The sequence below is a fragment of the Streptomyces sp. NPDC086554 genome (assembly GCF_040686095.1).
Classification (GTDB): Bacteria; Actinomycetota; Actinomycetes; order Streptomycetales; family Streptomycetaceae; genus Streptomyces.
In genome coordinates, this window is sequence record NZ_JBFBJK010000002.1 from 229,407 (window position 1) to 286,497 (window position 57,091).

The 57,091-nt window shown below is 71.5% G+C and carries 47 protein-coding genes, 3 tRNA genes and 2 pseudogenes (1 of these 52 running past the window's edge); 25 read left to right on the forward strand and 27 right to left on the reverse strand.

The genetic code is table 11. From position 1 onward, the window contains the following. Window positions 1–110: 110 nt before the first annotated feature. From AB0O76_RS03690 to AB0O76_RS03700, 3 genes are all read right to left on the reverse strand, one after another. Complete coding sequence (locus tag AB0O76_RS03690; protein WP_365485550.1) at window positions 111–974, reverse strand: hypothetical protein; 864 nt, start codon at window positions 972–974, stop codon at window positions 111–113. Between the two features lie 99 nt (window positions 975–1,073). Next, complete coding sequence (locus AB0O76_RS03695; RefSeq protein ID WP_365484958.1) at window positions 1,074–1,760, reverse strand: response regulator transcription factor; 687 nt, start codon at window positions 1,758–1,760, stop codon at window positions 1,074–1,076. 14 nt (window positions 1,761–1,774) lie between these two features. Continuing rightward, window positions 1,775–2,983: a sensor histidine kinase gene (locus AB0O76_RS03700; RefSeq protein WP_365484961.1), complete on the reverse strand. Its 1,209-nt coding sequence runs from the start codon at window positions 2,981–2,983 to the stop codon at window positions 1,775–1,777. A gap of 133 nt (window positions 2,984–3,116) precedes the next feature. On the opposite strand from AB0O76_RS03700, the gene AB0O76_RS03705 reads away from it, so the two are divergent. Together AB0O76_RS03705 and AB0O76_RS03710 are read left to right on the forward strand one after the other, a co-directional pair. Continuing rightward, window positions 3,117–4,025 carry an ATP-binding cassette domain-containing protein gene (locus AB0O76_RS03705; RefSeq protein WP_365484964.1) on the forward strand — a complete coding sequence of 303 codons (909 nt, stop codon included), beginning with the start codon at window positions 3,117–3,119 and terminating at the stop codon, window positions 4,023–4,025. Then, on the forward strand, window positions 4,022–4,831 hold the full coding sequence (locus AB0O76_RS03710) for an ABC transporter permease (protein WP_365484967.1): 810 nt from the start codon (window positions 4,022–4,024) through the stop codon (window positions 4,829–4,831). Before AB0O76_RS03705 ends, AB0O76_RS03710 begins: the two co-directional genes overlap by 4 nt. Here the strand turns inward: AB0O76_RS03710 and AB0O76_RS03715 are convergent. Together AB0O76_RS03715 and AB0O76_RS03720 are read right to left on the reverse strand one after the other, a co-directional pair. Then, window positions 4,825–5,559 (reverse strand): HAD-IA family hydrolase, encoded by a 735-nt coding sequence (locus AB0O76_RS03715; RefSeq protein WP_365484970.1) that lies wholly within the window; start codon window positions 5,557–5,559, stop codon window positions 4,825–4,827. The genes AB0O76_RS03710 and AB0O76_RS03715 overlap by 7 nt on opposite strands. A 115-nt stretch (window positions 5,560–5,674) precedes the next feature. After that, a complete protein-coding gene (locus AB0O76_RS03720; RefSeq protein WP_365484973.1) occupies window positions 5,675–5,974 on the reverse strand; it encodes a hypothetical protein in 300 nt (99 codons plus the stop codon). Between the two features lie 221 nt (window positions 5,975–6,195). Here AB0O76_RS03720 and AB0O76_RS03725 point away from each other — a divergent pair, with 221 nt between their 5' ends. Next, window positions 6,196–7,890 (forward strand): protein kinase, encoded by a 1,695-nt coding sequence (locus AB0O76_RS03725; protein WP_365484976.1) that lies wholly within the window; start codon window positions 6,196–6,198, stop codon window positions 7,888–7,890. Window positions 7,891–7,901: 11 nt separating this feature from the next. Here AB0O76_RS03725 and AB0O76_RS03730 read toward each other — a convergent pair whose 3' ends face one another. The 5 genes and pseudogenes from AB0O76_RS03730 to AB0O76_RS03750 form a co-directional block, all read right to left on the reverse strand. Then, the gene (locus AB0O76_RS03730; protein ID WP_365484979.1) at window positions 7,902–8,270 is read right to left on the reverse strand and encodes a DUF488 family protein; all 369 of its coding nucleotides are present in this window, start codon (window positions 8,268–8,270) and stop codon (window positions 7,902–7,904) included. A 32-nt stretch (window positions 8,271–8,302) separates the two neighbouring features. Then, window positions 8,303–8,449, reverse strand: coding sequence for a hypothetical protein (locus tag AB0O76_RS03735; RefSeq protein ID WP_365484982.1), 147 nt, complete (start codon window positions 8,447–8,449; stop codon window positions 8,303–8,305). Window positions 8,450–8,605: 156 nt separating this feature from the next. Next, window positions 8,606–9,078, reverse strand: a pseudogene (locus AB0O76_RS03740) (WbqC family protein); the annotation flags it as partial. After that, window positions 9,020–9,688 (reverse strand): YdcF family protein, encoded by a 669-nt coding sequence (locus AB0O76_RS03745; RefSeq protein WP_365484986.1) that lies wholly within the window; start codon window positions 9,686–9,688, stop codon window positions 9,020–9,022. The pseudogene AB0O76_RS03740 and the gene AB0O76_RS03745, both read right to left, overlap by 59 nt. 17 nt (window positions 9,689–9,705) lie before the next feature. Further along, entirely contained in the window at window positions 9,706–10,806 is a 1,101-nt protein-coding gene (locus tag AB0O76_RS03750; protein WP_365484989.1) for a hypothetical protein, read from the reverse strand. A gap of 155 nt (window positions 10,807–10,961) precedes the next feature. Here AB0O76_RS03750 and AB0O76_RS03755 point away from each other — a divergent pair, with 155 nt between their 5' ends. The 5 genes from AB0O76_RS03755 to AB0O76_RS03775 are packed head-to-tail and all read left to right on the forward strand — an operon-like array spanning window position 10,962 to window position 14,043. After that, complete coding sequence (locus AB0O76_RS03755) at window positions 10,962–11,390, forward strand: hypothetical protein (protein WP_365484992.1); 429 nt, start codon at window positions 10,962–10,964, stop codon at window positions 11,388–11,390. Between the two features lie 8 nt (window positions 11,391–11,398). Beyond that, window positions 11,399–11,800, forward strand: coding sequence for an ATP-binding protein (locus tag AB0O76_RS03760; protein ID WP_365484995.1), 402 nt, complete (start codon window positions 11,399–11,401; stop codon window positions 11,798–11,800). Further along, window positions 11,797–12,252 carry a hypothetical protein gene (locus AB0O76_RS03765; protein ID WP_365484998.1) on the forward strand — a complete coding sequence of 152 codons (456 nt, stop codon included), beginning with the start codon at window positions 11,797–11,799 and terminating at the stop codon, window positions 12,250–12,252. The genes AB0O76_RS03760 and AB0O76_RS03765 overlap by 4 nt, the downstream gene beginning before the upstream one ends. A 52-nt stretch (window positions 12,253–12,304) precedes the next feature. After that, the gene (locus AB0O76_RS03770) at window positions 12,305–13,426 is read left to right on the forward strand and encodes an adenosylhomocysteinase (protein ID WP_365485001.1); all 1,122 of its coding nucleotides are present in this window, start codon (window positions 12,305–12,307) and stop codon (window positions 13,424–13,426) included. A gap of 5 nt (window positions 13,427–13,431) precedes the next feature. After that, window positions 13,432–14,043, forward strand: a complete 612-nt coding sequence (locus tag AB0O76_RS03775) for an NUDIX domain-containing protein (RefSeq protein WP_365485004.1) — start codon at window positions 13,432–13,434, stop codon at window positions 14,041–14,043. Window positions 14,044–14,122: 79 nt separating this feature from the next. Here AB0O76_RS03775 and AB0O76_RS03780 read toward each other — a convergent pair whose 3' ends face one another. The 4 genes from AB0O76_RS03780 to AB0O76_RS03795 form a co-directional block, all read right to left on the reverse strand. Next, a complete protein-coding gene (locus AB0O76_RS03780) occupies window positions 14,123–14,350 on the reverse strand; it encodes a hypothetical protein (protein ID WP_365485007.1) in 228 nt (75 codons plus the stop codon). Between the two features lie 352 nt (window positions 14,351–14,702). Then, entirely contained in the window at window positions 14,703–15,926 is a 1,224-nt protein-coding gene (locus AB0O76_RS03785) for an acyltransferase (protein WP_365485010.1), read from the reverse strand. Further along, entirely contained in the window at window positions 15,923–18,310 is a 2,388-nt protein-coding gene (locus AB0O76_RS03790) for a glycosyltransferase (protein ID WP_365485013.1), read from the reverse strand. The genes AB0O76_RS03785 and AB0O76_RS03790 overlap by 4 nt, the downstream gene beginning before the upstream one ends. A 210-nt stretch (window positions 18,311–18,520) precedes the next feature. Further along, window positions 18,521–22,228, reverse strand: a complete 3,708-nt coding sequence (locus AB0O76_RS03795) for a S8 family serine peptidase (RefSeq protein WP_365485016.1) — start codon at window positions 22,226–22,228, stop codon at window positions 18,521–18,523. A 280-nt stretch (window positions 22,229–22,508) separates the two neighbouring features. Between AB0O76_RS03795 and AB0O76_RS03800 the strand changes: the two genes are divergently transcribed. From AB0O76_RS03800 to AB0O76_RS03815, 4 genes are read left to right on the forward strand one after another with little or no spacing between them, the layout of a single operon-like run. After that, on the forward strand, window positions 22,509–22,886 hold the full coding sequence (locus AB0O76_RS03800; protein WP_365485018.1) for a CU044_2847 family protein: 378 nt from the start codon (window positions 22,509–22,511) through the stop codon (window positions 22,884–22,886). Then, entirely contained in the window at window positions 22,883–24,592 is a 1,710-nt protein-coding gene (locus tag AB0O76_RS03805) for a trypsin-like peptidase domain-containing protein (protein ID WP_365485021.1), read from the forward strand. The genes AB0O76_RS03800 and AB0O76_RS03805 overlap by 4 nt, the downstream gene beginning before the upstream one ends. Before the next feature lie 52 nt (window positions 24,593–24,644). Further along, window positions 24,645–25,697, forward strand: a complete 1,053-nt coding sequence (locus tag AB0O76_RS03810; protein ID WP_365485024.1) for a MoxR family ATPase — start codon at window positions 24,645–24,647, stop codon at window positions 25,695–25,697. Then, window positions 25,687–29,844 (forward strand): SAV_2336 N-terminal domain-related protein, encoded by a 4,158-nt coding sequence (locus tag AB0O76_RS03815; protein WP_365485027.1) that lies wholly within the window; start codon window positions 25,687–25,689, stop codon window positions 29,842–29,844. Before AB0O76_RS03810 ends, AB0O76_RS03815 begins: the two co-directional genes overlap by 11 nt. A gap of 30 nt (window positions 29,845–29,874) precedes the next feature. On the opposite strand, the gene AB0O76_RS03820 is transcribed toward AB0O76_RS03815, so the two are convergent. Then, complete coding sequence (locus tag AB0O76_RS03820; protein ID WP_365485030.1) at window positions 29,875–31,131, reverse strand: MFS transporter; 1,257 nt, start codon at window positions 31,129–31,131, stop codon at window positions 29,875–29,877. A 250-nt stretch (window positions 31,132–31,381) separates the two neighbouring features. On the opposite strand from AB0O76_RS03820, the gene AB0O76_RS03825 reads away from it, so the two are divergent. Further along, window positions 31,382–32,419 carry a rod shape-determining protein gene (locus AB0O76_RS03825; RefSeq protein WP_365485033.1) on the forward strand — a complete coding sequence of 346 codons (1,038 nt, stop codon included), beginning with the start codon at window positions 31,382–31,384 and terminating at the stop codon, window positions 32,417–32,419. 133 nt (window positions 32,420–32,552) lie between these two features. Then, window positions 32,553–34,142, forward strand: a complete 1,590-nt coding sequence (locus tag AB0O76_RS03830; protein WP_365485036.1) for a GAF domain-containing protein — start codon at window positions 32,553–32,555, stop codon at window positions 34,140–34,142. Window positions 34,143–34,253: 111 nt separating this feature from the next. Here AB0O76_RS03830 and AB0O76_RS03835 read toward each other — a convergent pair. From AB0O76_RS03835 to AB0O76_RS03845, 3 genes are all read right to left on the reverse strand, one after another. Continuing rightward, a tRNA-Ile gene (locus tag AB0O76_RS03835) sits at window positions 34,254–34,330 on the reverse strand. A 175-nt stretch (window positions 34,331–34,505) separates the two neighbouring features. After that, window positions 34,506–34,578, reverse strand: a tRNA-Asn gene (locus tag AB0O76_RS03840). Between the two features lie 5 nt (window positions 34,579–34,583). Continuing rightward, a tRNA-Asn gene (locus AB0O76_RS03845) sits at window positions 34,584–34,656 on the reverse strand. Window positions 34,657–34,792: 136 nt separating this feature from the next. Between AB0O76_RS03845 and AB0O76_RS03850 the strand changes: the two genes are divergently transcribed. The 4 genes from AB0O76_RS03850 (at window position 34,793) to AB0O76_RS03865 (ending at window position 40,468) form a co-directional block, all read left to right on the forward strand. Further along, window positions 34,793–35,098, forward strand: a complete 306-nt coding sequence (locus tag AB0O76_RS03850; protein WP_365485039.1) for a YtxH domain-containing protein — start codon at window positions 34,793–34,795, stop codon at window positions 35,096–35,098. 61 nt (window positions 35,099–35,159) lie between these two features. Next, window positions 35,160–36,599, forward strand: a complete 1,440-nt coding sequence (locus tag AB0O76_RS03855; RefSeq protein ID WP_365485042.1) for an FGGY family carbohydrate kinase — start codon at window positions 35,160–35,162, stop codon at window positions 36,597–36,599. A gap of 216 nt (window positions 36,600–36,815) precedes the next feature. Then, on the forward strand, window positions 36,816–38,549 hold the full coding sequence (locus tag AB0O76_RS03860) for an ABC transporter ATP-binding protein (protein WP_365485045.1): 1,734 nt from the start codon (window positions 36,816–36,818) through the stop codon (window positions 38,547–38,549). After that, on the forward strand, window positions 38,549–40,468 hold the full coding sequence (locus tag AB0O76_RS03865; RefSeq protein ID WP_365485048.1) for an ABC transporter ATP-binding protein: 1,920 nt from the start codon (window positions 38,549–38,551) through the stop codon (window positions 40,466–40,468). Before AB0O76_RS03860 ends, AB0O76_RS03865 begins: the two co-directional genes overlap by 1 nt. A 5-nt stretch (window positions 40,469–40,473) precedes the next feature. Here AB0O76_RS03865 and AB0O76_RS03870 read toward each other — a convergent pair whose 3' ends face one another. From AB0O76_RS03870 to AB0O76_RS03890, 5 genes are all read right to left on the reverse strand, one after another. Then, window positions 40,474–41,781: a sigma-70 family RNA polymerase sigma factor gene (locus AB0O76_RS03870; RefSeq protein ID WP_365485051.1), complete on the reverse strand. Its 1,308-nt coding sequence runs from the start codon at window positions 41,779–41,781 to the stop codon at window positions 40,474–40,476. 176 nt (window positions 41,782–41,957) lie between these two features. Then, window positions 41,958–43,868, reverse strand: a complete 1,911-nt coding sequence (gene dnaG, locus AB0O76_RS03875) for a DNA primase (protein WP_365485054.1) — start codon at window positions 43,866–43,868, stop codon at window positions 41,958–41,960. 43 nt (window positions 43,869–43,911) lie between these two features. After that, window positions 43,912–45,174: an FAD-dependent oxidoreductase gene (locus AB0O76_RS03880; RefSeq protein WP_365485057.1), complete on the reverse strand. Its 1,263-nt coding sequence runs from the start codon at window positions 45,172–45,174 to the stop codon at window positions 43,912–43,914. Window positions 45,175–45,265: 91 nt separating this feature from the next. Beyond that, complete coding sequence (locus tag AB0O76_RS03885; protein WP_365485060.1) at window positions 45,266–46,651, reverse strand: deoxyguanosinetriphosphate triphosphohydrolase; 1,386 nt, start codon at window positions 46,649–46,651, stop codon at window positions 45,266–45,268. Window positions 46,652–46,732: 81 nt separating this feature from the next. Then, the gene (locus AB0O76_RS03890) at window positions 46,733–47,572 is read right to left on the reverse strand and encodes a sirohydrochlorin chelatase (protein WP_365485552.1); all 840 of its coding nucleotides are present in this window, start codon (window positions 47,570–47,572) and stop codon (window positions 46,733–46,735) included. Window positions 47,573–47,957: 385 nt separating this feature from the next. On the opposite strand from AB0O76_RS03890, the gene AB0O76_RS03895 reads away from it, so the two are divergent. Then, window positions 47,958–48,569, forward strand: coding sequence for an ElyC/SanA/YdcF family protein (locus AB0O76_RS03895; RefSeq protein ID WP_365485554.1), 612 nt, complete (start codon window positions 47,958–47,960; stop codon window positions 48,567–48,569). Between the two features lie 236 nt (window positions 48,570–48,805). After that, a complete protein-coding gene (locus AB0O76_RS03900) occupies window positions 48,806–50,923 on the forward strand; it encodes a molybdopterin oxidoreductase family protein (RefSeq protein ID WP_365485063.1) in 2,118 nt (705 codons plus the stop codon). 39 nt (window positions 50,924–50,962) lie between these two features. On the opposite strand, the pseudogene AB0O76_RS03905 reads toward AB0O76_RS03900, so the two are convergent. The 3 genes and pseudogenes from AB0O76_RS03905 to cutA form a co-directional block, all read right to left on the reverse strand. Next, window positions 50,963–51,082: pseudogene (locus AB0O76_RS03905) on the reverse strand (DUF6355 family natural product biosynthesis protein); the annotation flags it as partial. A gap of 184 nt (window positions 51,083–51,266) precedes the next feature. Further along, entirely contained in the window at window positions 51,267–51,704 is a 438-nt protein-coding gene (locus AB0O76_RS03910; RefSeq protein WP_365485066.1) for a gamma-glutamylcyclotransferase family protein, read from the reverse strand. Next, the gene (gene cutA / locus AB0O76_RS03915) at window positions 51,701–52,045 is read right to left on the reverse strand and encodes a divalent-cation tolerance protein CutA (RefSeq protein ID WP_365485069.1); all 345 of its coding nucleotides are present in this window, start codon (window positions 52,043–52,045) and stop codon (window positions 51,701–51,703) included. Before cutA ends, AB0O76_RS03910 begins: the two co-directional genes overlap by 4 nt. 145 nt (window positions 52,046–52,190) lie before the next feature. Here cutA and AB0O76_RS03920 point away from each other — a divergent pair, with 145 nt between their 5' ends. Both AB0O76_RS03920 and AB0O76_RS03925 read left to right on the forward strand, forming a co-directional pair. Continuing rightward, the gene (locus AB0O76_RS03920) at window positions 52,191–52,925 is read left to right on the forward strand and encodes a hypothetical protein (RefSeq protein ID WP_365485072.1); all 735 of its coding nucleotides are present in this window, start codon (window positions 52,191–52,193) and stop codon (window positions 52,923–52,925) included. Further along, window positions 52,922–54,223, forward strand: a complete 1,302-nt coding sequence (locus tag AB0O76_RS03925; protein WP_365485075.1) for a HAMP domain-containing sensor histidine kinase — start codon at window positions 52,922–52,924, stop codon at window positions 54,221–54,223. Before AB0O76_RS03920 ends, AB0O76_RS03925 begins: the two co-directional genes overlap by 4 nt. Window positions 54,224–54,255: 32 nt before the next feature. Here the strand turns inward: AB0O76_RS03925 and AB0O76_RS03930 are convergent, their stop codons facing one another. Next, window positions 54,256–54,873 (reverse strand): NAD(P)H-dependent oxidoreductase, encoded by a 618-nt coding sequence (locus AB0O76_RS03930; protein ID WP_365485078.1) that lies wholly within the window; start codon window positions 54,871–54,873, stop codon window positions 54,256–54,258. Between the two features lie 116 nt (window positions 54,874–54,989). On the opposite strand from AB0O76_RS03930, the gene AB0O76_RS03935 reads away from it, so the two are divergent. From AB0O76_RS03935 to AB0O76_RS03945, 3 genes are all read left to right on the forward strand, one after another. Continuing rightward, on the forward strand, window positions 54,990–55,778 hold the full coding sequence (locus tag AB0O76_RS03935; RefSeq protein WP_365485081.1) for an aminotransferase class IV family protein: 789 nt from the start codon (window positions 54,990–54,992) through the stop codon (window positions 55,776–55,778). A 274-nt stretch (window positions 55,779–56,052) separates the two neighbouring features. Next, window positions 56,053–56,601, forward strand: coding sequence for a hypothetical protein (locus tag AB0O76_RS03940; RefSeq protein ID WP_365485083.1), 549 nt, complete (start codon window positions 56,053–56,055; stop codon window positions 56,599–56,601). Window positions 56,602–56,724: 123 nt separating this feature from the next. Beyond that, window positions 56,725–57,091, forward strand: partial view of a class F sortase gene (locus AB0O76_RS03945; RefSeq protein ID WP_365485086.1) — the 5' portion only. Its footprint extends 275 nt past the window's final position; the window shows 367 of its 642 coding nt (coding positions 1–367); it begins with the start codon at window positions 56,725–56,727; the stop codon falls past the right edge of the window.

Consider the following 57,091-nt stretch of genomic DNA (forward strand, 5'->3'; position numbering starts at 1 on the left):
AACAGAACTGCTGGGCCACCGGACATGCCGGGCCGGTGGCTATGGTCTGTCGGACTCAGGGCTGGTCATGGCCGCAGGCTAATCACGCCTCACACGCCACGTCCACCCGATTAACTCGCGGCGGTAAGGATCTCCTCCGTCACCGCTGCCAGCGAGCCAGGGTGAAGGTCGATGAAGAGATTCGGCTCGACGAGTTCAAGCTCCATGACACAGGGGTTCCCGCTCACGTCGTCGACAAGGTCCACGCGGGCGTAGAGCAGCTCCGGCGCACCGGGAATCACTGCCAACGCCCGCTCGGCGACGTCGAGTTCGGCGGGTGTCGGCTGCCAGACCCGCAGGTCAGGGTGCGGCATCTTCTCATCGTCATAGGCCGCCCCCGGCGCAAGCACCGCACCCTTCTGGACGGCGTGCAGAAAGCGTCCGCCGACGTAGACGAGAGCGCGCTCGCCGGTCTCGTCTATGCGGGGCATATAGGGCTGCACGATCGCGGTGAACCCGTCCTCGTGCATCTTCGCGACATGCTTCGACGCGGCCTCGTGCTCGCCCGCCCCGTACCGGGCCGCGAGGCGCGCGCCCGCCCCGGAGGTGGGCTTGACGACGAACTCCCCGCCGCCGTCCGGGAACTCGACCGGGTCACCGGCCGCCAGATACCGGGTGGGCACGACGGGTACCCCCGCGTCCGCAAGCTCCCCCAGGTACCGCTTGTCGGTGTTCCAGCGCACCACGGACGCCGGGTTGGCGAGGACGGTGAGCCGTGCGACGCGTCCCGCCCAGGCCAGGAACTCGGCGCCGCGCCAGCTGTAGTCCCAGGTGGACCGGATGACGACGAGGTCGAACCGCTCCCAGTCGACCCGGGGGTCGTCCCAGGTCACGGTGGCCACGTCAGCCCCCGCCTCTCCGAGCGAGCGCGCGAGCTCGGGGAGATCACGGTCGATGCCGGTCTCCAGCTGGGTGCTGCTGGTGACCAGCGCGATCGTGGGGCGGTCGGGTGACACGGAGGCCTCCTGGGGTCGGTTGTGCGCACCGCAGGCTAGCAATCGCCGGGCGTGCACCCGACAACGCCCATGCGCAGGTCACCGGGGTGTTCCGACCAGGCCCGCCTCGTACGCGATGATCACCAATTGCACCCGGTCGCGAGCGCCGAGCTTGGCGAGCAGCCGGGTCAGATAGGTCTTGGCGGTGGCGATGCTGATGGTGAGTTCGGCGGCGATCTCGGTGTTGGAAAGGCCGCTGCCGACGAGGGTGAGGACCTCGCGTTCGCGGTCGGTGATGCCGGTGATCGAGCCCCGGGGCCTGGCGTCCTTGGTGGGGCGTTCGGCGAACTCCTTGATGAGGCGGCGGGTGACGCCCGGGGCAATCAGGCCGTCTCCGGCGGCGACCACGCGGACCGCGGCGAGGATGTCGTCGAGTGCCATGTCCTTGACGAGGAACCCGGCCGCGCCCGCGCGCAGCGCGCCGTACACGTAATCGTCGTCGTCGAAGGTGGTCAGGACGATGACATGGGTCTCCGCGCTCGGCCCTGTGGTGATCAGCCGGGTGGCCTCGATGCCGTCCATGCCGGGCATGCGGATGTCCATCACCACGACGTCCGGGCGGAGTTCCTCGGTGAGCCGGACGGCCTCCGTGCCGTTGCCCGCCTCGCCGGCGACCTCGATGTCGGGGGCCTCGGTGATGACCATGCGCAGGGCGGCGCGGACGAGGGGCTGGTCGTCGACGAGCAGGACGCGTACGACTCGGGCGGGGGCCGGGCTCTCCGTCACCGGACTCTCCATGCTCATCGGACACCCGCCGGTACCGGAAGCCGGGCCGCGACCCGGAAGCCGCCATCGGGGCGGGGTGCGGCGCTGAACTCGCCGTGCAGCAGGCCGACTCGCTCGCGCATGCCGAGGAGGCCGTAGCCGCCGTCGGGGCCTTCGCCGTGGCCGCGCCCGGCATCGATCACCTCGATGGCGAGCTCGTCATCCCGGCAGTCGACGGAGACTTGGCAGGACGCGGCACCCGCGTGGCGTACGACGTTGGTGACGGCTTCCTGGATGATCCGGTACGCCGATACGTCGATCTCCGGTGGCAGCGGCCGGAGTTCGCCGGTCCACCGCACGTCGACACGGACGCCGGCGGCCGTCGTCGTCTCGGCGAGACGGTCGACGGAGGCGAGGCCGGGCTCCGGACCTAGGGGCGCGTCCGCCCCCGCCGGTTCCGCGTCGCGCAGGGCGCCGAGCATGCGGCGGAGACCGGAGAGGGTCTCGCGGCCGGTGGCCTCGATGGCGTTCAACGCCTCGCGGGCTCCGGCCGGTTGGGTCTCGATGACCCGGCTTGCCGCGCCCGCCTGGAGGGCAATGACGCCGATGCTGTGGGCGACGACGTCGTGCAACTCCCGTGCGATACGCAGCCGTTCCTCGGTGACGGCCTGCGTGGCGGCCTGGGCGCGCAGACCGTCGGCGTACGCGCGGGCCTGATGCACCGAGTTGCCGATGAGCCAGGCGGTGACCGCGGTCAGCGCGATGTACGGTTCCGCCGCGGTCCCGTCGTCCCGCCCGAAGCCGAGCAACTCCCTCGGGGCCCAGAGGGCGAAGAGCGCGCCGGACGCCATGCCACCGGCGATCAGCGAGGTCCTGCGCGCCTGCCCTGCGGCGACGAACCCGAGGGCGACCGTCACCGGCAGAAACGCCGTGGGCACCACCTCGGTCTGCCGCCAGGCGGCCATCGTGCCGCCCGCACCGGCGATCACCAGAGCCATGGCGGTCAGCGGCCGCCGCCGCAGCACGGCACAGCCCGCGAAGACCAGGGCGGTGGCGAACAGCAGGACGAGCCGCGCCCAGAGCGCGTCCATGCCATCCCGCGGATAGGAGTACGAGACCTCGTGCCGGGGCGGCATCATGACGTACTCGACCAACGGATAAGCGGTCACCGCACACCACGTCACGCCCACCCAGACACCCACGGGCATGCGCTTGAAGAGGGGCAGACGCGGCTTGACCGACATGCGCCGATCGTAGCCACGGAGGTCGGCGCGGGGCATCGGACCGTGGCTGTACGACCTCGGTCGACACCGGGACCCGCGATTGTCGGCGTCGGTCCGACGACGGGCGTGGGCGCGTACCGGCACCGTTGGCCGGGTGATCGAAGTCAACGAACTGACGAAGGTGTACGGCGGCAAGACCGCGGTCAGGAACCTGAGTTTCACCGTGCACCCCGGCCGGGTCACCGGATTCCTCGGCCCCAACGGCGCGGGCAAGAGCACCACGCTGCGGCTGCTGCTCGGCCTGAACGCCCCCACGAGCGGCTCGGTCAGCATCGACGGCCGGCCCTTCCGGACCCGCCCGCGCGGCCTGCGCCACGTCGGCGCGCTGCTCGACGCGGGCGACGTCCACGGCGGCCGCACCGCCGCCGCCCACCTGCGCGCCCTGGCCCGCAGCAACCACATCCCCCCGGCCCGCGTCACCGAAGTCCTGCACGAAGTCGGCCTCACCCAGGCAGCCCGCAGGCGCGTCGCCGGCTACTCCCTCGGCATGCGCCAACGCCTCGGCATCGCCACCGCCCTGCTCGGCGACCCGCCGGTGCTGTTGTTCGATGAACCCCTCAACGGCCTTGATCCAGAAGGCGTGTTGTGGGTCCGCGGCCTCTTCCGCCGCCTGGCAGACGAGGGCCGCACGGTCTTCGTCTCCAGCCATCTCATGACCGAGATGGAGAACACCGCCGACCACCTCATCGTCATCGGCCGTGGCGAACTCATCGCCGCCGAGAGTCTCACCGACTTCGCCGCACGCGGCACAGGCCGGAGCGTGACCGTACGCACACCGGACACCACCGCACTGATACGACTCCTGACCGCCGAAGGCGCCTCGGTCCAACCCCGGGGCAATCTGCTCACCGTCACCGGCCTGCCCGCCTCCCGCATCGGCGAACTCGCCCTCCAGCACCGGGTGTTGCTGCACGAGCTAACCACCCGCACCGCATCCCTGGAGGACGCCTTCATGGAGCTCACCGCCGACAGCACCGAATACCTCGCGGGAGAACCCCGATGACCGCAGCCCGCGCCCGCTTCCGCGACCTCATCGCCGCCGAGTGGATCAAACTCTGGTCACTGCGCTCGACCACTTGGGTCTTCGTGCTCAGCGCGCTCTCGGTCCTCGCGTTCAACGTGGGCACCGCGTACGACACATACCGCTACTGGACGGAGCGGAACGCCGACGACAAGGCCGCCTTCGTCCGGGACGGCATCCCGCTCCAGGAGGCGTTCACCTCGAACGGCACGCTGGTCTTCATGCTCACCGTCGGAGCCATCGGCGCCCTGCCGATCGTCGGTGAGTACGGCACCGGGCTGATCCGCACGACGTTCACGGCGGTCCCCGACCGCCGCTCGGTGATGGCCGCCAAGGTGACGGTGATCTCCGCGGTGACGACCGCGTTCGGAGTACTCGTCGCCGGGGCGTCCTTCGCCGCCACCCAGGCGATCCTGTCCGGCCGCGACGCGGGCGTCCCCCTCTCCCACCCCGGCGCGCTCCGCGCGGTCGTGGCATCCGCACTGCTCGCACCGGTCTGCGCCCTGGTGGGCATGGCGCTCGGCGCCGTCGTGCGGCACGGCGCCGCCACCATGGTCACGGTCTTCGCGGTGCTCCTCCTGCTGCCCGGCGTCGTCACGGACCAACGCCGCTGGTCGGCCGTCCTCTCCCACACGCTGCCACTCAAGGCCTGGGACCGCCTGTCCCAGCCGGGCGGCCCTGCGGACCTCTACCCATGGACGACCTCGGGCGCGTGGACGGTCTACGCGGCATGGTCCCTGACGGCGGCCGCCGTCGCGGTGACGGCGGTGCACCGCCGAGATCAGTAGCCCCCCGCCACAAGCTTCAGCACAGCCCCGAGCCCCCGCACGGACCCCGGCGCCGCCCCGCCCGGCAGCACATAGGACCGCAGGCCCGCGCCCGCCGCTCCACCGTCCTTGGCGGGGTGGTCGCCGACCATCAGGGTGTCGGCGGGGGCCACTCCGAGTTCCGCGCAGGCGTGGCCGAAGAGGAGGGGGTCCGGCTTCTCCGTGCCGTGTTCGTAGGAGTGGACCCAGCTCGAGAAGTAGCCGTCGAGGCCGTGCCGGGCGAACGTCGCCCGCAGGTCCCAGCCGACGTCGCTGACGACGCCGAGCGCGATGCCCCGCGAGGCGAGTGCGGCCAGGGTGCGCTCGGCGTCCGCGTACGGCAACCAGTGTTCCGGGGAACGGAGTTGCTCGTAGAGGGTGCCCGCGTGCGGGGCGAGGGCCTGGGCGGAGGCGTACCAAGTGGTGAACGCGTGGCGATGGGCATCGGGCGAGACGTCGCGGGCGTGCTGCGCCGCGATGACCGCTGGGTCGGCGAGGCCCTCCTCCAGGGCGGTGAGGATGGCGTCCATCGTGGGCTCGCCCACCGGCCCCGGCAGTGCGGCGCGGATGCGGTCGGCGTACGGGGCGATCTGGAAGAGCGTCCCGGAGAAGTCGAAGAGCACCGCGCGGGGCACGGTGACGGGCATCGCGGCCGTGGCCCGGATCGGGCCCTCCGGGCCGCATACGGGCGGGAGTTGGGGAGCTGGCATCCGGTCTTCCTATCGCGCGCCGGGTAAGCGCGTGATCAGGGAGCGGAGGCATGGGAGACACGCGGCGCCCCGTGGGGGCGGGGCGCCGGTGCCGTCGGTGGGCCCAGAGGGTGAATCAGAAGATGAAGACGCTCTGAGCGGTTTCCGTGTAGTAGGTCTCGCCCGGGTAGACGAGCCATTCGACCGGGCCCGAGCAGCCGGGGCCGCTGTGGACCTCGGCGATCGCGTCCGTATGGTTGGCCACCGAGGACGGGAACCAGTCGACGGCGTAGCAGCCGATCGGGTCCTCGTAGGCGGCGCCGTTGATGATCAGGACGCCTTCCGCCGCGTACGCCGAGCCCGACATCCCGAGTGCCAGGGTCGCCGCGGCCGCCATCGCCCCCAGGGTCATGGCCATGCGTCGTCGTCGCATCATGAGTTGGATCCCCTCCACCGCACGGGCCGCTCCCGACGCGACCCGCTCAAGTCACCTAAAGTAGGTGATCAGGCACGCCACGTATCCGGCGCGCGGAGGCACATCCCGGCGGCACGTGCGCCGTTCACTTCCCTTCACTGCACGGTCACGCCACAGCCGCACCATCACCATCAGAGCTCCCAACTGAGCCATTTGCAACGGGAGTTCGTATGATGCGGGCCATGGCAAGTCACGGGGATCTCATAGCGGGGCGCTACCGCATCACCACACCGCTCGGGCGCGGCGGCATGGGCACGGTCTGGCGGGCGAAGGACGAACTACTGGGGCGCGCCGTCGCGGTGAAGGAGCTGCACGTCGACGCGGGCCTCTCGCCCGCCGACGCCGAGAGCCGGCGCGAACGCACGCTGCGCGAGGCGCGCTCGGTGGCGCAGGTGAAGCACCCCGGCATCCTGGTCCTTCACGACGTCGTCCAGCACGACGGGCAGCCTTGGATTGTGATGGAGCTGATCGACGGCAGCTCGCTCGCCGACCGGATCGCCGTGGACGGTCCCGTCCCTCCCGCCGAGGCCGCCCGGATCGGCCTCGCGCTGCTCGCCGCGCTGCGTGCCGCCCACGCGGCGGGCGTCCTGCACCGTGACCTGAAGCCCGCGAACGTACTCCTTGAGGCGGGCTCGGAGCGTGTGGTGCTCTCCGACTTCGGGATCGCCCAGGTCGACGGGCAGACGACGCTCACCGAGACGGGTGCGTTCGTCGGCTCGCCCGAATACACCGCCCCGGAGCGGATGTCCGGCAAGCGCACGGGTCCCGAGTCCGATCTGTGGTCGCTCGGGGTGCTGCTCTGCGCCGCTGTGCAGGGCGAGTCTCCGTTCCATCGCGACTCGGTGGCGGGGGTCCTGCACGCCGTCGTGATGGACGAGATCACGGTGCCGGACTCCGCCGGTCCGCTGACTCCCGTCGTACGGGGGCTGCTTGAGCGGGATCCGGCACAGCGGCTCGGCGCCGACGAAGCCGAGCAGGCGTTGCGGGGCTTCCTCGTCGAGGAGCGGATGCCGACCGTGCCCCGCACACCGGTTGCCCGCAGACCCACACCCCCCGCGGACGGCGACCCCATCGTGCTCGGCGCCGCCCCCGCACCCACCGCACGCCCCCGGATCCGTACGGCCCTCATCGCGGGCGCCCTGGTGCTCGCGCTCGCGGCGGGCGGCACGGGCGCGTGGGTCATGACACGGGACGACTCAAGCAACACGGGGACGGAGTCGACGGGGCGCGGCGGCCCGGCCGACGAGGTGAGCGAGAAGCCGGAGACCGCGAAGCCGTCGAAGACGCCGACGAAGAAGCCCTCGAAGAACCCCGACAAGCCGAAGAACCCCGGCAAGAAGCCGACCATCGACCCCAAGCCGTCCGCCGACGGCACCGGCAAGCCCACCCCCGCCGGGACCAGGACGCCCTCCAAACCCGCCGAGGACCCTGCCCCCGCGGGCTACGAGACGGTCAACGACCCGACCGGGTTCACGATGGCGACGCCCACCGGCTTCCTCCGCTCCAACGAACCGCCCCGCGTCTTCTACAACTCGGCGGACAACGCCTTCCGCATCGGCGTCCATCCCCAGCCCCTGGACCCGGACGGCCCCCTCGCGGTAATGCAGCAGGCCCACAAGGACGGTCCTTCGGACTACCCCGGATACCGCGACGGCTCGGTGCGCAAGACCACGCACAACGGTCACCCCGCCGCCGTCTGGGAGTTCACCTGGGACGGCGGCGCCGGTGACGGCGGGCCGCGCCGCACCTACGACCTGAGCTGGGACGAGGGCGGCAAGATGTACGACCTGTGGGTCTCCGCGCCCGCCGGGCGGGCGGCGGCGGGCGAGCGCCACTTCGTCGAGGCGCACCAGTCCTTCACCCTGGGCGGCTCCTGACGCGAGAGGGCTCAGGCCTTCCCCTCCAGCAACACAGCCCGCAGCGTGGGCAGATGGCTGCGGTCCGGGTCCTTCACCGCGGTGATCAGGGTGACCGTCCCGGCGGCCGCGAGCTCCCGCAGGTGCAGGATCGCGTCCTGCTGCTCCGGTCCTTCGAGCTCGGCGCGGTAGCGCCGCGTGAACTCCTCGTACGCGTCCCAGTGTTGATGGAACCACGTACGCAGCCCGTCGGAAGGCGTGACCGCCTTGGGCCATTCATCGACGGCGGCGCGTTCCTTGGAGACGCCTCGCGGCCACAGGCGATCCACCAGGACGCGTACGCCGTCGGCTTCGGTGGGCGGGTCGTACACGCGGCGCACGGGGAACGGCTGGGTCTCCATGCCCCCATCGTCGGCCCCGCCCGGCCGCACCTTCACCGGCGCGGCGGCAGCTTCACCCGAAGGCTGTAGAGGCGGGTGATCTGCTGCGGCAGTTCGTTGTCGTCGCTGACGAGCAGCGGCCGCAGCGCGCCGTGACCGCCGCGGCCGGTCACCGCCATGCCCTCGATGTTGTCGATCAACGGGCTGCACCACGCCGGTCTCCTCGGCGCCGCGCGCGTCGGCGACGTACAGCCGTACGGAGATCACGAAGTCCTGCGTGAAGCCGTGCTCCAGGACGAGGAGACGGCCGTCGCCCGTCGGCGCGAGCTCGACGAGACCCATGCCGGGTCGACGGCAAGGTCCAGCAGGACGCGGGTAGAGATCTCGGCCACGGCCGCGGTCTTGCCTGTGGTGAAGGCGTCCAGCACCGGGTCCAGGGCCTGGGCGAGGACAGGCCAGTGCGGGCTGGCGCCATAGTGCTGCCGCAGCATCCCCGCGGTTCGGCGGCGGGCCGTGTCCGGCTCGGCGATCACCGCGTCCCGGATGAGGGTCGGGCGGCCCTGGGGCAGGTGGGTGGGGAGGGTGAGCCATTGCTGGCGGGCCGGGTCGGCGAGGTCCGCGAGGCGGGCTCGGTGCTGGTGGTCGCGGCGGTGAACTGCACGTCGTCCAGGACGATCCAGTAGTCCGCCGCGAACAGCTTGGCCAGCGTGGTCAGCCGGGGAAAGAGGTTGGACTGATGGATGGCGCACAGCCCGCCCGGTTCGGGCAGGTCAAGAAGCGATGAGGCGGCTGGTGAAGCCGTTGCGGATGAGGGATTCGTACGCGGCATGCACGTCCTCCGGGACCTCCTGCTCGATGGCGAATCCGAGCTTCGGATACTCGATGACCCGCTGGAGGTCGCCGACGAGCATGTCTAGGACGAGTTTCTCGTCGCCGATGGACTTCACGTAGTCGTCGAACTCCAGCGGCTCCGACGCGCAGAGGATCTCGACGTCGGGCCACAGCTTGCGGGCGGTCGCGAACGACCGCCTTTCCATATAGGGCTTGGACACCAGCAGCACCGTGGTCGGGGTGACGCCCGCATCGGCGAGGACCTCGCGGGACAGGGTGATGTTCTGCCCGGTGTTCCCGGCGTTGGGCTCCAGCAGGATCGCGTCGGCGGGGACGCCGAGGTCGATCGCGTGCTCGCGGAAGTGGACGGCCTCGCCACGGGGGAAGACCTTGGCGGTGGTGGGGCTGTTGCCGCCGGTGAACACCAGGGTCGGGAACAGCCCGGCCCGATACAGCTCGGCGGAGCGGGCGGCAACGCCGAGGTCGTGGCTGCCCAGTCCGATCGCCACGTCGACGGGCCGGACCTGGTGCTGCATCTGGTGGTAGTCCCAGATCAGCTTGGCCTGGTGCCGCTGGTCCTCGGTGATGGCCTGCTGGTTGTCGCTCACGCGTGTGTTCTCCCTGGTCACCGTTGCCGGGGGCCGGTCGGCCCCTCGCTCATGGCCTTGATGCCCTCGATACTGCGCAGTTGGTGCACGAGTCCGTACTGCGCGGCTGTCCTGGCGGCCTGGTCGAGGACGAGGTGTCCATCATCGCGGGTCGCCGTGTCGGAGAGCAGGATGTGGCCATGAGCGGTGTCCTGTCGCACGCGTTGCATCGGTGATTCGGTGGTCCCGCTGTTGCGGGCGATGTCGATGAAGTGCAGGGCCTGGGTGAGGTCGCCGGCGCCGCGGGCGGCGAGGGCGAGTTTCTGGTGGGCCACCGACCAGTCGTCGGGTTCCTGGAGGTCTTCGAAGTCGCGGGTCGCGGCCTGCATGACGCGGGTCGCATAGTCGTGGTTGCCGTCTTTGCTCAGCGCGGTCCCCACCCACAGGCGGGCCCTCGCGCGGTCGCGGGGGGAGAGCCGGTCGTCGACGGCGAGGGTTTCGTAGTTGCGGGCGGCGATCTCCAGCTTGCCGGACATCTCGGTGACGACCGCGAGGGACAGGTCGAGCTGGGCGACGCGGCGGGGGATGTCGAGCTGGGTGAAGACGGAGCGGGCGCCGGCATAGGAGTGCTGGGCAGCGAGCGGGCCGAGGACGGTGCCCTGGTCGCGCTTGAGGTCGCCGAGCAGGGCGGTCGAGCGGGCGAACAGATACAGGCCCTTCTCGTCCAGTTCGGGGGCCTCGAACCGGCCGAGCCAGCGCGCCAGGAGGCTGTCGGCGAAGGTGAAGTTCTGCCGGGACAGGGCGACGACGACGCGGTCCAGGTCGTCGGTCCAGGACTCGTATTCCCAGGCCCGGGGCCCGGAGGCGGTGACGCGGCGCCGGGCGGTGGTCACGGGGCTGGTCATCTCGGACAGGAGCGTTTCGAAGCGCAGGCTGACGGCGGCGTCCGCGCGGCCGAGCGCGGTGTCGAGGATGGCCTGGGTGTCGGGTCTCGGCTCGGTGTCAGCGAGCTTGGACTCCCATTTGGAGACGGTCGCAACCGCCAGGCCGAGGTCCTGGGCGAAGGCCCGCACGCTCAGTCGCAGGGCGAGACGCAGGGCCTTGGCCTCCAGGCCGGTCCAGTGGTGCACGGTCGCCACGCGTCACTCCCTTCCGCCAGCCATCGAAGCACGGTCCGTGCAGTCGGCGGGACGGAAGTGGAACGGAAGTAGAACAGGCGGTGATTGGCCAGGAGTTGGTCAGCGTCCACGCTCAAGGGGTCATCAGTTGTCGAGCCTTTTGGACGGTCCCCAGCATGGAACCCCTCACGGAGCATCGCCAGGTCAGCGGCCCGGTCGTTTACGGCTATCTGCGGCTGGTGCGGGTCTCCGCGGCCCGGCATGCGGCGCTGGCCGCGTCGCTCACCGAGTACTGCCGCAGCCACGAGCTGCAGTTGTCCGGCGTCTTCACCGACCGCGACGTGAACTCCGGGCCCGACTCCGCGGCTTTCACCGGGCTGCTGGACGTGCTGGCTCTGCCGGACGTCTATGGCGTGATCGCCCCGGCTATGTCGCACCTGGGGCCGAAGGCCATAGCCGCCGAACGCGGACGCCGGATCGAGGTGGCCGGCTCCCGGCTCCTGCTGGTCCGCCGCCCCCGCACCGCACACCCGCCGGTCGTCCGCAGCGGCCCCGTCCGCCGCCGTAGCCCGGGAGCCACCCGTGTCCTGGACGCCGAGTCATGAGGGCCACGATGACCGAAACGACCCAGCGGTTCTTCAAGGCCCGGCCCGAATCGATCGGCCAGGCACGGAAGTTCGCCACGGACGCCCTGGCCGAATGGGGCCTGCCGGCTCGCGCCGAGAACATCCGGCTCTGCGTCTCCGAGCTCGCCACCAATGCCCTGGTCCACGGCACCGTCGCCGACCACGGTTTCCTGGTCAAGCTGGACGCGGACGAGGAAGTCGTACGGCTGGAAGTCCATGACAGCCGCCGCCAGCACCCCGAGGCTCACCAGGCCGCCGACACGGACGTGTCCGGACGCGGCCTGACGTTGGTGAGCGTGCTTGCCGACGGCTGGGGAGTTCAGGACCGCACCCCGTTCGGGAAGATCGTCTGGTCCTGCTTCAAGGCCGCAGGAGGGACGGCGTCATGACCGTCATCCTCACCCCGCCCGGTCCGGAACTGCGGCTGCTGGTGTCTCTCGCGTCCTGGACCTGGCCGGCCACCGGACCGGACGGCCGCGAGGTCGCGCACATCCTGATCACCCACACCCCGGCCTTCACCGGCCCCGTCGAGGCCCAGATGCGGCGGCTGTCGGACAACCTCGGTGGCCTGACCGGCGCTCGGGAGATCGTCCCCGAGCTCGACCGGTGCCTGCAGATCGTCGGTGGCCGGGTGCTGCTGCACTTCCCCGGCGCTTCCCGCAGGCTGCGGCTGCCGACCCGCCCTGACTGGACCGAGCTGGTCGCCCGCACCGGCGAGGCTTTCCTCCTGCTCGGTCTGGATCCGCTGCCACAGTCCGCGACCGCAGTGCAGGCCGATGCCTACCTGGATGCCGCACTCGCGGCCGACCGGCTTCTGTTCGGACGCACCCGCACCCGCTGAACCCCTGATCTCCCCGCACGGCCCCCGGATGGACGGATGAGAGGGAACTGCCATGGAAACCTTCGAACGCGCCCGGCTGGACGCCTACTTCGCCCGGATCGCCACCCAGTTCACCCCGGATGAGCAGACCACATCGTTCCTGATCACGCACCTGCTGCCGGAGCGACCCGCGTTCGTCCAGGCCGTCGCCGCGATGACCCGGCTCACCGCGGTGCTGCCCAAACCGAAGTCCATCCACCCGGCAGCGAAGCGCGAGGTCGAGCAGACCGTCCCCGTCGACACCCTCACCCGCGACCTGTTCACCGAGGCCGACGACGCCCTGGACTACCTCGAATCCCGGGCCGCAGGCGAGACGATCTGCCTGCTGGACGTCGGCGGCTACTTCGCCCCCACCCTCGCCGAAGTCCACAGCCGCTTCACCGGACGGATCGCCGGGGTGATCGAGGACACCGAGAACGGGCACCGCCGCTACGCGGACCTCGACAAACTGCCCTGCCCCGTCATCTCCGTCGCCCGGTCCCCACTGAAGGACCCCGAGGACTTCCTCGTCGGCCAGTCCGTCGTGTACTCCACCGAGGCCGTCATGCGCGGCCGCGGCGACATCCTCCACGGCCGCCCCGCCCTCGTGATCGGCTTCGGCAAGCTCGGCTCCTCCATCGCCCGCCTCCTGCAGGCCAAGGGAGTACAGGTCACCGTCTTCGACATCGACCCCGTCCGCCGCACCCAGGCCCTGTCCCAGGGCTTCACCGTCGCCCGCGACCGCGAGACCGCCCTGACCGGAGCCGGCCTCGTGCTCTGCGCGACCGGCGCGATGTCCCTGCGCGGCGAGGACTTCTCCCACCTGCGCAACGGCGCCTACGTCGCCACCGTCACCTCCAGCGAAGACGAACTCGACCTCGCCGGACTCCCGGACGTCTACACCCGCACGATCGTCGGCGACCATGTCACCCGCTACCGGACCACCGGCCACTACTTCTATCTGGCGAACGGCGGCAACGCCGTCAACTTCATCCACGGCGCCAGCGTTGGGCCGTTCATCTTCCTGGTCCAGGCCGAGATCCTCGCCGCGATCAGGATGCTCACCCGCGGCGACCTCGCCCCCGGCATCCATGAGGTCCCCGCACCCGACCGCGAAGCCATCGCGGCGACCTGGCTCTCCTACTTCAACAGGTGATCACCATGCCCATCACGGCAGACCACATCCGCGCCACCCTCGCCGCCTACGTCGATCAGCACCCCGAGGACAAACACGAGATCGACGTCGTCCACGGACTGATCGACGACGGCGACGACCTCACCAGCCGCAAGACATCCCCCGGACATGCCACCGCGGGCGCGATCCTCGTCGGCCACGACGGCCGTGTCCTGCACATCCACCACAACGTCACAAACCTGTGGTTGCTGCCCGGAGGCCATCTGGAGCCCTCCGACGAGACGCTTCTGCAGGCCTCCGGCCGCGAACTCACCGAGGAGACCGGCATCCCGCCCCACCTCGTCACCCCGCACAGTGAGGTCCCGCTGCACGTCGATGTCCACCCTATCGACGCCAACCCTGCCAAGGACGAGCCCGCCCACCAGCACTTCGACTTCCGGTTCCTCTTCCGCACTACCGCCGACGTCGGTGACCTGCAGACCGAAGAGGTCTCCGACGCCGCCTGGCGCAACGTCGACGAGATCACCGACCCAAAGCTCCGGGACCGCATCGCCACGGCTCTCCTCGACGCCGACAGCGACGCCGCGATGAACGGCCAGCTCCCCCTTGCAGACCCATGGCCCCTCGCAGGCGAGTGAGGGACAGTCGATCTCCGCTGTTCGGGCACTCCCCATGGGGAGTGGAACGGCTTTGCTGGAGCGGAGCACACCCGAGAGCTCACACGGAAGCGCGCAAACGCTCCAACTTGATGCGGAACTCCTCCACCCCTGGTGGGCGGACCTGCTGATCCTGGCCGGCGCGAGTCATGAGCGCCTTCTTGAGAATCTGATGCTTTCCGAAGACTTTCGTCCTTCCTTGAAGCAAGCTAAGCAGAATCTTCGGGTCAACGAGCTCCAGCCACTCTTCGTCCCAGCGGTCCTGAACCAGGTCTCGTTGCGTGGCCACAACCTCATCCCAGCGCGGAGGCCAACGCCACCACGCGCGCTGCCTGACGAAATCGCATGAGGAACCCCCTAATTGACGGGGCGCCAGTACCAGCTGATCCCGAAAATGCGAACAAGGGAGCAGGTGTTCCCTGGAACAGGTGATCGTCACCTTAGGGATTGCATGTGACGCATGTGATTGACGATGATTACGGAACGCAAGCACCGGGCTGCAGACCGTAGTTTCCGCGTTCCCGGTCCATGTCCCATACGACGGCCGGGAGTTGGAAGATCCAAAGATCCTGAGCAAGTCCCCCAAGGGTTCGCACAGCGACGCCGCCTCCCCCGTCCCACGGGGAGGCGGCGTCGCCGCGTCAGCTGCGGATCCCCGGATAGAAGTCCCGCGCCCCGCCCTTCGCGTCCTTCGCCTTGCCGAGCAGGCTCGCCGGGTACTCCACGAGCCAGTAGCTCGCCGTGCCGACGGCCACCGCGGTCGCGAGCACGATCAGTGCCGCCAGCGGGAACGCCGCCTGGCTCGTGGGCAGCAGGCCGGACTTGATGAGCCACAGCATCACCGGCTCGTGCCAGATGTAGAGGCTGTAGCTGATGAGACCGACGGCCGTCACCCAGCGCGCCCGCAACACGACGTGCCAGCGCACCTGTTCGCGCGGGCGGACGTGCAGCGTGGCGTAGAGCAGGGCGAACCACAGCACGGCCGCGATCGGGTGGTAGTAGGTGTGCGCGAAGTTCTCCGGGTCGGAGAGGTACGACAGGGCGTAGAGCCCTGCCAGCACCGCCACCGACAGCGGCACCGTCGCCCGCGCGCTCAGCCTGCCCCGCTCGCCGAGGGCCACGAGCAGCACCGCGAGCCCCATGCCGGCCGCGAAGCCCCCGAAGCGGGCCTGCGGTCCGAAGTACACCGGCCAGTCGGTGTGCGGCACCCCGACGACGTAGTGCGCCACGGAGATCCACACCACCGGAAGCACGAACAGCGCCGCGCACCCCGATGCGCACACGGCCACCCGCGCCCGCCGTGTCCGCAGCTTCCGGCACACCCGCACCGCGAGCGGGCCGAGCGCGATGAGCGCCAGGTAGAAGGCGACTTCGAGGGACAGGGACCATGTCGGACCCAGCGTGTAGAAGATGCGCTCCCGGTCGAAGATGTGCGTGAACGTGAGGTGTTCGACCAGGTCGCGCCAGTCGCCCGGCAGCGTCGGGTTGCGGCTGGCCCAGACGACGAGCACCGCCAGGAAGTACAGCGGCAGAATGCGGATCGCCCGCCGGAAGAGGAAGCTCCGGCCGGTACGGATCGCGCCGCCGTCGATGGCCGCTCGGGCGTACGACAGCGTGAGCAGATACGCGGACATCACGAAGAAGAGGTCGATCACCTCCAGTGAGATCAGCGCGCCCAGCCAGGGGCTTTCGACGGGAGGGTGCGCGCCCGCCGCGTCGTACGTGTAGTACTCCTGCCACACATGGAAGAGGACCGTGCTCAGGGCGGCGAGGCCGCGGTATCCCTGGAGTTCGAGCGCACGGCCGCGGGACGGGCGGGGAGCGGGAGCCGGTGTTGTGGGCCGGGTGGCCGTCAGGGTGCTCATGACCGCCCCGCGGGCTCGGGCGCGGACGCAGACGCGGACGCAGACGCAGACGCGGACGCGGAAGCCGCCCGCGGTGTGACCCGCCACTGCCGGTCGCCGAGCGCCTCCTTCAGATGCGCCTGGCGCGCCACCATGTTCTTGAAGTGGGAGTAGAAGAACGTCGAGACCAGCAGATAGCGCCAGAACCACCGCTTGCGGCGGCGCAGTTCGGGCACCGCGAGCCGCCAGGCGAAGGCGGCCTGCACCACCCCGGCGGACATCGTGACGGCCGCCGCCATCAGGCAGACAGGCACCGCCCAGTCGAGCCGGTCCACGCCGCCCGCACGCCAGGCGGCGTGCGCCAGGATGGGCAGGATCTGCAGCGTCAGCCACGGCTGCACCTCGCGCCAGCCGAGCAGCACGAAAAGGCCCGTCTTCTGGCGCCGCGAGAACACCGGCGAGCGCAGCGCGCCCCACAGATGCCGCAGCGACACCTGCAGCCAGCCCTGCGCCCAGCGCGAGCGCTGGTTCCACAGCGGCCGCAGCAGGGTCGGCGCGAGCTCACGCGAGATGAGCGTCCGGTCCATGGCTATGCGCGCACCCTCGTTCAGGGCGCGCATCGTCGAGTCGATGTCCTCGGTGAGCATCGAGCCGTGCATCCGGGTCCTGGCGAGGAGGTCCGTGCGCCAGAAGCCGTTCGACCCGCCGAAGACCCCGAAGCCGTACATCCGGGTCCGTCCGGGATGGCTGACGGCGTAGATGGTCTCGAACTCGACGCCGACCGTCTGTGCGACCCACGAGCTGTCCCCGTTGCGTACGACGCAGTGGCCCTGCACGACGTCGTAGCCGTTGGACAGCCAGTCCCAGGCGTGCCGGAAGGCGTTCGGCGCGGGATGGTGGTCGGCGTCGAAGATGCCGACGAACTCGCCGCGCACCCGCGTCACCGCCGCGTTGATGTTCTGCGCCTTGGACGTGCTGCCCACGACCGGCAGGAGCACGAGGCGCGGATCGCGGGCCGCCATGTCCCGCAGGGTGTCCTCGACGGGCAGCGCGTGCGGTGTGTTGTACGCCAGGACGATCTCGAGCTCGCCTGGATAGTCGAGCCGCAGGAACGACTCGACGGTGTCGACGATCGTCGCGGCCTCGTTCGGCAGGTAGGCGGCAATCACGGCGCTGGCGGCCGGATAGGGCGCGCCCGGCCCGTCCGGCCTGGGCGTGGCGTCCAGCGAGAACAGGCACTCCAGCATGATGAGCAGGGCGGAGAGCACGAGCCCGGCCACCACCACCCAGTAGGCGAACCCGGCCGCGTCCCAGCCCAGTTCGTACGCCTGCTGGTAGAGCGCGAACGGCACGCCCACGCCGAGCACCAGCGGAAGCACCGGCGAGATCAGCCGGGTCAGCCAGGTGACAAGGACCCGGAACCCGGCGCGGGCGCGGCGGTGGCCGTGCGGGGCGCTCGCCCGCATCCACGGCTCGTAGCGCACCGGGCGCAGGTCCCGGTGGCGTACGGCTTCGGACACGGCGTCCCGCGCGTGCTCGGCAGCCCGGGTGTGGTCGGCGTATTCGGCGAGCGGTGTCCAGCCGATCGCCGGGGTGAGCCGGACGTTCTCGTCCGCGACGACGAACCGGGTGCCCGCCACGGACGCGGCGAACTCCCGCAGGCTCCGGGTGGCGGTCTCCTCGTCGACACCGGGCATCAGCACGAGCAGCTGCCCGTCCTCGTCCCAGCCGAGCCGGTCGCAGACGCCGCCGAGCCGCTCTGCCACGCCTGCGAGCCGCTCGGCGACCTCGCGCCGCACTCGCGGCCCGAGCCGCGTCTCCAGGGCGGCCATCTCGGCGACGCCGACGACGGCGAGCACACCGCCGCGCCGGGCGGCCGGCGGGCGGCTGAGCTCGCGGTCGAGTTCGTCCATGAAGTGCGGACCCGAGTAGAGGCCGGTGCGCGGATCGCGCAGCAGGTTCTCGACGGGGACCGGGACGCGGTGCAGCTTGGCCGCTATCCGCGCGGACAGTTCACGCGGGTCGGACGCCTCCGGCAGGCAGTCGTCGGCGCCGTGCCGCAGCAGATCGGCGACGGCGCCGGGGGCGTGGGTGCGGGCCCCCGTGACCATGAGCAGCGGTAGCGCCTGCCCCGCGGGGTCGGCGCGCACCTCCCGTATGACGTCGAGGCCCTGCCGGCGCCCGTCCGGGCCGTCGTCGAGGGCCACGATCGCGTCCGGGGGCGTCAGCCTGACCTGGCGGTGTACGTCGCCGGGTACGGCATGGGTGACTTCGTACCCGGTGAGCTTCAGCGTCCGGGTGAGCAGTTCCCGGCTGGGGCCGGGCGAACCGACGGCCAGGACGTGGCCGCCGTGGAGCGGGGCCGACCTGAGTGGATCGGGCCCCATGGGCAGTTGAAGGGTCATCAGTGTGGTCCCATCCTGTTCGGATTGTGGGGGGAGGACCGGATTTCGTTTGTTGAGCCGCCAACTAGCCCCAGAAACCGGGGCAATCGGCGACATCAGCCTCAACGATCACTGTGACACAGCACCTTCACTGGCGTAACGCCTGGATTACGACTCCGTGCAGGGCGAGAGCAGGCCCTGCGGGGAGGGCGTGCCCCGCAGGGCCCGCCCCTACTTCACCCCCACCGCCCGGACGATCTCCTGCGTGACCGAACCGCCCCGGTCATCCTTCGCCGAAGCCCGCAGCGAGATGTACTCAGCAGACCCGGGAACCTTCAACTTCCCTCCCCAGGCGGCCTTCTCGCCGTCCCGGTCGAGGGTGACCTCCGCCCAGCTCGCACCGTCGTCGTACGACACCTCCAGCTTGCCGCCGCCGATGGTCCCGGTATCCACCGCCCCCCTGACGTACTCGGAGAAGATCCCGACATCCACGGTCCGCCCACCCCGCACGTCCCCCGCGAGATCCGTGTCCACGTCGAACCCGAGGTTCAGCAAGGGAAGGAACGTCTGCCGGTCGGCCGGAGTCTCCTCCGACTTGAAGGTCCACTCCGAGTGGCCCTTCGTCGCAAGCCGCCACCGCCCCGCATCCAACGTCGTGTCCGTCACGACCTTGTACGTCCGCTCGGCGGGATCCGCGTCCCACACATGGACCCCCGAACCCTGCCGCCGGTCCACCAGCTCCCCGTCCGCGTACACCGCACTGACCTGCGTCATCGAGTCGTCGTTCCACACGTCGCCGAACCCCGTGTGATCAGGACCGGAGTCGCCCCACCCGGGGACGTTGAACTGCAGCGAGTTCCCGGACCGCTGCTGCCCCCAGCCGAGCCCCGTCCCCAGCCACGGATGCCATGCTGGCTTGAACCAGTTCAGCGTCCCGTGCTTGCCGCCCCGGTAGCTCACCAGGCCGCCGCGCTCCTCCAGCGCGCCGGGGCCGACCGACACGGACTCGTGCCACAGCTGACCCGCCCCCGTCGACGCGTAGTCCGTCCGCTCGACGGGGTAGTCGATCTTCTCCTGGAAGCCGAACCCGATGGCGAAGGTGTCCGTCAGGGAGTAGCGGAACTCCCCGCCCGCCACCGGCTTCACCGCGTGGAACTTCGTGTCCAGGACGGCGAGTTCACGCTTCGACGGTTCGTACGTCAGGTCGCGCGGCACCGCTCCCTTGTGGCCCTCCGACACGTCGTACACATACGGCGTGCGGGACGTCGCCGTGGTCTCCACGGCTCTGCCCGCCTTCGCCGCCGCGATGAGCCGTGCGCCGTCCGCCGCGCCGACCGTGCCGATCTGAAGCGGCCGGTCCGCGTTGTCGTCCGTGCCGAACCAGGCGTTGAGACGCCCGGGCACGTCGTCCGTCACGAACAGCGCCTTCGCGCCCGCGTCCTGTGCGGCCTGCCCAAGGTCGGCGGGTGTCGCGGCCGCCGAGCGGCGCGCGACGACGGCCTTGCCCTTGACGTCCTTGCCCGCGTACTCGGCGGCCGTGCCGCCGCCCACGTCGACGAGCGGCAGCCTGCTGCGGCCGTCGGTGACGGAGCCGCCGGGCTGCGGCACGACCTCGCCGAGGCCCTTCACGTCCAGGGTGGGCTTGCCCAGGCGCCAGACGGTGCGGTACTCGAAGCTGCCCTCCTCGACCTTCTCGGTGGGCGCCGCGAAGACGCTGTCGTACTTGACCGGCACCTGGACCGCGCCCATCAGTTCGGCGCCGTTCGCCTTCCGGTCGTACTCCATGAGGAGCTGGCGGGTCTCCGTGCGGCGACCGACGTCCACGCCGATCTCGCGCAACCTCCGTCCGTCCAGGGTGACTTCGCGGTCCTTGTCGAGGACGATCTCGGGTGCGGCGAGAAAGCCGAGGCCGAGGGAGTCCTTGCCGTTGGAGCCGCGCACGTCGAGGAAGGAGGACAGGGCGTACGTTCCCGGCTTCAGACGCAGCTCCAGCGTGCCGGTGTCCCCGACCTCCGTCTGGATGGGGTCGACCCCCTCGGCGAGGCGCTGGAACACGAGGCCCGCCCCGGTCGCGGCGCCGTCACGGTCCTTGACGCGGACGGTGAGCGTGTACCGCTCCTCCTCCTTGACCAGGCCGAACGCGGTGTGCGCGACCGGCTTCCCGGCGGCGCTCGCGACGATACGGCCGCTGGTGTTGCCGACGGGCGCCTTCGCGCCGTCACCGGTCACCGTGGTCGACGCGGTGCCGTGCGCGGGGACGGCGAGCGTCTTGTCGGCGAGGGTGGCGACGCCTTCCGCCGCACCCTCGGCGGCGAGGCTCAACTCCACGGCAGCGTCCGATGAGTTGGTGTACGTGACAGTCCTCGTGACCGGCTTGTTGTCGCCGTACGGCCAGGAGTAGAAGCCGAGGTCGGCGCTGCCGCTCGCGGTGATCCGGGCGTCGATCGCGCCGGGCACGCTGACGCGGCCCGCACCCAGCTCGTAGGCGGAGGCGTCGAGCCGTGCGGACGTCGACATCAGCACATCCTTGAGCCGCGCGCCGCTCCAGTCCGGGTGCTTCTCGGCGAGCAGGGCGGCGGCGCCCGCGATGTGCGGGGTCGCCATCGACGTACCGCTCATCTCGGTGTAGTAGCCCGCACCGCCGACGAGTTGGGAACGGGCGGCGAGGATGTCGACACCGGGGGCCGACAGGTCGGGCTTGAGGGCGTTGTCGCCGAAGCGGGGGCCCTGGCTGGTGAAGTACGCGGCTTTGTCGGCGGAGTCGACGGCCCCGACCGTCAGCGCGGAGTCGGCGGCGCCGGGCGAGCCGATCGAGGAGGGGGCGCCGGTGTTGCCCGCGGCGATGACGAAGAGGGCACCGGTGTCCTTGGAGAGCGTGTCGACGGCGGCGGCCATCGGGTCGGTGCCGTCGCTGGCCTCCTGCGAACCGAGGCTCATCGACACGACCTTGGCGCCGACGTCCTTGGCCGCCCACTCCATCCCCGCGATGATCTGCGACTCGCTGCCCGACCCCTCGTCGCTCAGCACCTTGCCGACGGAGAGGGCGGCGCCGGGCGCGACGCCCTTCTCCTTGTCGCCGTCGGACCCGGCGCCGCTGCCGCCGACCGTCGAGGTCACATGGGTGCCGTGGCCGTTGCGGTCGGCGACCTCCTCGCCCGGGATGAAGCTCTTGGTGGCGTCGACACGATCCTTGAGACCGGGGTGGGAGGTGTCGACTCCGGTGTCGAGGACGGCGACCTTCACGCCCTTGCCGGTGAGCCCCGCCTCCCAGGCCTTGGGGGTGCCGATCTGCTCGTTGCTCTGCGCCATGTCGGCCTCGACACGACCGTCGAGCCAGATCTTCCCGATGCCGTCGGCAAGAGAGCCGCCCGAACCACCCTTTGCGTGGGCCGACTTGGTGGCATCCGGCGCCACCGCCCGCCAGAAGTCACCGGGCTCGGACGCCTTCACCGCGACGCCGCCGATGCTCGGCAAGGACCGCACCTTGTCGGCACCGCGCGGCACATCCCGGCCCGCCGCACGCGCCTTCTTCTCATACGTCACGATCAGCGGCAGGGCGGCGCCCGCCTTCTTCCCGGCGAACCCCTGCCGGATCAGCTCCGTGACGTCGAAGAGCCGCTCATCGAGGGTCCCCGCGCTCAGATAGGGCCGCGCCTCGTCCGGTACGACGGTGATGCGGCCGCCCGATATCTCACTCCGGACGGCTCCGGCGGCCCCTGCGGGCCGGTCGACGGTGACGGTCTTCCTGCCGCCGCCGAGTTCCGTGACGGTGACCTTGTCGCCGGTCACCAGGGTGACGGTGTGGGCGGCGGGGGTGGCCCGCCCGTGCGGCACGTCGGAAGGAGCCGCGGTAGCGGCCTGCCCTGCCGGGAGCAGGGCGAACGCGAGGCCGACGGCCGGAAGGAGCCTCGCTCTTCGCCACGCGGGTGCTCTGGTCATGGGTGCCCTCTCTTCGTCGGACCCGGGCGGGGGTGGTCCCCGGGTGCTGCGACGAGTGTCAGGGGGCTTGTGTTGCGGGGGTGTTGACCGTTCCTGGCGGGAAGCCGCCAGGGCACCTTCCCGCCAGCCACACCCGTCTCAGGCCGTTGCCCGGAAGATGGCTGACAGAGACAAGCACCTTCCGTGACAATGCAGTTGGCAGACAGTCATGAGCACGTATGAGCAGTCAGCACATAGAGAACGTGGTGCGCGTGGTACGCATGGTTCGACGGGGGCAGTGATGGACGATCTGGTGGAGTTCAGGACCGATGACGGTGCGCGGGTCGTCATGGCCGACGTGGACGACCTGCACGGCTCCCACCTCATCTCGCGCCACGGCGAAGGACCCGCACAGGCCGCCCGCACCTTCGAGGGCTCACTGGCCGGGGCGCGAGCGGCCGCGGAGTCCGCACTGCGGGTGTTCCGGGACGGCAGCCTGCGCCCCGATTCGGTGGAGATCGAGTTCGGGGTCCGGATGACGGCGGAGGCCGGTGCGGTGATCGTGAAGGGCACGGCGGAGGGCCACCTGGTGGTGCGCCTGGCGTGGACGCCGGGCGGGGCCGATCCCGCCGCCCCGCAGCCGGCCCCCCGCTCCCCGGAGGCCACCGCCTCCTCATGAGCAGTGCGACGTGGCATGCCCGGATCGCCTGCGGCGGCGAGGTCGGGGCCGGGTTCCTGGTGTCCGAGCGGCATGTGCTGACCTGTGCGCATGTCGTGCGGGGCAGCGATCGGGCGGCGCTCACCGTCTCCTTTCCGCACCGCGGGGACCTCGGGGATGTGCCCGCGGCCGTCGGTGCGCACGGCGGGTGGGACGGGGCGGGTGTCGATCCGGGTGACCTCGCCGTCCTGGAGCTTGCGCACCCCGTGCCGGTGCGGCCCGCCGAGTTCGCGGCGCCCGACGACGCGTACGCCGAACCCCGGCCCAGGCTCCTCGTGTACGGCTTCCCGAAGGGCTATCCGGAGGGCACCCTCGCCGAATACCGGGCCACCGCCGCCCAGTTGATCGCCGACGAGTGGGTGCAGCTGGAGGCGTGGAGCGCCCACGGGCAGCCCCTCGCCCCGGGGTTCAGCGGCGCGGCGGTGACTCTCGCGGACAGCAACCGTGTGGTGGGCATGGTGTCGGCCGCCGCACGCGCGTCCACCGGCGTACGCAACGGCAGGATGCTGCCCACCTCCGTCATGGCCCGCTACTGGGCCCCGCTCGGCGACCTGATCCCCACCCCCGGCCACCACCGGGCGGCGAAGGAGCGGCTCCGCGAGCTGGTGGATCGGGCGGCGGGCAGCGGTCCCGCGGTCGACCCGGAGCGGCTGTACAACGACGCGGTGGGCCCCTTCGGCCCGCCCGTGCCGCACGGCGGCTTCGGCTCGCTGTGGTCCGCGGCCTGGTACGTACTGTCGGAGGTCGAAGAGCCGGAAGCGCTGAGCCGCCTCGCCGACCGGCTCACCGGGCTGCTCGACGCACCCCGGTCCACGGCACCGTCCGGGGCGCCGCCGGACTGGTCCCCCATCCTCGTCGAGATCGACCACAGCGGCGCGGGCGACGACCAGCTCCTGGTCGAGGTCTCCGCGTACCGCGAGGGCCACCGTCACCCCGTCGGCTCGGACACCGTGGCCACCGGCCGCGTGCGGAGTTACGTCCAGGAGAGCGTCGACGACGCCTTCTCCCATCTCGCCCCCGGTACGGACGAGTTGCTGGCCTTCGTGCTGCCCCGCGCGCTGCTCAACTGGCCGGTGGCCCAGTGGGAGTGCGGCGCCGACGACCCGACGCCGCTCGGCTGCTCCTATCCGCTGGTCGTCACCGAGCGGTCCCGCCGCAAGGGCGGTCTGCGTCACCAACTGGCCCGCAAATGGGAGCACTTGGACGGCCGTACGGCGACATCCCTGCACCGCGTCGAGTGCGGCACCCAGGAGAAGCCGAACAAGCTGCGCTTCCGGCTGCGGCGGGACGGCGCTGACCTCGCGGGGTTCGGGGCACCGCCCCCGACCGACCGCACCGGACCGGGCGCCGACGTGACGCACTTCGACGTCTCGCTGACCGCGCCCGTGCCGGTGCTGCTGTGGCCCCGCACGGGCTGCGAGGGCGCCGACGGGCACGGCCCTGCGGGCGCGGGATGCGCCGGTTCGGAGTTCCTCGACCGCATCTCGGCCCATGTGGACGGAACTCCGCCCGCCGAACTCCCGCGCACCATACTGGCGTTGCGCGAGTCCGCCGGGGCGGCGGACGAGCCGGACAGGCACTGGGCGCGGGACGTGCAGCTCCTCTGGGACGACCCGCGCTGTTTCCCCGACGCACCCGCCGCCCACCGCCACTCCCCCGTCGCCTGAGCCCGACGTACGAAACCGTGAGCCCGACGTACGAAACCGGAGAACCCAGACCATGTCCCTGTGGCCCGTCTACACCGGCACGAACGAGCCCCACGACGGGATCACCGAGCTGCCTCCGCCCCCGCCCTGGCGCGCCTTCGACGGCGGCCCGGTCCTCGAAACCCCCACGGACGACGGCTCGGCGACCTCCCCGGACCGCGTCCACCGGGCGCACACGTACCGCGCCACGGAGACCTGCGTCCAACTCGTCAACGCCGCCCTGTACTTGAGGCGCCCGCTCCTGGTGACGGGCCCGCCCGGCAGCGGCAAGTCGAGCCTCGCGTACGCGGTGGCACGGGAGTTGGGCCTGGGCCCGGTCCTTCGCTGGAACATCACGAGCCGCAGCGCCCTGCACGACGGCCTCTATCAGTACGACCCGCTCTCCCGTCTGTACGCGGCGAAGGACCAGGCCGCGCGGGATATGCGCCACGGCCGCTCCGGGGGTGCGGGCGCCGAGGAGCGCCGCTCCGGCGCGGGCGTCGAGGACCACCTCCGCCTGGGCCCGCTCGGCACCGCCCTCCTCCCCTACGACCGCCCCCGCGCCCTGCTCATCGACGAGATCGACAAGAGCGACCTCGACCTGCCCAACGACCTCCTGAACATCCTGGAGGAGGGCCAGTACGAGATCCCCGAACTGGTCCGGATCGCCAAGCACACCCCGAAGGCCGAGCTGCTGACCGACGGCTCCGACGACCCGGTGGCGGTCGAGCGCGGCCGCGTGCGCTGCCGGGCCTTCCCCTTCGTCGTCCTCACCAGCAACGGCGAACGCGAGTTCCCTCCCGCCTTCCTGCGCCGCTGCGTCACACTGCGCCTTCGCCAGCCGCGGGACGAGCATCTGGAGGAGATCGTCCGCGCCCACCTGGGCGAGCCCGACGCGTACGCCCGTTCCCTCATCGCCCGCTTCCTGGAACGCGGCACCGGCGGCGAACTCGCCACCGACCAGCTGCTCAACGCGATCTATCTGACCGGTGCGGCGGGCGTCGACGCCGCGTCGCGCGACGACCTCGCGCGCCAACTCATGCCGTATCTGACGCAGTCGGCGGATCCGGGCCCCGATGCACTCTGACGAGCCCCGGCACCGGGGACCTCTCGCGCGCCTCGCCGATCTCCTCGCGCGGACGGCGGACGGCTCCCGGCCGACGTCGATCGAGCTGGCCGAACTGGTGTGGCTGGCGCGGCAGATGGACGGCACCGAGCCGACGCCGCCGGACGTCCCCGACGACGCACCGCCGACGCCTTCCACACCACCACCGCCGACGCGCCCCGCGCCATCGAACCCGGCATGGTCGACGCCTGATCCACCCAGGGACGACCGGGTGCCGCTGCGCCTTCCGGCCCCGACGGGCGGGTCCGCCCCGACACCGCCTCCCGGGCCGGGAAGTGCACCGGAGATGTCGGACCACACACCCCTCCGCGTCCCCGTCCCCCCGATGGTGACGCACCCTCTCGCCCTGCAACGCGCCCTGCGCCCCCTCAAACGCCGCGTCCCCTCCCCCGTCGGGCAGGTCATCGACGAGGAGGCGACAGCGCACCGCATCGCGCGCCTGGGCGGGCACCCGCGCGGCTGGCTTCCGGTGCTCCGCCCCGCCGACGAGCGCTGGCTGCGCCTCTGCCTGGTGTACGACGCGGGCCCGACGATGCCGATCTGGCGCCCCCTGGTCCACGAACTGCACACCGCGCTCGCCCAGTCCGGCATCTTCCGCACGGTGGAGCTGCATCGTGCGACACCCGACGGCAAGCTCCCGCCCCAGGCCGCGCACGGGCCCGCGACGGGCCGCACGGTCGTCCTCCTGATCAGCGACTGCATGGGCCCGCAGTGGCGCGAAGGCCCCGCGGGCACCCTCTGGTACCGCACGCTCCACCGCTGGGCCTCCCAACTGCCGCTGGCCCTGATCCAGCCACTCCCGGAACGCCTCTGGCGCACCACGGCGCTCCCCACGACCCCGGGCACCCTCTCCGCCCCGCACCCGGCTTCACCTTCCGCCTCCCTGACCTTCACGCCGTACGCGGCGGACCCCGCACCCTCGCCCTCCGACGCGACGCCGATCCCGGTACTTGAACCATCGCCGACGTGGCTGTCGCACTGGGCGTCACTGGTGGCGGACGCGGGCGGCAGCCAACTGCCGGGTTCGGTGGCCTGGTTGATGCGCACCCCACCCGCACCGGAGCCCGAGGCCGAGGCCGTCTCCGACCTCACTCCCGAGGACCTGGTACTCCGCTTCCGCTCCACCGCCTCCCCCGAGGCCTTCCGCCTCGCGGGCCACCTGGCGGTGGGCGAACCACAACTGCCGGTGATGCGCCTGGTCCAGGCGGCGGTGGAGGAGCGTCCGCGCCCGCAGCACCTGGCGGAGGTGATCCTGAGCGGCATGCTTTCTTCTGGCGTGGGCGCCGGGGCGTATGAATTCCGCGACGGGGTACGGGAGTTGCTGCTCCGCACGCTGCCGAGGACCGCGCGGGGGCGTACGCGGGATCTCCTTGCCCGGGTGGGCGGGTTGATCGATGAGCGGGCGGGGGTGGCGCCGGGGGAGCTGCGGGCGGTGGCGCCTTCCGCGGGCGGGGGCGCCGAGGGCCGGGCTCCCGCGGGGGAGCCTTTTGCGACGGTCACTCCGGAGAGTGTGCGGCAGCTGGGCGGGGGCGCGAGGGGAGGGCTGTTCGCCGGCCGGTACCGGTTGGTCGAGCAGCTCGGGCAGAACGGCGGCACGTGGCGCGCCGAGGACGTCCACCGCCCCGGAACCGCGGTGGTGGTGAAGCAGTATCCGCAGGGATCGCCGTACTCACGGGAGTGGGGGGACAGGCTCGTCGAGTTCCGTCACGAGAACGTGGCACGGGTCATCGACCACGGCGTCGACGACGCGTCCGGGCGCAGAGTGGCGTACCTGGTCACGGAGTTCGTGGACGGGGGCAGCCTGCAGTCCCTGCTCACGCGATACCGATACAGCCTCCGCACCAGTCAACTCCACGTGGTGGTGCCGCCGTTGGCGGATGCGGTCAACGCACTGCACTACCGCCGGCTGCCCCTCCAGAGCCTCCGCCCGTCACACATCATCGTCACCCCCCGTGGGCCGGTCCTGACCGCCGACTTCGCCCTCTCCGAGTACAGCTTCCGGAAGCTGCGTTCGAACCTCAGCGGACTCGCCTCGCTGGTCAGCCAGCTGAGCCCGAATCCCTCATCCATGCCGCACCTTTCACGGCCCGAGGCAGCGGAACTCCAGACAGGGACGACCAAGGAGAGGATCGCCGCGGCCGTCCAGGAGCTGTACTCCTCCAACCCGGACGTCCAGGGCCGAGGCGCCGAGCGACTCATCAACCTCTCCGAGCCCTCCGCCCACACCCGCTCCTACTCCGTCCTCGGCCCGCTCCGGGTCACCCAGCACGGCCGCCTCCTCGCCGTCGACGTACCGGAGGAGCAGGCGTTGCTGTGCATGCTGCTGCTCCAGCGGGGCCGCACCGTGTCGTACGCCGAACTGGCCGAGGGAATCCGGGGCCCTTCCGCCCCCGTGGACAGGGAGGACGACCTGCACGCCGCCGCGCGTCGCCTGGACGAGGCGCTGGGCCCCGGCACCCTGATCGCCGACGACGACGGCTACTCCCTGCCGCTGCCGTCCGGCCCCGACAGCGTCGACCTGTTCCACTGCCAGCGGCTGGCCAGCGACGCCCAGGACGCCTATTTCGCGGGCGACTTCACCCGCTCCCGGCAGCTCGTGCGGTCCGCCCTTGAACTGTGGCGCGGCACCCCGCTGCTCGACGTTCCCGGCCCGGCGGCCCTCGCCACCCGCGTCACCATCGCCGAACTGCGCCAGTCCCTGCTGCGCACGTGGGGCGATCTGGAAGGCCGGGACGGGGATGCCTCAGCCGAGGACGCCGCCGAACTGGCCGATCTGCTCCAGGAGTTCCCCCACACAGAAGACGAGGTCCTGGCCCCCCACGAAGAACTCCCCAGCGCCCAGCTGGACGACCTCGGCGTCAGCCGTGAACTGCCGGACGACCAGCCGACACCCCCCGGCACCACCCTCACCTTCGAGTACCTGACCCGCCCTACCGGCACCCAGTCGGAGACCCTGCACAGGCTGGGCCGGGAGATCTCCCACCTCTTCATCCAGGGCGGCATCGGCCCGGACCGGTTCGAGATGCGGGCCCGCCAACACGGCTGGGACGTGACCGTCGCCCCGGAGGTCCACGTACTGCACGTGCTGACCACGACGGTCACCGGCCTGCGTGCCGCGCTCGCACCGTTCCCCGTGCTCGGACTCGTCGTCACCCTCACCCACGACCCGGACCCGACGGTGTCCGCGCCGACGTTCCCCACCGGACTGCGCCGCAGCCTCTTCAGCGGTACCGGCGCCCAGGCCGTCGTGGTCGTCTCCAACGATCTCCATGATCGGATCGAGGAGTTCGGCCGCCTGAGGGACGTCCGGTTCGAAGCCGTGCCCCAGTCGGACGACTGGTACTGCCGGATCGCGGCCGTGGCGCCACCCGACGCCTCGCCCTCCAACACCTCCCCATCGGCGGGCGAACTGCTCGCCTCCGCCGATGCGGTGGTCATCGGGTTCGACGGCCTGCTGACCCGGCTCCATCCCGGCAAGGCCGGGCGCGACGCGGCACGCCGCCTTGCCGCCGTGATCGCCGAACAGCGCAGCCCGGAGGCCGCACTGAAGGGTGACCCACTCCTGGACGCGGGAGTCGCACCGCCCGCCTCGGGGAGCGACGAGATCCATCCGCTGGACGTACTGCGCGCGTTCGCCCGGAACCGCTCACTTGCCCCGGCCCTGCACCACGAACTCGCCGGCATCGAGACGGCGGCCGTTCACGCGCACAGGCCCACCGCGTCCGAGGGCACGCTGCTCAATGCGCTGGCCGGGCAGCCGCGCCCCTACGCCGTCGTCGCCGACACCGGGCCGGACGCGTTGTCGACGTACATGGCCGTGCGCCATGCCGCGCCGGACGGCGGAATCCACGGCCGCACCGCCGACCTCACCCGCCTCATGCCCGACCCCGACTGTCTGCGCCGCGCAGTGGAGCAGCTCGGCCGGCCCGCGGCCCGCTGCGTCATGATCGGCTCCTCCCCTCGGGAGGCAACCGCCGCCAAGGAGTTGGGCATGCCCTTCATCGGGTACGCACCCGGCCGCCGGGCCCGGGAGCGCCTGGCCGACGCGGGGGTCGGCACCACGGTCGGCGATCTGACGGAGCTGATCAGCGTGCTCCGCGGCACCTGAACGGACCGCCCACGTGCCCCGAGGGCCGCCTCACGCCTCCGGCGCCCGCGCGTCGTACCGCGCGAACCCCCGCCACTTCATGGCCAACAGCCCCACCGCCACGACACACGCGACCCCGCCCCCCGTGACCGCGAGCAGCGGCGAGGCCACATCCCCCACCGCCCCCGCCACGAAGTCCCCCAGCCGGGGCCCGCCCGCGACCACCACGATGAAGACCCCCTGCAGGCGCCCCCGCATCTCGTCCGGCACCGCCGCCTGCAGCATCGTGCTGCGGAAGACCATCGAGATGGTGTCCGCGCAGCCCGCCAACGCCAGGAAGAACAGCCCGAGCCAGAGGTTCCGCGTCAGTCCGAAGACGGCGACCGCCGCGCCCCACCCCGCCACCGAAAGCAGAATCGCGAGCCCGTGCCGCCGGATCCGCCCGATCCACCCGGAGAAGACACTCCCGAGGAGCGCCCCCACCGCGGGCGCCGCGACCAGCAGGCCCACCGTCTTCGCGTCGCCCCCGAACCAGACCACCGCCACGGCGGGGAACAGCGCACGCGGATGCGCGAGCACCATCGCGCACAGGTCCGTGAAGAACGTCATCCGCAGGTTCGGCCGGGTGGCGAGAAACCGCAGGCCGTCGAGGACCGAGGCCCGCTTGGCACCGGCCCCCGCCCCCTCGGGACGCATCGGAGGCAGCCGCCACATCGCGTACAGGGAAGCGCTGAAGGCCACCGCGTCCACCGTGTACGCCGCCTGATAGCCCCACAGGCCGACGATGAGCCCGCCCAGCATGGGGCCGAGCATCATGCCCCCCGTCGTCGTGATCGACGACAGGGCGTTGGCCGCGGGCAGCTGCTCCGGCGGCAGGAGCCGCGGGATCATCGACGAGCGCGCCGGTGAGTTCAGCGCCCCGCAGACCGCCTGCAGCGCGACCACGGAGTACAGGAACCACACGTGGTGGAAGCCCGCGAACGCGCCCGCCGCGAGGACGATCGAAAGCCCGCAGGAGCCGAGCGACGAGTACAGGCCCAGCTTGCGCCGGTCCACCGTGTCGGCGATCGCGCCCCCGTACAGGCCGAACACGATCAGCGGGACCAGCGAGAAGAGCCCGACGAGGCCGACCGAGAAGCTGGAGTGCGTGATGTCGTAGACCTGGAGGGAGACCGCGAGCGCGGTCATCGCCTGGCCGATCCAGGAGATCGTGTTGCCGGCCCAGAGGCGGCGGTAGTCGACGGACGTACGCAAAGGCGTCAGATCGGCGAGTATCCGCCTTTTCGTGACGGGCCCCTGGGGCTCCACTGGAAGCGGGGGTATCGGGGGGTTGCTGTCGGCTCCGGGTGTCCGGGGGCCTTCGGCTTCGTCTTCTTCCGGGGGCGTATGCGTCACACGGGATGCTAACCGCGCGGCCCGCGAGGCGACCAACACCACCCGTGTGGCCGCACCCCGCCCGGCTCAGCCCAGCGCGCGCGCCGCCCGCGGCCATCGCACGATGCGAGACAGGACCGTCGTCCGACGGTCCGTACGGTCTGCGCTCTCGGGAGGATCTGCCATGACCGTCAGTCTGGAGCAATTGCGCCGCTGCCACATCGCCGTCGACCTGGGGGCCGCGAGGACCCGGGTGTTCGTGAAGGGTGCGGGTCTCGTCGTCGACGAGCCGAGCGCCGCCGCGGTGAACACGCGCACAGGCGCGCTCATCGCGGTGGGCCAGTTCGCCGAGCAGATGACGGGACGCACCCCCGGCTACATCCGCGTCGTGCGCCCCGTCTCCGGCGGCACCGTCGTCGACATCCAGATGGCCCAGCGCATGCTGCGGAACCTGATCGGCGAGAAGCTGCGCCGGGCGCTGCGCCGCAAGCCGCGGCTGCGGGCCGCCGCCACCACTCCGCACGACGCGGATCCCCTCGCCCAGCGCGCCGCCATCGAGACGATGGTCGGGCTCGGGGCCCGCCGGGTCGAGCTCGTGGACACGCTGATCGCCGCGGCGGTCGGCTGCGGGCTTCCCGTCGAGCGGCCGGAAGCGTCCATGATCCTGGTGTGCGGGGCGGCGACGACGCAGGTCGCGGTGTTGTCGCTCGGGGCGATCGTGACGGCCCAGCGGATCCCGGTCGGCGGCGAGGCCATCGACCACGCAATCGTGCAGCACCTGCGCCACCACCACGAATTGATGCTTCCCAGCCAGTCGGTACGTCCCCTTCAGCTCGCCCTGAGCGGCAACGGGCTCACGCCTCAGGGGCCCGAGAAGACCGAGATCCACGGCCGTGACGTCGCCACGGGGCTCGCCCGCTCGGTGCACGTCGAAACCGCCGCCGTACGCGACGCGATCCACACCCCGCTGACCGCCGTGCTCGACGGCATCGGCAAGGTGCTTCGCGACTGCCCGCCGGATCTGGTGGCCGACCTGGCCGAACGCGGGATCATGATGGTCGGTGGCAGTGCGCTGCTTCCGGGGTTCGACCAGATGCTGCGGGATGCCACGGGGATGCCGGTGGAGATCGCCGAACGGCCGGATGCATGCGCCGTACTCGGCCTCGGGGCGATGCTGGAGGGCAAGATCCAGCCGCTGGTCCTCGACCCGATGTCCGGCTGATCGGGCCGGCCCCTGCCGACACGGGCCGGCTTCCGCCGATCCGAGCTCACGGGGAGAGCGTCCGCATGTCGAAGCCGAAGCCGAAGCCGCTGACGGTCACGCGGGGCGCCGCCGCGCGCACGGGCGCCCCGCGATGAACCCCGCAGGCCCGCCCCTCCCCCTCGGCCCGCTGCTCGACGCGGTGCTCGGCGTCGGCACGGACCTCGAACTGCACGCCACGCTCCAGCACCTGGTGGACAGCGCGGCCGAGCTGACCGGCGCCCGGTACGGCGCGCTCGGCGTCATCGACCCCGCGCACGGCAAGGTCACCGACCTGTTCACGACGGGCCTGACCGAGGCCGAACGGAACCGCATCGGCCGCCTCCCGGACGGCCACGCGGGCATCATCGGCGCGCTGATCACCGACCCCCGGCCGCAGATCATCGACGACCTGACGGCCGACCCGCGCTCGTCCGGCATACCGCCGGGACATCCGGAGATGCACAGCTTCCTCGGCGTACCGATCCACGTCCACGACGAGGCGTTCGGCAATCTCTATCTCACCGAGAAGCGCGGCGGCCCCTTCACGGAGGACGACCTGCAGCTCCTGCGGGTCCTGGCCAGCCAGGCGGGCATCGCGATCGGCAACGCCCGTCTGTACGAGGCGGCCAGGCAGCGCGAGCGCTGGATCGACGGCGCGGCAGCCGTCACGACCGCCCTGCTGACGGGCGAACCCGCGGCGGACGCCCTGATGACGGTGGCGGAACAGGCCAGAATCCTCGCGGACGCCACGGCGGCGGTCATCCTGCAGCCCACGGACCAGGGGGGCATGCGGATCGTCGCCGCGGCGACGGAGGGCACGGACGGTGAGCGCCCCGCAGCCCATGCGCCGACCCCCCAGAGCGACCTCATCGGCACCACCATCGAACCCGGCAGCGCCGTCCTTGAACAACTGCTCGGCGGCGAGCCGGTGTTCATCGAGGACTCCGCGACCGACCCCCGGATGACCACCCGCGTACGGACCCGCTTCGGACCCAGCATGATGCTGCCGCTGCAGGCGGGCGGCAGGCTCATCGGGACGCTCGCCCTGCCCCGCTCCCGCGGCGCCCGCGCGTACACCTCGGTGGAACGCCTGCTGGCCACGCAATTCGCCTCACAGGCGGCGCTGGCCCTGGTCCTTGCGGACGCCCAGCAGAGCAGGCAGCGCCTCGCGGTGTTCGAGGACCGCGACCGCATCGCCCGCGATCTGCACGACCTGGTCGTCCAACGGCTCTTCGCGACCGGCATGATGCTGGAGTCGACCCGGCGCAGGGCGGGCTCACCGAAGGTGGAGTCCACCCTCGACCAGGCGGTGGACGAACTGGAGTCGACCATCCAGGAAGTGCGTACGGCGATCTTCGCGCTCCAGCAGCCGCCCGCCGACGCCCCGACCACGTTCCGCGGCAAGGTGCTCCGCGAGGCGGCGGGCGCGGCCGCGGTCCTCGGCGTCCAGCCCTCGGTGCACTTCACGGGAGCCGTCGACACCCGCGTCACGGACCCGGCGGCGGGCCACCTCCTCGCCGCCCTGCGCCGCGCCCTCGCCACCACGTCACGCCGCACCGACGTCACGCGTATCGAGGTGGCGGTGGACGCGCGGGCGACACTGCCGGACGGCCGCACAGGGGTGCGGCTCACGGTCTACGACGACGGCACGACGGACGGCGTCGGCACGGGCACCACGATCACGTGGCAGGCCCCCCTCTGACCCCTCTGGCCTCCCTTGAGAACGACCGGAGATGGCGGGCGATGTCTAGCCCGTTCGCGCAGCGGGGCCGCACGTCACCGCTGCTTAAAACGTTCCTGCATGGGCAACGAATGGTGGGGCGGGTGGGACTCGAACCCACGGCCGACGGATTATGAGTCCGCTGCTCTAACCGGCTGAGCTACCGCCCCTAACGGCGCGTCGCGCACATTTGTGCGCGCCGTCTGCCGCAGCATAGCCGCTCATACGATCTCCTGCTTCGGATGGTCGGCATCGCTCGACCATGAGGACCACAGTGCTGCCCGCATGGTTCCACCAGGCACTGAAAAGGACCCCTGAGTGGTGCCTCAGGGGTCCTTCTCACAGCTCTCCCGACTGGACTCGAACCAGTAACCTGCCGGTTAACAGCCGGCTGCTCTGCCAATTGAGCTACAGGAGACCGAGCTCCCCCGACTGGACTCGAACCAGTAACCTGCCGGTTAACAGCCGGCTGCTCTGCCAATTGAGCTACAGGGGATCGTCTCGTTGCAACGATGTCACCTACCTGGGGATTCCCGGGCGGCGGTCGCTCGCTGCGACACATACATTAGCGCAAGCAGGGGGGTGCTCCGCCAATCGGTATCCCCCTCCGACGCAAGGGAAGGGTGGCAGCCATGCGCTACCGGCTCACTTTCGTGGCGGGACTGGCTCTCGGGTACGTGCTCGGGACCAGGGCCGGACGCGAGCGTTACGAGCAGTTGAAGAAGTCCGCTCGCGAGTTCGCGCAGAACCCGGCCGTGCGCAACACCGTCGAGTCCGCGACGCAGCAGGGACGCGATGTGGCGGGCAAGGCCTTCCACTCGGTGTCCGAGAAGGTCGGCGACCGGGTGCCCGACTCGGTGGCCGACCGGGTGCGGTCGCTGCGCGAGCGCGGGCAGTCCGCCCCGGTCGAGGACGACTGGGGCACGAGCAACACCTAGCCGGAGGGCCGGCTGGGGCCTGCGGTACGGGACACGGTGCGCGGTGCGGCAGAATTCCCGCATGGGGATAGTCGCTGGGCTGGACAGTTCGCCCGATTTCACGCGCATCGTGGTCTGTGACTCCGACACGGGCGCCGTACTCAGGCAGGGCCATGCCCCGCATCCGCTGGAGAGCACCGAGAGCGGCGGGCGGCCTTCCGACGTCGATCCGCAGGCCTGGCTGCTCTCGCTCGGCGAGGCCGCGGGCGGCGGGCTGCTCGAGGGCGTGCAGGCCATCGGCGTGGCCGCGCAGCAGAACGCCCTCGTCGCCCTGGACCAGCACGGCAACACCGTGCGGCCCGCGCTCGTCGGCAACGACCGGCGCGCCCAGGTCGCCGCCGCCGATCTGATCGACGGGTTCGGCAGCCGCGAGGCCTGGGCGCAGGCCGTCGGGTCGGTGCCGCAGGCGGGGCAGCCCGTGACGAAGCTGCGCTGGCTGGCGAAGACCGAGCCGGAGGCGGCGCAGCGCGTCGCCGCGCTGATGCAGGCGCACGACTGGCTGGTGTGGCAGCTCCTCGGCCGTCCCGCACGGCGCACGACCGACCGCGGCGGGGCCTCCGGGACCGGCTACTGGTCGGCGGCGACAGGTACGTACCGCCCCGATCTCGTCGAGCTCGCGCTCGGCCACCAGGTGATGCTGCCCGAGGTGATAGGCCCCGCCGAAGCCGCGGGTACGACACCCGAGGGGCTGCTGATCTCTGCCGGTACGGGCGAGACGATGGCGGCGGCCTTCGGGCTCGGGGTCCAACAGGGCGACGCGGTCGTCTCGTTGGGGGCCTCGGGGTCGGTGATGGCGGTGCACCATGAGGCGCTGGTCGATGCGAGCGGGACGATCACATCCCTCGCGGACGCCACCGGAATGCATCTGCCGGTGGTGCACACGCTGAACGCGGTGCGGGTGCTGCGGGGCGCCGCCGAGATGCTGGGAGTTGCCGACCTCGAAGGGCTCTCCGATCTGGCCATGAAGTCGACGCCGGGTGCGCACGGGCTCGTACTCCTGCCGTATCTGGAGGGCGAGAAGACGCCGAATCTGCCGCACGCCGCGGGCACCCTGACCGGACTCCGGCGGGAGTCGATGCGGCCCGAGCATCTGGCGCGGGCCGCCTTCGAGGGCATGCTGTGCGGGCTCGGTGACGCGCTCGACGTGCTGCGGGGGCGGGGGGTGGAAGTCCGGCGGGTGTTCCTGCTCGGTGCCGCCGCCGAGCTGCCGGCCGTGCAGGCCGCGGCGCCGATGCTGCTCGGTACGCAGGTCGTGGTGCCGCAGCCCGCGGACTACACGGCGATCGGCGCGGCACGCCAGGCGGCCTGGGCCCTGACGGGCCAACTGCCGCAGTGGCAGGGTGCGTCGGCACAGGTCTTCGAGCCGGGCGAGGAACTGCCGGTCGGCCAGGCGGTGCGTCAGCAGTACAGGACGGTGCGGGAGCAGGCCCATCCGGGGGCATTCGCGGCCAGCGGTTTCTGAGGGCGCCGGGGAGGAGTGCCGGGGAGGAGCGCCCCGAAGGGGCGCGGGGAACTGCGCGACCAGCCACGACGATCCCGCGGGGACGTACCTACTTATTGACCCAGGCAAACTTTTTACCGGGTCATGGCTTAATCGGTTGCACACGCCCCGGTGCGGTATCGGAGTATGGGGGGCGACCTCGCCAGAAACCCTGCCCACGCCTCTCGAAGAGACCCCGTGCTCATACGACTCCTGCGGGCCCACCTGGGCCCGTACAAGAAGCCCATCGCCCTGCTGGTGCTGCTGCAGTTCCTGCAGACCTGCGCCTCGCTGTATCTGCCCACGCTCAACGCCGACATCATCGACAAGGGTGTCGTGAAGGGGGACACGGGCTACATCCTGTCGTTCGGCGGCGTCATGATCGCCGTCACCGTCGCCCAGGTGGTCTGCAACGTGGGCGCCGTCTACTACGGCGCCCGCACCGCGTCCGCCCTCGGCCGCGACATCCGGGCCGCAGTCTTCGACCGCGTACAGGCCTTCTCCGCACGGGAGTTGGGCCACTTCGGCGCGCCCTCCCTGATCACCAGGACCACGAACGACGTCCAGCAGGTGCAGATGCTGGTCCTGATGTCGTTCACGCTGATGGTGTCGGCGCCGATCATGTGCGTCGGCGGCATCATCATGGCCCTCGGCCTCGACGTACCGCTCTCGGGTGTCCTCGTCGCGGTCGTGCCCGTCCTCGGGATCTGCGTGAGCCTCATCGTGAAGCGGCTGCGGCCGCTCTTCCGCACGATGCAGGAACGCCTCGACACCGTGAACCGGGTCCTGCGCGAGCAGATCACCGGCAACCGTGTCATCCGCGCCTTCGTGCGCGACGAGTACGAGAAGGACCGCTTCCGGCAGGCCAACGGCGCGCTGACCGACGTGTCGCTCGGCACCGGCAAGCTGCTCGCGCTGATGTTCCCGATCGTCATGACCGTCGTGAACATCTCGTCGATCGCCGTGGTGTGGTTCGGCGCGCACCGCATCGACAGCGGCGGCATGGAGATCGGGGCGCTCACCGCGTTCCTCGCGTATCTGATGCAGATCGTGATGTCCGTGATGATGGCCACCTTCATGTTCATGATGGTGCCGCGCGCCGAGGTCTGCGCCGAGCGCATCGAGGAGGTCCTGGACACCGAGAGCAGCGTGGTGCCCCCGGCCGACCCGGTACGCGAACTGCGCAGCCACGGCCACCTGGAGATCCGAGCCGCGGGCTTCCGCTACCCCGGCGCCGAGGAGCCCGTGCTCAAGGCGATCGGCCTGGTGGCGCGCCCCGGCGAGACGACCGCGGTGATCGGGTCGACCGGCAGCGGCAAGTCGACGCTGCTCAACCTCGTACCGCGGCTGATCGACGCGACCGAGGGGCAGGTCCTGGTCGGCGGCGTCGACGTGGGCACCGTCGAGCCCGCGCTGCTCGCGAAGACCGTGAGCCTGGTCCCGCAGAAGCCGTACCTCTTCGCCGGCACGGTCGCCACCAACCTCCGTTACGGCAACCCGGACGCGACGGACGAGGAGCTCTGGCACGCCCTCGACGTCGCCCAGGCCAAGGGCTTCGTCGCAGGCCTGGAGGAGGGGCTCAACGCGCCCATCTCGCAGGGCGGCACCAACGTCTCCGGTGGTCAGCGCCAGCGTCTGTCCATCGCGCGGACGCTGGTCCAGCGCCCGGAGATCTACCTCTTCGACGACTCGTTCTCGGCCCTCGACTACGCGACGGACGCGGCGCTCCGAAGCGCCCTGTCCCGCGAGACCGCCGAGGCGACCGTCGTGATCGTCGCCCAGCGCGTGTCGACGATCCGGGACGCCGACCGCATCGTCGTCCTCGACGAGGGCCGGGTCGTGGGGACGGGACGCCATCACGAGCTGATGGAGAGCAATGAGACCTACCGGGAGATCGTGCTCTCCCAGCTGACGGAAGCGGAGGCCGCGTAATGGCCGGTCCGGGCGGACAGATGATGGGGCCGGACTCCCGGTCCATGGACTTCAAGGGGTCCGGCAAGCGGCTCCTGGCGCAGTTCAGGCCCGAGCGCACCACGATGTACGGGATGATCGCCGCCGGCGTACTCAGCGTGGCGCTCAGCGTGCTCGGCCCGAAGATCCTCGGCAGGGCCACCGACCTGCTCTTCGCGGGCATCGTCGGCCGTGACATGCCGGACGGCGTCACCAAGGACCAGGCGATCGAGAACCTGCGGGACAAGGGCGACGGCGGCATGGCCGACATGCTCTCCGGGGTCGACTTCACGCCGGGCAAGGGCATCGACTTCGGTGCCGTGGGCGAGGTGCTGCTGCTCGCGCTCGGCACGTTCCTGGTGGCCGGGCTGCTGATGCTCGTGGCGACGCGGCTTTCGAACCGCGCCATCAACCGGACCGTCTTCCGGCTGCGCGGCGACGTACAGACGAAGCTGTCGCGGCTCCCCCTGTCGTACTTCGACAAGCGGCAGCGCGGCGAGGTGCTCAGCCGGGCCACCAACGACATCGACAACATCGGGCAGACGCTGCAGCAGACCATGGGTCAGCTGGTGAACTCGGCTCTCACCATCATCGGCGTACTGGTGATGATGTTCTATGTGTCGCCGCTGCTCGCGCTGGTGGCGCTGATCACCGTGCCGCTGTCGTTCTTCGTCGCCACGAAGGTCGGCAAGCGGTCGCAGCCGCAGTTCGTGCAGCAGTGGAAGACCACCGGCAAGCTCAACGCGCACATCGAGGAGATGTACACCGGGCACAGCCTGGTGAAGGTGTTCGGGCGTCAGGAGGAGTCGGCGAAGGCCTTCGCCGAGCAGAACGACGCGCTGTACGAGGCCGGGTTCAAGGCGCAGTTCAACAGCGGGGCGATGCAGCCGCTGATGTTCTTCATGTCGAACCTCAATTATGTGCTCGTGGCCGTGGTGGGTGGCCTCCGGGTCGCGTCGGGCGCGCTGTCGATCGGCGATGTGCAGGCCTTCATCCAGTACTCGCGGCAGTTCTCGATGCCGCTCACGCAGGTCGCGTCGATGGCGAACCTGGTGCAGTCCGGTGTCGCGTCCGCCGAGCGGATCTTCGAACTGCTCGACGCGGACGAGCAGGAGGCGGACCCGGTGCCTGGTGAGCGTCCGGAGAATCTGCGCGGCCGGGTCGAGATGGAGCATGTGTCCTTCCGCTACGACAAGGACAAGCCGCTCATCGAGGACCTCTCCCTGAAGGTCGAGCCCGGCCACACGGTGGCCATCGTCGGACCGACCGGCGCGGGCAAGACCACGCTGGTCAATCTTCTGATGCGGTTCTACGAGGTCACCGGCGGGCGCATCACGCTCGACGGGGTCGACATCGCGAGGATGTCGCGCGACGAACTGCGGTCCGGCATCGGCATGGTGCTCCAGGACACCTGGCTGTTCGGCGGCACCATCGCGGAGAACATCGCGTACGGAGCGGCCAAGGACGTCACCCGCGAGGAGATCGAGGAGGCGGCGCGGGCGGCCCACGCCGATCGCTTCTGCCGGACGCTGCCCGATGGCTACGACACGGTGATCGACGACGAGGGCACGGGGGTGAGTGCGGGCGAGAAGCAGTTGATCACGATCGCGCGGGCGTTCCTGTCCGACCCCGTGATCCTCGTCCTTGATGAGGCGACCAGTTCCGTGGACACGCGGACCGAGGTGCTCATCCAGAAGGCCATGGCCCGCCTCGCGCACGGGCGGACCTCGTTCGTCATTGCCCACCGGCTCTCCACGATCCGGGACGCGGACACCATCCTGGTGATGGAGGACGGGGACATCGTCGAGCAGGGTACGCATGATGCGCTGCTGGCCGCCGGTGGGGCGTACGAGCGGCTGTACAAGGCCCAGTTCGCCGAGGCTGTGGTCGAGGTCGACTAGGTCGACTAGTCGAGGTAGCCCCGTAGTTGGTCCGCGAAGGCGTGGTCCCGCAGCTTGTTGAGGGTTTTGGATTCGATCTGGCGGATGCGTTCGCGCGTCACGCCGAAGATCCGGCCGATCTCCTCCAGGGTGCGGGGCCTGCCGTCCGCCAGGCCGTAGCGGAGCTGGACCACCTTGCGTTCGCGCTCGCCGAGCGTGGAGAGCACCGCCTCCAGGTGCTCGCGGAGCAGCAGGAACGCCGCTGATTCCACGGGACTTGTCGCGTCGCCGTCCTCGATGAGGTCGCCGAGCGCGACATCGTCCTCCTCGCCCACGGGCGCGTGCAGCGACACCGGTTCCTGAGCCAGGCGCAGGACTTCACTGACCCGCTCGTGCGGCAGGTCCAGGTGGGCCGCCACCTCTTCGGGCGTCGGTTCGTAGCCGCGCTCCTGGAGCATGCGGCGCTGGACGCGCACGACGCGGTTGATCAGCTCCACGACGTGTACGGGTACGCGGATGGTGCGGGCCTGGTCGGCGAGGGCCCGCGACATGGCCTGGCGGATCCACCAGGTCGCGTACGTCGAGAACTTGTAGCCCCGGGCGTAGTCGAACTTCTCAACCGCCCTGATCAGGCCCAGATTTCCTTCCTGGACGAGGTCGAGCATGGTCAGCCCGCGCCCCACGTACCGCTTGGCGACGGAGACGACCAGGCGGAGGTTCGCCTCGATCAGGCGGCGCTTGGCCATCCGGCCCGCGACCACCAACTTGTCCAGGTCGAGCGCGAGTTGGGAGTCCAGGTCGGGGGCGAGCCGCAGCTTCTCCTCGGCGAAGAGCCCGGCCTCGACGCTGCGCGCGAGCTCCACTTCCTCCGCCGCCGTGAGCAGCGGGATGCGGCCGATCTCGCGCAGATACTGCCGGAACAGGTCGGACGACGGGCCGCCGGTGTCGGTGCGGCCGCGAGGTGCCGGGGGCAGCTCGCCGGTGTCCGGTTCGAGCGCCTCGGCGGGTTCGGGGGAGTCCGGGGCCTCGGTGCCCGCGGGGCCCGTCTCCGGGTGCCGTGCGGCGCGGCTCTGCGGCGGTACGGCCGCTATGACGTCCGCGCCGGCTTCCGCACCCGCTTCCGCGGGCACGGCGGTCTCGCTCTGTGTGAGGGTCTGGGTCTGCACGGGGGCGACCTCCATGATGATCGCTGCTGAGGCGTGCGGCAGCGGTACAGCGGGATCGGCTTCGACGGCCTCGCCGCTGTCCGTCCCGAACACGATGTGTGGAATCGCGGGTGTACCGGTTCCGCATTCGCTGTCTGCGGGCCGGCCGCGCTCCGAGGACTCAGGCACCGCAACCCAGTGTGGGGCACGACACACGGCCGCCACGAGGGGCGTGCGGTGACTTTTTGAGTCCGGTCTGTGACCGGGTGGTTACCCGACGGGTAACCAGGCCCTTCCGGGGTGAACCTCAGAACGCGTACGGGGCGAGCCTCGAAGCACGTCCGGAGCGAGCCCCTAGAGGTCCCCTAGAGGGCGTCCGCGCCTCGCTCGCGCAGCGCCTGGGCGTACTGCTGGAGTACCCACAACTCGTTCTGGACAGCGGCCAGTTGCGCCGGGTCGCCCTGGCCGCCCAGGCGGGTCAGGCTGCCCTGGACCTCGCGGATGCGGCGGTCGACGGCGCGCAGCCTGACCTGGACGAGCTGAATGCCCGCGTACATCTCGTCGACCGTTTTGCGCAGGATCGCTTCCACGGCCAGCTCGGTGACCATGGCGCGGACCGTGTTGTCGGGTGCGGCGTCCAGGACCCGTGCGAGATAGGCCTGCGGCTCGGCGATGCCCGCGTCGGCGCCGCCCGCCTCCTCCACGCAGCGGCGCACCGCGGCGTACGGCGGGGCGGTGAACTCGTCCACGCCGTACGCGTCGAACGTCGGGGAGACCAACTCCGGGCGCTGCAGGGCCAGCTTGAGCAGCTCGCGCTCGGTGCGGTGGGCGGGGCTGCGCAGGTTCAGTGCGGGACCTGCGGGGGCGGCGGGCGCCGAGGGGCCGTACGACTGGTTCTGCTGCTGGCCCGCGCGCTGCTGGGGGGCGGGGCCGCGGCCACCGCGGTCGCGGGCCCAACGGGCCAGCTGGGCAACGCGCTTGACGACGAACTGGGTGTCCAGGATGCCGAGCATGCCGGCGAGCTGGACGGCCACCTCGTGCTGCGCGCCGCTGTTCTTGATGCGGGCCACGACGGGGCCCGCCTCGTCCAGGGCGGCGGCGCGGCCCGCGGGGGTCTCCAGGTCGTACCGCCCGACGATCTGGCGCAGCGCGAACTCGAAGAGCGGCGTACGGGGTTCCACGAGGTCGGCGACCGCTCCGTCCCCCTTGGCCAGGCGCAGCTCGCAGGGGTCCATGCCCTCGGGCGCGATGGCGATGTACGTCTCGGCGGCGAACTTCTGGTCGTCCTCGAAGGCGCGCAGGGCGGCCTTCTGGCCCGCCGCGTCGCCGTCGAAGGTGAAGATCACCCGAGCCGAGCCGTTGTCCATCAGGAGGCGGCGCAGGATCTTGATGTGATCGCCGCCGAAGGCCGTGCCGCAGGTCGCGATGGCGGTGGTGACGCCGGCGAGATGGCAGGCCATGACGTCCGTGTACCCCTCGACGACGACCGCGCGGGAGGTCTTGGCGATCTCCTTCTTGGCCAGGTCGACGCCGTACAGGACCTGGCCTTTCTTGTAGATCGGGGTCTCGGGGGTGTTCAGGTACTTGGGGCCGTTGTCGTCGTCGCGCAGCTTGCGGGCTCCGAAGCCGACGACCTCGCCGCTGATGTCGCGGATCGGCCACATCAGGCGGCCGCGGAAGCGGTCGATGGGGCCGCGACGGCCCTCCTGGGAGAGGCCGGAGAGCGTCAGTTCCTTGTCGCTGAAGCCCTTGCCGCGCAGGAAGCGGGTGAGGTGGTCCCAGCCCGCCGGGCTGTAGCCCACGCCGAAGTGCGCGGCCGCGGCCTGGTCGAAGCCGCGCTCGGCGAGGAACTTGCGGCCGATCTCCGCCTCGGGGCTCTCCAGCTGGTCGATGTAGAACTGCGTGGCGATCTTGTGGGCCTCGACGAGGCGGATGCGCTCGCCGCGCTGGTTCGAGGGGTTGTACCCGCCCTCCTCGTACCGCAGCGTGATGCCCGCCTGGGCGGCGAGGCGCTCGACCGTCTCCGAGAAGGTGAGGTGGTCGATCTTCATCACGAAGGCGATCGTGTCGCCGCCTTCCTGGCAGCCGAAGCAGTGGAAGAGACCCTTGCTCGGGCTGACCTGGAAGGACGGTGACTTCTCGTCGTGGAAGGGGCACAGACCCTTGAGGTTGCCGCCCCCCGCGTTGCGCAGCTGGAGGTAGTCGGAGACCACGGCGTCGATCGGGACCGCGTCCCGAACCGCCTTCACGTCCTCGTCATTGATCCTGCCTGCCACGTAGGAATACTACGGCCCTGCTGTGACACTCCAGCCCGGCCCTTCACCCGAGCAGCGACTCCAGCGGGACGGACGGGTCGGAGAGCGACTCGGCGGGCGGCCGGGCACCCGCGCGGATCAGCTTCTGGATGGTGTCCGTGACGTCCCACACATTCACGTTCATCCCGGCGAGGATCCGTCCCTCGCTCAGCCAGAAGGCGACGAACTCCCGCTTCCCGGCGTCGCCCCTGACCACGACCTGGTCGTACGTCCCGGGCGGCGCCCATCCCGAGTACTCCAGGCCCACGTCGTACTGGTCGGAGAAGAAGTACGGCACCCGGTCGTACGTCACGTCCCTGCCGAGCATCGCGCGGGCGGCCGCCGGGCCGCCGTTGAGGGCGTTCGCCCAGTGCTCCACGCGCAGCCTCATGTCGAAGAGCGGGTGCAGGACGGCGGCCACGTCGCCCGCCGCGAAGATGTCCGGGTCCGAGGTGCGCAGGGAGGCGTCGACGACGATTCCGCCGCCGTGCGCCCGGTCGGCGATGTCGAGCCCGGCCGACTCGGCGAGCGCGGTGCGCGGGGCGGCGCCGATCGCGGCCAGCACGTCGTGCGCCGGGTGCTCCTCGCCGTCGTCGGTGCGGGCGGCGAGGACCATGCCGTCCTGTCCCGTGATCTCGGTGAGCTTCGCTCCGAAGTGGAAGCGGACGCCGTGCTCGGCGTGCAGGTCGGCGAACATCTGGCCGAGCTCGGGGCCGAGGACCGCGTGCAGCGGGGTGGGCTCGGGCTCGACGACCGTGACCTCCGCGCCGTACGTCCGCGCGGCCGCGGCGATCTCCAGGCCGATCCAGCCGGCGCCGGCGATCACCAGGTGGCCGTTGTCGCGGCCGAGACTGGCGAGAACCTGACGCAGCCGGTCGGCGTGCGCGAGGCGGCGCAGATGGTGCACGCCCACCAGGTCGGTGCCCGGCACGTCGAGGCGGCGCGGCTCGGCGCCGGTGGCCAGAAGCAGCCGGTCGTAGTGGATGACGGCGCCGTCCCCGAGGCGGACGGCCTTGGCGGTGCGGTCGATGGCGACGACGGTCTGGCCGAGGTGCAGCTCCACGTCCGACTGCGCGTACCAGGCGGGTTCATGGACGAAGACGCTGTCCCGCTCCTCCTTGCCCAGCAGATACCCCTTCGACAGGGGCGGGCGCTCGTACGGGTGGTCGCGTTCGTCACCGATGAGGATCACCCGGCCGGTGAAGCCCTCGGACCGGAGTGTCTCGGCCGCCTTCGCGCCCGCGAGACCTCCTCCGACAATGACGAACGTCTGATCCGCGTCGACCACTTGATGCCTCCTCAAAGCCTTGCCGTCAGGGGAGCGTCCCGCACGGAGCGTGATGGGGGAAGGGGTTGGGCCCCTATCCGGCCAGTTTTCGTCACGCCCCGTGGTCGGTCTGCTCGGAAATGGGGCGCCGTGCGGTGAGCCGCGCGTGCAGCGAGCGGGCGGCGGCGTCCGTGAGTGACGCGATCTGGTCGACGACCACGCGCAGGGCCGCGCGGTCGTCCGGCGCCGCGTCGTACAGCGCGCGGAACTGTGGGTCGAGTCCTTCGGGGGCGCGGGCCGTGAGCGCATCGGCCAGCTCGGCGACGACGATCCGCTGGTCGGCGCGGAGCCGCTCCTGGGCGGGGCGCTGCATCACATAGCGGTCGGCGACGGCCTTGAGGACCGCGCACTCGTGGCGGGCGCCGCGCGGGACGACGAGCTCGGCGCCGTACCGGGTGAGCGGGCCCGTGCCGTACCGCGCGCGCGTCGCGGCCTCGGCGGCGAGGCAGAAGCGGCCGATGAGCTGGCTCGTGGCGTCCTTCAACCGGGCCTGGGCGACGGCAGAGCCGTCGTACCCGTGCGGCCACCACTCCTGGTCGAGGAGCCGGTCGAGTGCCTGGGACAGCTCTTCGGGGTCGGTGTCCGCCGGTACGTAGCGGCCGATCGCCACGGCGAAGATGTCCCGGCGCTCGGGCTCGGCGTGCAGCACGTTCGGGTCGAGGTGTCCGGCGTGCAGGCCGTCCTCGAAGTCGTGCACCGAGTACGCGACGTCGTCCGACCAGTCCATGACCTGGGCCTCGAAGCAGGTGCGACGGCCGGGGGCCTCCTTGCGGACCCAGTCGAAGACCGGCCGGTCGTCCTCGTAGACCCCAAACTTGAGGGATGCCGGGTCGGTGGGGTGGGAGCCGCGCGGCCAGGGGTACTTGGTGGCGGCGTCCAGGGCGGCGCGGGTCAGGTTGAGGCCCACGCTGACCAGTTCGTCGGTCTCCTCGCTTCTGATGAAGCGCTTCGGTTCGATGCGGGTGAGGAGTCTCAGCGACTGCGCGTTGCCCTCGAAACCGCCGCAGCTCTCGGCGACTTCGTTCAGCGCCTGCTCGCCGTTGTGCCCGAAGGGCGGGTGGCCCATGTCGTGCGCGAGGCAGGCCGTCTCCACCAGGTCCGGGTCGCAGCCGAGGGCCGCGCCCAGCTCGCGGCCGACCTGGGCACACTCCAGGGAGTGCGTCAGGCGGGTGCGTGCGCTGGCGTCCCAGGCCTCGTTGCTCCGCGTGCCGGGGGTGACCACCTGGGTCTTCCCGGCGAGGCGGCGCAGCGCCGCGGAGTGCAGGACACGCGCGCGGTCCCGCTGGAAGGCGGTGCGCCCCGGCCTCTTGTCCGGCTCGGCGGCCCATCGCTCGACGGCAGCTTTGTCGTAGGCAGCTTTGTCGTAGGCGGCCTTGTCACAGGCCGCCTCGTCGTAGGCAGCCTCGTCGTCGTACGCGTTCGGTGCAGTGCCTTCCATGCACCGACAGTAAACGCAAGCAGTGACAAAGGGGGCTTCAGGGGTCCCTCATCGGCCGCGCGGCCGAGGGGCGGTCCTGCGTCAGGCGGAGGTCAGCTGACGGGCCGGGGGCCAGGTCGCCGCCGTCGCCGCCGGTGCCGTGGTCCGGGCCTGTTCGTAGCGGTGCAGGACGAGGCGGGCCATCGCCTGGTGGTCGCCGAGCGGGGCGGCCGCGATCCAGGGAGCGGCCTCGGCGCACTGCGCGGCGAACCGGCCCGGCGCGGTGAAGTACGAGGCGACGGCGGCCCGGTGACGTCCGCGGGCGGCGAGCGAGCGCACGGCGGCGGGCACGGTGAGCGGGGCGTGCGCGGTGGGCGATGCGTAGGCGGGGACGACCGGCACGCCGAGGCGCTGCGCGAGGAGATCCGCCGTACGCCGGGTGTCGGCGGCGGAGTCCGGGTCGCGGGAGCCGGCGGCGGCGAGCACCACTCCGCTGGTGCGGCGCACGGCCTCGCTCGGGCGGGTCGGCCAGCCCGCGTCGACGAGCCGGGCGTGCAGCGCGTCGACGAGCAGGGGGTGCGGGCCGAGCGGGGCGGCGACGCGCGCGTCGAGGTGCGGGGCGGCGGCGATCGCGTCGGGGATGTCCTGCTTGACGTGGTAGCCGCGGCTGAGCAGCAGCGGCACGAGGACGGCGGAGCCGGTCGCCGCGGCGAGGGTGTCGGGGAGCAGCGGTTCGTTCAGCTCGATGTGGCCGAGCCGCACGGTGAGTCCGGGGCGCAGCTCGCGGATCCGTTCGAGCAGGGCCGAGACGGTGGTGAGGGTGCGCGGGTCGCGGCTGCCGTGCGCGACGACGACGAGCGCGGGCGCCGGGTCGGTGCGGCGCCTGCCGTCGAGCGACACGAGATTGAGCTGGCTGCCGAGCTGGCTGGTGATCCGGTCCATGAGTTGCGCCGTGCTTTCGAGAGGGGTGCCGTTCAGGAGCTGGGGCACAGAGGACTCGTCGCGAAGAGGGTTCGACGCCGTCATGAACCGAGGATGGCCGCGGCAGATTGCGTCGGCGTTGCGCGCCGGTGACGGGTCGTTTCAGCCGGGCTCACGGCGGGCGGAGCAGTGTTGTCAGCGTTTGTCGGTGGGCTCGCTTACCGTTGTGCGCAGTGATCGGATCGGGGGATCCGGCGGGGGACGGGGGTTCGGGATGGAACGGCCGGGGTGGGCGCGGTGGGCCCATTGGAAGCAAGGGGTCACACCTCTGTGGGCCCGAGTGCGGCGGCTGCGGCCGCGGCTGCCGCGCACGCGGCGGGGGCAGCGGCGGGCCGTGCAGGGCTTCATGGCCGCCTGTGTAGTGGCGCTGCTGCCTGCGACGTGGCTGTTCGTGACGACGGACGGCCGGTTGCGTACGACGGCGGATGTGCCGCACACGCGGGTCGCGGTGGTCTTCGGCGCGGGGCTGTGGGAGGGCGAGCCGTCGCCGTATCTCGCGCACCGCCTGGACGCGGCGGCCGAGCTGTACGAGTCGGGGCGGATAGAGGTCGTCCTCGTCACCGGGGACAACAGCCGGGAGGACTACGACGAGCCGGACGCGATGCGCGCGTATCTGACCGAGCGCGGTGTGCCGGGGCGGCGGATCGTCAGCGACTACGCGGGCTTCGACACCTGGGACTCCTGTGTGCGGGCCAAGAAGGTGTTCGGCGTCGACCGGGCGGTGCTGATCAGCCAGGGCTTCCACATACGCAGGGCGGTCGCGCTGTGCCGCGCGGCGGGCGTGGCGTCGTACGGCGTCGGGGTCGACGCCAAGCACGATGCGACGTGGTACTACGGCGGGGCGCGGGAGCTGTTCGCGGCGGGCAAGGCGGCGTTGGACTCGGCGTTTCAACCGGATCCGCGGTTCCTGGGGCCCCGGGAGCCGGGCGTGGACCGGGCGCTGGCCGCGCCTCGTTGAGCCTGGCCTTTGAGCGGGGTCGGGGATGCGTCTGCCTGGTGCCGCTTGGCCGCCGGGTGCGGGTCGTGGTCCATCCTCGCGCCGTTCCCCGCGCCCCTAAAGGGGCACGACCTGGACCGGGGTCCGCGTCCCTGACGGGGCTCACAGTGGGGTGTGGGGGTCGCTGAGGTCGGGTTACCGCGTGTGTAACGCGAGCGCGTCGGGGGGTGTAACACGCGTGTCGGACTCTGGCTGGTATGCACTCCAAGGCGACATCGACCCACTGTCCGTACTGCGCGCTGCAATGCGGGATGGGCCTGGCATCCGGCCCCGGCGGGGTGGAGGTCGTGGAGCGTCCCGAGTTCCCCGTGAACGGGGGCGCGCTGTGCGGCAAGGGCCGCACTGCGCCCGCTGTGCTCTCCTCCCGGGTGCGCCTGACCGAGCCACTCATCCGATCCCACGCCACGGGCCGGCTCGAACCGGCCACCTGGGAGGAGGCCGTCGGCCGTGTCGCCGAAGGGCTCTCCCGCACGCGTACGGAGCATGGCCCGGACGCGTGCGGGGTGTTCGGCGGCGGCGGTCTGACCAACGAGAAGGCGTACGCGCTCGGGAAGTTCGCGCGGGTGGTGCTCGGCACGTCGCAGATCGACTACAACGGCCGGTTCTGCATGTCGTCGGCGGCGGCCGCCGGGCAGCGGGCCTTCGGGCTCGACCGGGGTCTGCCGTTTCCGCTGGCCGACGTGCCGCGCACCGGCTGTGTGATCCTCGTCGGCTCGAACCTCGCCGAGACGATGCCGCCCGCGTTGCGCTATCTGACGGAGCTGAAGGCCAACGGCGGCAAGTTGATCGTCGTCGACCCGCGCAGGACCCGCACCGCCGAGCAGGCCGATCTGCATCTGGCGCCGCGCCCCGGCACCGACCTGGCGCTCGCCCTCGGGCTGCTGCATCTGGTGGTGGCCGAGGGGCGGACGGACGAGGCGTTCATCGCGGAGCGGACGAGCGGCTGGGAGGAGGCGCGGGCGGCGGCTATGGCGCACTGGCCGGAGTACGTGGAGCGGATCAGCGGCGTTCCGGTGCCTCAGCTGCGGGACGCAGTGGAGATGTTCTGTGGCGCGGAGTCGGCGATGGTGCTGACCGCGCGCGGCCCCGAGCAGCAGTCCAAGGGCACGGACACGGTCGGCGCCTGGATCAACCTGTGCCTCGCCACCGGGAACGCGGGCCGCCCGCTGGCCGGTTACGGCTGTCTGACCGGGCAGGGCAACGGGCAGGGCGGACGCGAGCACGGCCAGAAGGCGGACCAGCTGCCCGGCTACCGCAAGCTGACGGACCCGGCGGCGCGGGCGCATGTCGCCGAGGTGTGGGGCGTCGACCCCGATTCGCTGCCGGGCCCCGGCCGGTCCGCGTACGAACTGCTCGACGCGCTCGGCGGGGACATCAAGTCGCTGCTCCTGATGGGCTCCAACCCGGTCGTCTCTGCGCCGCGCGCCGCACACGTGGAGGAGCGGCTGCGGTCGCTCGACTTTCTGGCCGTGGCCGACGTCGTCCTCTCCGAGACGGCTCAACTGGCCGATGTCGTGCTGCCGGTGACGCAGTGGGCCGAGGAGACGGGCACGGTGACGAACCTGGAGGGCAGGGTGCTTCTGCGCCGCCAGGCGGTGACGGCGCCCGACGGGGTGCGCAGCGACCTGGACGTGCTCCATGGCCTCGCCGCCCGCCTCGGCCACGAGAAGGGCTTCCCGACGGACCCGGAGGAGATCTTCGAGGAACTGCGCAGGGCGAGCGCGGGCGGCCCCGCGGACTACTCGGGCATCTCGTACGCACGCCTGAAGGAGGGCAACGGCGAGGGAGTGTTCTGGCCGTGCCCGGCGGAGGACCTGGCCCCGGCGGAGGAGGAAGAGGAAGAGACGGACGCCGTGCACCCCGGGACCCCGCGCCTCTTCCTCGACCGGTTCGCCACCGAGGACGGGCTCGCGCGGTTCGTGCCCGTCGTGCACCGGGCCGCCGCCGAGGAGGCGGACGCGGAATATCCGGTGCTGCTGACCACCGGGCGGGTGCTCGCGCAGTACCAGTCGGGGGCCCAGACGCGCCGCGTCGACGAGCTCAACTCCGCCGCCCCCGGGCCCTTCGTGGAGCTGCATCCGCGGCTCGCCGCGCGGCTGCGGATCGCGGAGGGCGAGCCGGTGACCGTGGTCTCGCGGCGGGGGCGGGCCGTCGCCCCGGCGCGGATCACCGGCGCGATCCGCTCGGACACCGTCTTCATGCCGTTCCACTGGCCGGGCGAGGGGCGGGCCAACTCCCTGACGAATCCGGCACTCGACCCCGTGTCCCGGATGCCGGAGTTCAAGGTGTGTGCGGTACGGCTTGAGAGGGAGTAGCCCGCGGTCACGCTCCTGCCGGAGTCAGCAGGTGCGTCCTACGATGCGCGAGCCGTCGCCCGTGCAGTGGTTGTAGAACGCGTCGCTGCTGGTCTCGTAGAACCCGCAGGGGTCCATGACGGCGGTGAGGCCAGAGAACGACGAAGGCTCATGGGACAACTTCTGCTTGAGGACGTGGTGCTCGCGCACCGACGAACGCACCGACTGATGCGCACAGAGAGTGTTACAGCGGGCACTGCTCGTGATCATCCGCGTCGCTCGCACAGGTGACGGAGTCCACCGGATCGAGTGCGCAGGCGTTTGAGCTGCGAAATCCGCGCCACGGACCGGCCCCGGCACGCCCTCACCGCCCCGCACGGAACAACGCCCAGTCCCCTCCCCCGATCACCGCCCCCGAGGCCCGCAGCCCCGCCGCCACCCGAGGCGCCGCCACGTACACCCAGGCCCGGGACGTCGTCCCGTCGAGCAGGGTCACGTCCCGCACCACCCGCTCGTACAGATTCCGGGGATCGCCCGGCACGTAGTCCTCCAGTACGTCGAGCTCGGCGAGGAGCCGGTCGTACGCGGACGGCAGTGCGGTGATCAACTCACCGCGCACCGGGCCCGCTTCGGGGTCCTCCACCAGGTACGGATAGCCGGGCCCCGCGTACAGGACCGCCCCCGCGAGCCGCGCGGGCTCCTCCGCGGCGACGCGGCCGCGCAGGTGGACGTCATGGTTGCGCTCGCCCGGCCGCAGCGTCCCGTACACGAAGAACGGCAGCCGCGCCGCCGCCGGGCTCACTCGGCGGTCTCCCGCTCCACCCACTCCAGATACGCGGCGCTGCCCCGCACCACCGGCGTCGCGATGATCTCGGGCGTGTCGTAGTCGTGGGCAGCGGTCAGCCATGCCTCCAGGGCGTCGTACCGCGCGGCCGCCGTCTTGAACAGGACCTGCCACTCCCGCGCGGTCTCGATGCCGCCCTCCCACGAGTAGACCGAGACGACGGGCCCGCCAATCTGCGCGCACGCGGCGACCCGCGCCGCCACCGCGCCGCTCGCGAGGTCTTCTGCCTTCTGGGCGGTGTCGGTCGTGGTCAGCACGGTGACCACTGCCGGCTCTCCGGTTTCGTACGTCGACGTCATGCACCGATTCTCGCCGGACGTCTCGCAGGTCGGGGCCACCGGCCATGCCGAAGGTCCCGAACCTCGCGCACCCGACCGGCGTACCGACGGCTGTTACACAACCTCCCGGTCTCCGTGACGGACGCTTCCTAACGTCGAAAGGGCCATGAAACTCAGCCGCCCCCGCCCCCGTCTCCTGCGCCACGTGCCCTTCGCCGCCGCGGTGGTCGTCGTGCTGGCCGGATGCGGCAGCGTGGACGGGCTCGACTCCGGTGAGCCCGCGCCGTCCGTGTCCGTGCAGCCGCGCCCCGAGCCGCTCTGGCCCGCCTGGTCGGGTACGTCGTCCAAGGCGCCCGGCGCCGACACCGCCACCCACCAGCCGCCGCCGGAACCCCTGGACGGGCTGCCCGACGTGGGCAAGGAGGGCATCGGCGGACTCGACTTCCGCGATGTCCTGCGGGCCGACCCGCGGATGCGCGCCCTCGCCGACCGCCCCACGATCGAACGCCCCGGCCCCGCCGGACTGAGGCCGCCGATGCTGACGGACCTGACGGGCGACGGGAAGCCCGAGCTGCTCGTGGCCGCCGACACGGAGAGCGGACGCAGCGTGCTCGCCGTCTACCGGGCGCTCGGCGGCCGCGTCTACCCCATCCTGTTCACCTCGGGGAAGCGCGTGAGCATCGAGACGATCGGCCCGGATCTGCTGCTGCGCAGCTCGTGCGCGGGCGGCGGCGAGCAGGCGGTGCGGTTCCGCTGGGACGGCGTACGGATGTCCACGGTGAGCGACACCAAGAACTACAAGAACTACAAGAACTTCAAGAACTACGAGAAGACGCCGGGCCAGGACCGCACCCGGTCCCCCGCCCCGGCGCCCTCGCGCGGCTCGGAGCCCGGCGCGTGAGGGGCATCGCACGGCGCGCCCGCGCCGCCTTCAACTCGCTCGGCCTGCGCTGGAAGATCGCCGCGCTGCTCGCGCTCGGCTGCGCGGTGGTCGCCGTGGCCATCGGTCTGCTCGTGCACCACGCACGGCTCGAACAGGTCTCCTCGGGCGCCAGGTCAGGTGCCGTCGCGCAGCTGGTGCGGGTGCGTCAGCTGTACGAGCTGACCGGGCAGGTCGACACGGACACATCGGACGGCACGGTCGCCGCCCTGGACTCGCCGGACCTGCCCGCGTCGCTGCGGGCCGCCGCGCTGGACGGGCGGCGGACCACCTACCTCGACATGGGGGCCGCCGATCCCGCCGTCTGGGCGGCGCGGCCGGTCGGCGACCATGTCCTGTCCGTGCGGGAGCCGCTGGCCGAACAGGCCGCCGAGATGGCCGAGTTCGACCGGCAGCTGATCGTCTCGGGGGCCGTCGTCGTCGTGCTCGCCGCGCTCGGCGGTGCCGCCCTGGCCAGCCGCCTCAGCCGCGAACTGCGGACCGCGGCGGCCACCGCGCGCCGCATCAGCCAGGGCGAGCTCGACGCACGTATCGGCCATCCGCGCTCGCCCGACGTGCAGGGCAGCACCGGGCGCGGCGGGGACGAGGTCGCCGAACTTGCCACCGCGGTCGACACGATGGCCGCGTCCCTGCAGCGGCGTCTGGTGGCCGAGCAGCGCTTCACCGCCGATGTCGCCCACGAGCTGCGCACCCCGCTGACCGGTCTGCACACGGCGGCCGAGCTGCTGCCGCGCGGCCGCCCCACGGAGCTCGTGCTCGACCGGGTGCAGGCCCTGCGCACCCTCACGGAGGATCTGCTCGAAGTGGCGCGGCTCGACGCGGAGGTGGAGCGGCCCGACCTGGAGGTGCATCCGCCGGCCGGGCTCGTCGAGGGGATCGTCCGGCGGTCGGGGTACAGGGTGCGGTTCGTCGCCACGGGCCCCGACGACGTCTTCGTACGCACCGACGCGCGCCGCCTGGAGCGGATCGTCGCTAACCTCGTGGCGAACGCCCGCAGGCACGGCGCGGACCCGGTGGAGGTGCGGGTCGCCGGGCCCGTGGTCACGGTCAGCGACCAGGGGCCCGGCTTCCCGGAGCATCTCCTCGAGGACGGCCCGCGGCGCTTCCAGACCGGCGCGCGGGAGCGCGGCCAGGGCACGGGCCTCGGTCTGACCATCGCGTTCGGCCAGGCGCAGGTGATCGGCGCCCGCGTGGAGCTGAGCAACGGGGAGGGTGGCGGCGCGGTGGCGGCGGTCCACCTTCCGCGGGCCGATTCCTAGCCGCGCCCACCGGCTCCGACTTCGATCTGTACTCAACTGCCGTAAGGGCGCACATCCTTGGCGCTCCGCAGCGCCCAGGCCCACCACTGCAGCTGATCGAACATCGCCTTCGCGGCGGCGTCAGGGCCGGTGGGGTCCTTGTGGATGCCGTCGGCGTCGAAGAGCCCGCCCGCGTTGTGGAAGGAGACGGTGTCGCGGATGGTGTGGGTGTGCAGCTCGGCGAAGACCGGGCGCAGATGCTCGACGGCGCGCAGGCCGCCGGAGAGCCCTCCGTAGGAGACGAAGGCGAGGGGCTTGGCCTGCCACTCGGCGTGGTGCCAGTCGATGAGGGCCTTCAGCGACGCGGGGTAGGAGTGGTTGTACTCGGGGGTGAGGACGACAAAGGCGTCGGCGGCGGCCAGCTTCGGGGTGACCTTCTCCAGTTCGGCGACCACTTCGGGGGACGGGTCGAAGGAGAGCGCGGTGGGCAGCCGGGACTCGGCCAGATCGACGACGTCCACCTCGAAGTCCTCGCGATCGCCGAGCCGGGACAGCAGCCAGTCGGCGACGGTCGGCCCGAAGCGGCCCTCGCGGTTGCTGCCGATGATGACGGCGACGCGCAGGGGGGTGACGGTATCGGCGGTGCTGGTTGCAAGCGTGTTCTGAGTCATGAGCAGAGCCTCGTATCTCAACCTTGCTTGAGGTCAAGTCGCTCCCGTGGCCGATCTTGCGCGGGGCTCCACGGACGGGTCTCCTCGGGGTCCCCGCCACCTCGTACGGTGAGACCATGACAACTCCCGCGCTGGTACAGCGCCTTGAGATCGACGGCCGGGCCGCCACCGCCGACCGGCTGCTCCTGCCCGCGCTCGGCGCCGTGGGGCACTTCACCGCGATGCAGGTCAGGGGCGGGGCTGTGCAGGGGCTCGCGCTGCATCTGGCCCGGCTCGACGCGGCGACGCGCGAGCTCTTCGACCACGAGTTGGACGGCGAGCACGTCCGCGGGCTCATCCGGCACGTACTGCGCGACGACATCGCCGACGCCTCCGTACGCGTCCTCGTCCATGCCTCCACCGACGGCGAACCGACCGTGATGGTCACCGTCCGGGCGCCGGGCCGGATGCCGGCGGACCCGCAGGCCCTGCAGTCGGTGCCCTACCTGCGGCCCTTCCCGCACATCAAGCACCTGGGCGGCTTCGGGCAGGCCCGCTACGGCGAGCTCGCGCGGCGCGCGGGCTTCGACGACGCGCTGCTCACCGGGCCCGACGGGACGATCAGCGAGGGCGCCGTCACGAACATCGCGTTCTACGACGGGACGGAGGTCGTCTGGCCGGACGCGCCCTGCCTGACCGGCATCACGATGCAGCTGATCGAGCCGCGCCTCGCGGAAGCCGGGCAGCCCACGCGGCACGCCCCGGTCACCCTCGCGGACCTGCCGTCGTACACGGCCGCCTTCGTCACCAACGCGCGCGGCATCGCGCCGGTGCGGCGGATCGACGACACGGAGTTCACGGTCGACGCGAAGCTGATGCGGGTTGTGACGGAGGCGTACGAGAGCGCCCCCTGGGACGTCGTCTGAGGCGGAATCAGGTCTGTCCCGGGCTCCCGGGTCACCCATTCACAGGCGCCCCGCACCCCCTTCGGATTCTGCTCCGCGACACGCCGGGTGACCTGCTGGAACGTAGCCGCCGAGCCGTCAGAAGCCGCTCCACCGCAGCGTTTCTGACCGACCTTCAGGAGGCGTGCTCCGTCAAGTGCCACTTACCTCGGTAGAGCGGGGTTCGACCGACGCAGCGGCACTTGGGGGTGCCGCGGGCCGTGCCCTCTGAAGGCCCCTCGGAGGAGCGAGCACGATGCGCAGAGCCCGCCTGCTGACCACCGCCGCGCTAGCCGTCGCATCGGCGGGGCTGCTCACGCCGCCCGCAACGGCCGCCGCGCTCGCCGCCGGCGGGGGCCTGGAGGTCTTTCCGTCCACGGTCACTCCCGGCACCACCGTCACGGTGAACACCACCGCGTGCGGCAGCGAAGGGACCGCGACGGGCGATGCGAGCGCGGTGGGCGCCAGCGCCTTCACGCTGGCGCCGAGCACGCACGAGGAGAACGCGATCGGGCAGTTCAAGGTGCCGCCGTCGGCGCAGCCCGGCACCTACGAGATCGTCGCGAAGTGCTCGGGCTCCGGCTCGGGCGGCAAGGAGGTGGCGGGCGATCTGGTCGTGACGATCACGTCCACGGCCGCCGCCCGCGAGCAGCAGGTCACTCCGAAGGGACATGTGAAGACGGGGGTCGGCGGCGCTCTCGGCCCCGACCCCGTGCAGACCACGGCGGGTGTGGCGGCGCTTGCCGTCGCCGCCGCGGGCGGTACCTGGCTCCTGCATCGCCGGGCGAGAGGCGACAGGATCTGACGGACACCCTCCGCTGTCCACCGGTACCGCAAGCCCCCTCCCCCGCCCGGCCCGCGATGTCCCTCGCGGGCCGGGCGGGGGACGAGGGGCCGGACTCCCCGACCCCGAGGAGAACGGGCACGTATGCGCAGGAAGACCCTCAACTCCGCGATAGGGGCCGTCACCGCCATCGCCCTGTGCTCCGGCGCATGGCTGCTGCACAACGGCGCAGGTTCGGGCCCGCCGCCGCAGCCGTCCGCCGCGCAGGCCGCTTCGGCGTCGGCGCCTGCGGGCACCGGCATCGGCCCCGCGCCCGCGTCGTCCGCGCTTCCCCCGTCGCCGCCCGACCGGATCAGGATCCCCTCGATCCGGGTCGACGCGCCGCTCATGGGGCTCGGCCTCAGCCGGCAGGGCAGCCTCGACGTGCCGCCGCCGAAGAAGACGAATCTCGCGGGCTGGTACGAGTCGGGGACCACGCCCGGCGAGACCGGGACCGCCATCGTGGCGGGGC

Coding starts and splice junctions, on each gene's coding strand:
- AB0O76_RS03700 (WP_365484961.1), bottom strand. CDS start 2,983: ATGTCGGTCAAGCCGCGTCTGCCCCTCTTCAAGCGCATGCCCGTGGGT.
- AB0O76_RS03710 (WP_365484967.1), top strand. CDS start 4,022: ATGACCGCAGCCCGCGCCCGCTTCCGCGACCTCATCGCCGCCGAGTGG.
- AB0O76_RS03715 (WP_365484970.1), bottom strand. CDS start 5,559: ATGCCAGCTCCCCAACTCCCGCCCGTATGCGGCCCGGAGGGCCCGATC.
- AB0O76_RS03720 (WP_365484973.1), bottom strand. CDS start 5,974: ATGATGCGACGACGACGCATGGCCATGACCCTGGGGGCGATGGCGGCC.
- AB0O76_RS03725 (WP_365484976.1), top strand. CDS start 6,196: ATGGCAAGTCACGGGGATCTCATAGCGGGGCGCTACCGCATCACCACA.
- AB0O76_RS03730 (WP_365484979.1), bottom strand. CDS start 8,270: ATGGAGACCCAGCCGTTCCCCGTGCGCCGCGTGTACGACCCGCCCACC.
- AB0O76_RS03755 (WP_365484992.1), top strand. CDS start 10,962: ATGGAACCCCTCACGGAGCATCGCCAGGTCAGCGGCCCGGTCGTTTAC.
- AB0O76_RS03760 (WP_365484995.1), top strand. CDS start 11,399: ATGACCGAAACGACCCAGCGGTTCTTCAAGGCCCGGCCCGAATCGATC.
- AB0O76_RS03765 (WP_365484998.1), top strand. CDS start 11,797: ATGACCGTCATCCTCACCCCGCCCGGTCCGGAACTGCGGCTGCTGGTG.
- AB0O76_RS03770 (WP_365485001.1), top strand. CDS start 12,305: ATGGAAACCTTCGAACGCGCCCGGCTGGACGCCTACTTCGCCCGGATC.
- AB0O76_RS03775 (WP_365485004.1), top strand. CDS start 13,432: ATGCCCATCACGGCAGACCACATCCGCGCCACCCTCGCCGCCTACGTC.
- AB0O76_RS03785 (WP_365485010.1), bottom strand. CDS start 15,926: ATGAGCACCCTGACGGCCACCCGGCCCACAACACCGGCTCCCGCTCCC.
- AB0O76_RS03790 (WP_365485013.1), bottom strand. CDS start 18,310: ATGACCCTTCAACTGCCCATGGGGCCCGATCCACTCAGGTCGGCCCCG.
- AB0O76_RS03795 (WP_365485016.1), bottom strand. CDS start 22,228: ATGACCAGAGCACCCGCGTGGCGAAGAGCGAGGCTCCTTCCGGCCGTC.
- AB0O76_RS03800 (WP_365485018.1), top strand. CDS start 22,509: ATGGACGATCTGGTGGAGTTCAGGACCGATGACGGTGCGCGGGTCGTC.
- AB0O76_RS03805 (WP_365485021.1), top strand. CDS start 22,883: ATGAGCAGTGCGACGTGGCATGCCCGGATCGCCTGCGGCGGCGAGGTC.
- AB0O76_RS03810 (WP_365485024.1), top strand. CDS start 24,645: ATGTCCCTGTGGCCCGTCTACACCGGCACGAACGAGCCCCACGACGGG.
- AB0O76_RS03815 (WP_365485027.1), top strand. CDS start 25,687: ATGCACTCTGACGAGCCCCGGCACCGGGGACCTCTCGCGCGCCTCGCC.
- AB0O76_RS03825 (WP_365485033.1), top strand. CDS start 31,382: ATGACCGTCAGTCTGGAGCAATTGCGCCGCTGCCACATCGCCGTCGAC.
- AB0O76_RS03830 (WP_365485036.1), top strand. CDS start 32,553: ATGAACCCCGCAGGCCCGCCCCTCCCCCTCGGCCCGCTGCTCGACGCG.
- AB0O76_RS03850 (WP_365485039.1), top strand. CDS start 34,793: ATGCGCTACCGGCTCACTTTCGTGGCGGGACTGGCTCTCGGGTACGTG.
- AB0O76_RS03855 (WP_365485042.1), top strand. CDS start 35,160: ATGGGGATAGTCGCTGGGCTGGACAGTTCGCCCGATTTCACGCGCATC.
- AB0O76_RS03865 (WP_365485048.1), top strand. CDS start 38,549: ATGGCCGGTCCGGGCGGACAGATGATGGGGCCGGACTCCCGGTCCATG.
- AB0O76_RS03885 (WP_365485060.1), bottom strand. CDS start 46,651: ATGGAAGGCACTGCACCGAACGCGTACGACGACGAGGCTGCCTACGAC.
- AB0O76_RS03890 (WP_365485552.1), bottom strand. CDS start 47,572: ATGGACCGGATCACCAGCCAGCTCGGCAGCCAGCTCAATCTCGTGTCG.
- AB0O76_RS03895 (WP_365485554.1), top strand. CDS start 47,958: ATGGCCGCCTGTGTAGTGGCGCTGCTGCCTGCGACGTGGCTGTTCGTG.
- AB0O76_RS03900 (WP_365485063.1), top strand. CDS start 48,806: ATGCACTCCAAGGCGACATCGACCCACTGTCCGTACTGCGCGCTGCAA.
- cutA (WP_365485069.1), bottom strand. CDS start 52,045: ATGACGTCGACGTACGAAACCGGAGAGCCGGCAGTGGTCACCGTGCTG.
- AB0O76_RS03920 (WP_365485072.1), top strand. CDS start 52,191: ATGAAACTCAGCCGCCCCCGCCCCCGTCTCCTGCGCCACGTGCCCTTC.
- AB0O76_RS03930 (WP_365485078.1), bottom strand. CDS start 54,873: ATGACTCAGAACACGCTTGCAACCAGCACCGCCGATACCGTCACCCCC.
- AB0O76_RS03935 (WP_365485081.1), top strand. CDS start 54,990: ATGACAACTCCCGCGCTGGTACAGCGCCTTGAGATCGACGGCCGGGCC.
- AB0O76_RS03940 (WP_365485083.1), top strand. CDS start 56,053: ATGCGCAGAGCCCGCCTGCTGACCACCGCCGCGCTAGCCGTCGCATCG.